This is a genomic window from Enterobacter cloacae complex sp. AR_0002, assembly GCF_001922365.1.
GTDB lineage: Bacteria > Pseudomonadota > Gammaproteobacteria > Enterobacterales > Enterobacteriaceae > Enterobacter > Enterobacter hormaechei_C.
Genome location: NZ_CP018814.1, coordinates 4,646,163 through 4,703,833, shown reverse-complemented (window position 1 = coordinate 4,703,833; position 57,671 = coordinate 4,646,163). Strand labels below are relative to the sequence as shown.

Annotated in this window: 48 protein-coding genes and 3 tRNA genes (1 of these 51 only partly in view); 20 read left to right on the top strand and 31 right to left on the bottom strand. The window is 55.8% G+C overall.

The window, feature by feature from the left end:
- The 3 genes from AM329_RS23385 to xni all read left to right on the top strand — a co-directional run.
- Window positions 1-310, top strand: the end of a protein-coding gene (locus AM329_RS23385; RefSeq protein WP_003862749.1) for an HAAAP family serine/threonine permease. It extends 980 nt beyond the left edge of the window; 310 of the gene's 1,290 nt are visible here — the last part of the coding sequence; its start codon lies off the left edge, out of view; its stop codon occupies window positions 308-310.
- 62 nt (window positions 311-372) lie between these two features.
- Entirely contained in the window at window positions 373-1,740 is a 1,368-nt protein-coding gene (locus tag AM329_RS23380; RefSeq protein ID WP_003862751.1) for an L-serine ammonia-lyase, read from the top strand.
- A gap of 112 nt (window positions 1,741-1,852) precedes the next feature.
- Window positions 1,853-2,608, top strand: coding sequence for a flap endonuclease Xni (xni, locus tag AM329_RS23375; protein ID WP_003862753.1), 756 nt, complete (start codon window positions 1,853-1,855; stop codon window positions 2,606-2,608).
- Window positions 2,609-2,665: 57 nt separating this feature from the next.
- On the opposite strand, the gene rlmM is transcribed toward xni, so the two are convergent.
- The 4 genes from rlmM to AM329_RS23355 all read right to left on the bottom strand — a co-directional run bounded on the left by rlmM (window position 2,666) and on the right by AM329_RS23355 (window position 5,689).
- A complete protein-coding gene (gene rlmM, locus AM329_RS23370) occupies window positions 2,666-3,766 on the bottom strand; it encodes a 23S rRNA (cytidine(2498)-2'-O)-methyltransferase RlmM (RefSeq protein ID WP_003862754.1) in 1,101 nt (366 codons plus the stop codon).
- Window positions 3,759-4,154, bottom strand: coding sequence for a DUF423 domain-containing protein (locus AM329_RS23365; RefSeq protein ID WP_003862756.1), 396 nt, complete (start codon window positions 4,152-4,154; stop codon window positions 3,759-3,761). Before AM329_RS23365 ends, rlmM begins: the two co-directional genes overlap by 8 nt.
- A 39-nt stretch (window positions 4,155-4,193) precedes the next feature.
- On the bottom strand, window positions 4,194-5,111 hold the full coding sequence (gene gcvA / locus AM329_RS23360) for a glycine cleavage system transcriptional regulator GcvA (protein ID WP_003862758.1): 918 nt from the start codon (window positions 5,109-5,111) through the stop codon (window positions 4,194-4,196).
- Window positions 5,112-5,461: 350 nt separating this feature from the next.
- Window positions 5,462-5,689 (bottom strand): YgdI/YgdR family lipoprotein, encoded by a 228-nt coding sequence (locus AM329_RS23355; protein WP_003862759.1) that lies wholly within the window; start codon window positions 5,687-5,689, stop codon window positions 5,462-5,464.
- A 191-nt stretch (window positions 5,690-5,880) separates the two neighbouring features.
- Between AM329_RS23355 and csdA the strand changes: the two genes are divergently transcribed.
- Entirely contained in the window at window positions 5,881-7,086 is a 1,206-nt protein-coding gene (gene csdA, locus AM329_RS23350) for a cysteine desulfurase CsdA (protein ID WP_022651789.1), read from the top strand.
- Window positions 7,086-7,532 (top strand): cysteine desulfurase sulfur acceptor subunit CsdE, encoded by a 447-nt coding sequence (gene csdE / locus AM329_RS23345; protein WP_003862762.1) that lies wholly within the window; start codon window positions 7,086-7,088, stop codon window positions 7,530-7,532. Before csdA ends, csdE begins: the two co-directional genes overlap by 1 nt.
- Here csdE and tcdA read toward each other — a convergent pair.
- Complete coding sequence (tcdA, locus tag AM329_RS23340) at window positions 7,523-8,329, bottom strand: tRNA cyclic N6-threonylcarbamoyladenosine(37) synthase TcdA (RefSeq protein ID WP_006811804.1); 807 nt, start codon at window positions 8,327-8,329, stop codon at window positions 7,523-7,525. The two genes, csdE and tcdA, sit on opposite strands and share 10 nt — an antisense overlap.
- A gap of 75 nt (window positions 8,330-8,404) precedes the next feature.
- Entirely contained in the window at window positions 8,405-9,502 is a 1,098-nt protein-coding gene (gene mltA / locus AM329_RS23335; RefSeq protein ID WP_003862765.1) for a murein transglycosylase A, read from the bottom strand.
- A gap of 208 nt (window positions 9,503-9,710) precedes the next feature.
- On the opposite strand from mltA, the gene AM329_RS23325 reads away from it, so the two are divergent.
- The 3 genes from AM329_RS23325 to AM329_RS23315 all read left to right on the top strand — a co-directional run bounded on the left by AM329_RS23325 (window position 9,711) and on the right by AM329_RS23315 (window position 10,156).
- Window positions 9,711-9,787 (top strand) — tRNA-Met (locus AM329_RS23325).
- A 171-nt stretch (window positions 9,788-9,958) separates the two neighbouring features.
- Window positions 9,959-10,035 (top strand) — tRNA-Met (locus AM329_RS23320).
- A 44-nt stretch (window positions 10,036-10,079) separates the two neighbouring features.
- Window positions 10,080-10,156 (top strand) — tRNA-Met (locus tag AM329_RS23315).
- Window positions 10,157-10,245: 89 nt separating this feature from the next.
- Here AM329_RS23315 and amiC read toward each other — a convergent pair.
- Window positions 10,246-11,499 (bottom strand): N-acetylmuramoyl-L-alanine amidase AmiC, encoded by a 1,254-nt coding sequence (amiC, locus tag AM329_RS23310; RefSeq protein ID WP_003862766.1) that lies wholly within the window; start codon window positions 11,497-11,499, stop codon window positions 10,246-10,248.
- A gap of 227 nt (window positions 11,500-11,726) precedes the next feature.
- Here amiC and argA point away from each other — a divergent pair, with 227 nt between their 5' ends.
- Complete coding sequence (argA, locus tag AM329_RS23305; RefSeq protein WP_003862767.1) at window positions 11,727-13,058, top strand: amino-acid N-acetyltransferase; 1,332 nt, start codon at window positions 11,727-11,729, stop codon at window positions 13,056-13,058.
- A gap of 33 nt (window positions 13,059-13,091) precedes the next feature.
- Here the strand turns inward: argA and recD are convergent, their stop codons facing one another.
- The 12 genes from recD to rppH form a co-directional block, all read right to left on the bottom strand.
- Window positions 13,092-14,912, bottom strand: a complete 1,821-nt coding sequence (gene recD, locus AM329_RS23300) for an exodeoxyribonuclease V subunit alpha (RefSeq protein ID WP_075155273.1) — start codon at window positions 14,910-14,912, stop codon at window positions 13,092-13,094.
- Window positions 14,909-18,451 (bottom strand): exodeoxyribonuclease V subunit beta, encoded by a 3,543-nt coding sequence (gene recB, locus AM329_RS23295; RefSeq protein ID WP_032610059.1) that lies wholly within the window; start codon window positions 18,449-18,451, stop codon window positions 14,909-14,911. The genes recD and recB overlap by 4 nt, the downstream gene beginning before the upstream one ends.
- Window positions 18,448-21,330 (bottom strand): pitrilysin, encoded by a 2,883-nt coding sequence (ptrA, locus tag AM329_RS23290; protein ID WP_032610060.1) that lies wholly within the window; start codon window positions 21,328-21,330, stop codon window positions 18,448-18,450. Before ptrA ends, recB begins: the two co-directional genes overlap by 4 nt.
- Window positions 21,331-21,469: 139 nt before the next feature.
- The gene (recC, locus tag AM329_RS23285) at window positions 21,470-24,844 is read right to left on the bottom strand and encodes an exodeoxyribonuclease V subunit gamma (protein WP_032610061.1); all 3,375 of its coding nucleotides are present in this window, start codon (window positions 24,842-24,844) and stop codon (window positions 21,470-21,472) included.
- 12 nt (window positions 24,845-24,856) lie between these two features.
- Window positions 24,857-25,180 carry a prepilin-type N-terminal cleavage/methylation domain-containing protein gene (locus tag AM329_RS23280; protein WP_003862776.1) on the bottom strand — a complete coding sequence of 108 codons (324 nt, stop codon included), beginning with the start codon at window positions 25,178-25,180 and terminating at the stop codon, window positions 24,857-24,859.
- Entirely contained in the window at window positions 25,165-25,563 is a 399-nt protein-coding gene (locus AM329_RS23275) for a DUF2509 family protein (RefSeq protein ID WP_003862778.1), read from the bottom strand. Before AM329_RS23275 ends, AM329_RS23280 begins: the two co-directional genes overlap by 16 nt.
- Window positions 25,560-26,120, bottom strand: coding sequence for a prepilin peptidase-dependent protein (locus tag AM329_RS23270; protein ID WP_032610062.1), 561 nt, complete (start codon window positions 26,118-26,120; stop codon window positions 25,560-25,562). The genes AM329_RS23275 and AM329_RS23270 overlap by 4 nt, the downstream gene beginning before the upstream one ends.
- Window positions 26,111-26,575: a prepilin peptidase-dependent protein gene (locus AM329_RS23265; protein WP_003862783.1), complete on the bottom strand. Its 465-nt coding sequence runs from the start codon at window positions 26,573-26,575 to the stop codon at window positions 26,111-26,113. The genes AM329_RS23270 and AM329_RS23265 overlap by 10 nt, the downstream gene beginning before the upstream one ends.
- Window positions 26,576-26,759: 184 nt before the next feature.
- On the bottom strand, window positions 26,760-27,554 hold the full coding sequence (gene thyA, locus AM329_RS23260) for a thymidylate synthase (protein WP_003862785.1): 795 nt from the start codon (window positions 27,552-27,554) through the stop codon (window positions 26,760-26,762).
- Between the two features lie 6 nt (window positions 27,555-27,560).
- On the bottom strand, window positions 27,561-28,436 hold the full coding sequence (lgt, locus tag AM329_RS23255; protein ID WP_032610063.1) for a prolipoprotein diacylglyceryl transferase: 876 nt from the start codon (window positions 28,434-28,436) through the stop codon (window positions 27,561-27,563).
- Between the two features lie 227 nt (window positions 28,437-28,663).
- Window positions 28,664-30,910, bottom strand: a complete 2,247-nt coding sequence (gene ptsP, locus AM329_RS23250) for a phosphoenolpyruvate--protein phosphotransferase (RefSeq protein ID WP_003862789.1) — start codon at window positions 30,908-30,910, stop codon at window positions 28,664-28,666.
- A gap of 12 nt (window positions 30,911-30,922) precedes the next feature.
- Window positions 30,923-31,453 (bottom strand): RNA pyrophosphohydrolase, encoded by a 531-nt coding sequence (gene rppH, locus AM329_RS23245; RefSeq protein ID WP_003862791.1) that lies wholly within the window; start codon window positions 31,451-31,453, stop codon window positions 30,923-30,925.
- A gap of 683 nt (window positions 31,454-32,136) precedes the next feature.
- Between rppH and mutH the strand changes: the two genes are divergently transcribed.
- The 3 genes from mutH (at window position 32,137) to AM329_RS23230 (ending at window position 34,349) form a co-directional block, all read left to right on the top strand.
- Entirely contained in the window at window positions 32,137-32,829 is a 693-nt protein-coding gene (gene mutH, locus AM329_RS23240; RefSeq protein WP_003862792.1) for a DNA mismatch repair endonuclease MutH, read from the top strand.
- 128 nt (window positions 32,830-32,957) lie between these two features.
- Complete coding sequence (locus AM329_RS23235) at window positions 32,958-33,176, top strand: YgdI/YgdR family lipoprotein (RefSeq protein ID WP_003862794.1); 219 nt, start codon at window positions 32,958-32,960, stop codon at window positions 33,174-33,176.
- Window positions 33,177-33,308: 132 nt separating this feature from the next.
- A complete protein-coding gene (locus AM329_RS23230) occupies window positions 33,309-34,349 on the top strand; it encodes an NADP(H)-dependent aldo-keto reductase (RefSeq protein ID WP_003862795.1) in 1,041 nt (346 codons plus the stop codon).
- 93 nt (window positions 34,350-34,442) lie between these two features.
- On the opposite strand, the gene lplT is transcribed toward AM329_RS23230, so the two are convergent.
- Together lplT and aas are read right to left on the bottom strand one after the other, a co-directional pair.
- Window positions 34,443-35,636 (bottom strand): lysophospholipid transporter LplT, encoded by a 1,194-nt coding sequence (gene lplT, locus AM329_RS23225; RefSeq protein ID WP_003862801.1) that lies wholly within the window; start codon window positions 35,634-35,636, stop codon window positions 34,443-34,445.
- A complete protein-coding gene (aas, locus tag AM329_RS23220) occupies window positions 35,629-37,788 on the bottom strand; it encodes a bifunctional acyl-ACP--phospholipid O-acyltransferase/long-chain-fatty-acid--ACP ligase (RefSeq protein ID WP_023314771.1) in 2,160 nt (719 codons plus the stop codon). The genes lplT and aas overlap by 8 nt, the downstream gene beginning before the upstream one ends.
- Before the next feature lie 617 nt (window positions 37,789-38,405).
- Here aas and galR point away from each other — a divergent pair.
- Window positions 38,406-39,428 (top strand): HTH-type transcriptional regulator GalR, encoded by a 1,023-nt coding sequence (gene galR, locus AM329_RS23215; protein ID WP_003862806.1) that lies wholly within the window; start codon window positions 38,406-38,408, stop codon window positions 39,426-39,428.
- Here galR and AM329_RS23210 read toward each other — a convergent pair.
- From AM329_RS23210 to AM329_RS23195, 4 genes are all read right to left on the bottom strand, one after another.
- A complete protein-coding gene (locus tag AM329_RS23210) occupies window positions 39,383-39,859 on the bottom strand; it encodes a GNAT family N-acetyltransferase (RefSeq protein ID WP_023306858.1) in 477 nt (158 codons plus the stop codon). The genes galR and AM329_RS23210 overlap by 46 nt on opposite strands.
- Window positions 39,856-40,629 carry a GntR family transcriptional regulator gene (locus AM329_RS23205; RefSeq protein ID WP_003862809.1) on the bottom strand — a complete coding sequence of 258 codons (774 nt, stop codon included), beginning with the start codon at window positions 40,627-40,629 and terminating at the stop codon, window positions 39,856-39,858. Before AM329_RS23205 ends, AM329_RS23210 begins: the two co-directional genes overlap by 4 nt.
- Before the next feature lie 78 nt (window positions 40,630-40,707).
- Window positions 40,708-42,135 carry a glycoside hydrolase family 1 protein gene (locus AM329_RS23200; RefSeq protein ID WP_032610064.1) on the bottom strand — a complete coding sequence of 476 codons (1,428 nt, stop codon included), beginning with the start codon at window positions 42,133-42,135 and terminating at the stop codon, window positions 40,708-40,710.
- A gap of 7 nt (window positions 42,136-42,142) precedes the next feature.
- A complete protein-coding gene (locus AM329_RS23195) occupies window positions 42,143-43,468 on the bottom strand; it encodes a PTS sugar transporter subunit IIC (RefSeq protein ID WP_032610066.1) in 1,326 nt (441 codons plus the stop codon).
- A gap of 299 nt (window positions 43,469-43,767) precedes the next feature.
- On the opposite strand from AM329_RS23195, the gene AM329_RS23190 reads away from it, so the two are divergent.
- The gene (locus tag AM329_RS23190) at window positions 43,768-44,805 is read left to right on the top strand and encodes a LacI family DNA-binding transcriptional regulator (protein WP_023314776.1); all 1,038 of its coding nucleotides are present in this window, start codon (window positions 43,768-43,770) and stop codon (window positions 44,803-44,805) included.
- Here the strand turns inward: AM329_RS23190 and lysA are convergent.
- Window positions 44,775-46,037, bottom strand: a complete 1,263-nt coding sequence (lysA, locus tag AM329_RS23185; protein ID WP_032610067.1) for a diaminopimelate decarboxylase — start codon at window positions 46,035-46,037, stop codon at window positions 44,775-44,777. The genes AM329_RS23190 and lysA overlap by 31 nt on opposite strands.
- Window positions 46,038-46,157: 120 nt before the next feature.
- Here lysA and AM329_RS23180 point away from each other — a divergent pair, with 120 nt between their 5' ends.
- The gene (locus AM329_RS23180; RefSeq protein WP_023295367.1) at window positions 46,158-47,084 is read left to right on the top strand and encodes a LysR family transcriptional regulator; all 927 of its coding nucleotides are present in this window, start codon (window positions 46,158-46,160) and stop codon (window positions 47,082-47,084) included.
- Here the strand turns inward: AM329_RS23180 and AM329_RS23175 are convergent.
- On the bottom strand, window positions 47,079-47,771 hold the full coding sequence (locus AM329_RS23175) for an aspartate/glutamate racemase (protein WP_023323698.1): 693 nt from the start codon (window positions 47,769-47,771) through the stop codon (window positions 47,079-47,081). The genes AM329_RS23180 and AM329_RS23175 overlap by 6 nt on opposite strands.
- Before the next feature lie 135 nt (window positions 47,772-47,906).
- Between AM329_RS23175 and AM329_RS23170 the strand changes: the two genes are divergently transcribed.
- Window positions 47,907-48,230 (top strand): cupin domain-containing protein, encoded by a 324-nt coding sequence (locus AM329_RS23170; protein ID WP_003862821.1) that lies wholly within the window; start codon window positions 47,907-47,909, stop codon window positions 48,228-48,230.
- Between the two features lie 33 nt (window positions 48,231-48,263).
- Here AM329_RS23170 and wzz(fepE) read toward each other — a convergent pair whose 3' ends face one another.
- The gene (wzz(fepE), locus tag AM329_RS23165; RefSeq protein ID WP_023314779.1) at window positions 48,264-49,400 is read right to left on the bottom strand and encodes an LPS O-antigen length regulator Wzz(fepE); all 1,137 of its coding nucleotides are present in this window, start codon (window positions 49,398-49,400) and stop codon (window positions 48,264-48,266) included.
- A 544-nt stretch (window positions 49,401-49,944) separates the two neighbouring features.
- Between wzz(fepE) and AM329_RS23160 the strand changes: the two genes are divergently transcribed.
- Genes AM329_RS23160 through AM329_RS23145 form a run of 4 tightly spaced genes read left to right on the top strand, consistent with a single transcriptional unit; the run spans window position 49,945 to window position 54,170 of the window.
- Window positions 49,945-50,835, top strand: coding sequence for a carbohydrate ABC transporter permease (locus AM329_RS23160; protein WP_003862825.1), 891 nt, complete (start codon window positions 49,945-49,947; stop codon window positions 50,833-50,835).
- Entirely contained in the window at window positions 50,828-51,730 is a 903-nt protein-coding gene (locus AM329_RS23155; protein ID WP_003862827.1) for a carbohydrate ABC transporter permease, read from the top strand. The genes AM329_RS23160 and AM329_RS23155 overlap by 8 nt, the downstream gene beginning before the upstream one ends.
- 12 nt (window positions 51,731-51,742) lie before the next feature.
- Window positions 51,743-52,870: an ABC transporter ATP-binding protein gene (locus AM329_RS23150; RefSeq protein ID WP_032610068.1), complete on the top strand. Its 1,128-nt coding sequence runs from the start codon at window positions 51,743-51,745 to the stop codon at window positions 52,868-52,870.
- 13 nt (window positions 52,871-52,883) lie between these two features.
- Window positions 52,884-54,170 (top strand): ABC transporter substrate-binding protein, encoded by a 1,287-nt coding sequence (locus AM329_RS23145; protein WP_003862832.1) that lies wholly within the window; start codon window positions 52,884-52,886, stop codon window positions 54,168-54,170.
- A gap of 82 nt (window positions 54,171-54,252) precedes the next feature.
- Here AM329_RS23145 and AM329_RS23140 read toward each other — a convergent pair whose 3' ends face one another.
- From AM329_RS23140 to kduI, 3 genes are all read right to left on the bottom strand, one after another.
- Complete coding sequence (locus AM329_RS23140; RefSeq protein ID WP_003862834.1) at window positions 54,253-55,668, bottom strand: sugar porter family MFS transporter; 1,416 nt, start codon at window positions 55,666-55,668, stop codon at window positions 54,253-54,255.
- Between the two features lie 312 nt (window positions 55,669-55,980).
- Window positions 55,981-56,742: a 2-dehydro-3-deoxy-D-gluconate 5-dehydrogenase KduD gene (gene kduD, locus AM329_RS23135; RefSeq protein ID WP_032610069.1), complete on the bottom strand. Its 762-nt coding sequence runs from the start codon at window positions 56,740-56,742 to the stop codon at window positions 55,981-55,983.
- Between the two features lie 63 nt (window positions 56,743-56,805).
- Window positions 56,806-57,642: a 5-dehydro-4-deoxy-D-glucuronate isomerase gene (gene kduI / locus AM329_RS23130; protein WP_032610070.1), complete on the bottom strand. Its 837-nt coding sequence runs from the start codon at window positions 57,640-57,642 to the stop codon at window positions 56,806-56,808.
- Window positions 57,643-57,671: the final 29 nt, after the last annotated feature.

The following is a 57,671-nucleotide window of genomic DNA, read 5'->3' as shown; positions in this document are numbered from 1 at the left end:
CTTCAACGGCATGGTGATTAAATCTCTGCGTGGTAAAGGCAAGACCATTGAAATCAACCGTCTGAACAAAATCACTGCACTGTTCATGCTGGTGACCACCTGGGCGGTAGCCACCCTGAACCCAAGCATTCTGGGCATGATTGAAACCCTGGGCGGCCCGATTATCGCGATGATCCTGTTCCTGATGCCGATGTACGCGATTCAGAAAGTGCCTGCGATGCGCAAATACAGCGGCCATATCAGCAACGTGTTCGTTGTTGTGATGGGCCTGATTGCCATCTCCGCTATTTTCTACTCGCTGTTCAGCTAATACCTCCTGCGCCGTCTGCGGACGGCGCACTTCTCCCCTCTGACTGAAGCAATGGACGCATCATGATTAGCGTATTCGATATCTTCAAAATCGGTATTGGTCCTTCCAGCTCTCACACCGTCGGACCAATGAAAGCCGGTAAACAATTCACGGATGACTTGATTGCACGCGGCATTTTGCACGACATCACCCGCGTGGTTGTCGATGTATATGGTTCCCTTTCCCTGACCGGTAAAGGCCACCATACCGATATTGCCATTATCATGGGGCTGGCGGGTAATCTGCCGGATACCGTTGATATTGATGCAATACCTGGCTTTATCCAGGACGTGAACACCCACGGTCGTTTGCTGCTGGCGAACGGCGAGCATGAGGTTGAATTCCCGGTTGATCACTGCATGAATTTCCATGCGGATAACCTGTCGTTGCACGAGAATGGCATGCGCATTACCGCGCTGGCCGGCGACAAAGCGGTTTACAGCCAGACGTATTACTCCATCGGCGGCGGGTTTATCGTCGACGAGGACCATTTTGGTCAAAGCACCAATTCTGCTGTTGATGTGCCGTACCCTTACAAAAACGCGGCCGACTTACAGCGTCACTGCCAGGAGACAGGGCTTTCTCTCTCCGGCCTGATGATGAAAAACGAGCTGGCCCTGCACAGCAAAGAGGAACTGGAACAGCACTTCGCTAACGTCTGGGAAGTAATGCGCAGCGGCATTGAGCGCGGGATCACCACCGAAGGCGTGCTGCCGGGTAAACTGCGTGTTCCGCGTCGTGCGGCTGCGCTGCGCCGCATGCTGGTCAGCGCCGACAAAACCACCACCGATCCGATGGCCGTCGTCGACTGGATCAACATGTTCGCGCTGGCGGTGAACGAAGAGAACGCCGCGGGCGGCCGCGTCGTCACCGCACCAACCAACGGGGCGTGCGGCATTGTTCCGGCGGTCCTGGCGTATTACGACAAGTTTATCCGCGAAGTGAACGCAAACTCACTTGCACGCTACCTGCTGGTCGCCAGTGCGATTGGCTCACTGTACAAGATGAACGCCTCAATTTCTGGCGCGGAAGTAGGCTGTCAGGGTGAAGTGGGCGTAGCCTGCTCTATGGCGGCGGCGGGTCTGGCCGAATTGCTGGGCGCAAGCCCTGCGCAGGTTTGTATCGCGGCGGAAATCGGCATGGAACATAACCTGGGGCTGACCTGCGATCCGGTCGGCGGACAGGTCCAGGTGCCATGCATCGAACGTAACGCCATCGCCTCGGTGAAAGCAGTGAACGCGGCCCGTATGGCGCTGCGTCGTACCAGCGAACCGCGCGTCTGCCTCGACAAGGTTATCGAAACCATGTACGAAACCGGCAAAGATATGAACGCCAAATACCGCGAAACCTCCCGCGGTGGCCTGGCGATGAAGATCGTCACCTGCGATTAAGCCTCTCAGAAAGCCTCGTTTTGCGAGGCTTCTTCCTGTTTTCCCCACCATTCATAGTTTCATGCTGCGCTCAGTGTTACCCTTCACCCATTAGACAGAAGGGAGATTATCTGTGGCCGTTCATTTGCTTATCGTCGATGCTCTTAACCTGATTCGCCGTATTCATGCGGTACAGGGCACACCCTGCAAGGACACCTGTTTACACGCGCTGGAGCAGCTTATCCGCCACAGTGAACCCACCCATGCGGTCGCGGTTTTTGATGACGAAGCCCGCAACACGGGCTGGCGGCACCAGCGCCTGCCGGACTACAAAGCCGGGCGTGCGCCGATGCCGGACGATCTGCACGCAGAAATGCCCGCTATCCGCGCGGCCTTTGAGCAGCGCGGCGTTCCGTGCTGGGGCGCCCACGGTAATGAGGCTGACGATTTAGCCGCAACGCTGGCGGTTAAAGTCGCGAGCGCCGGACATCAGGCGACTATCGTTTCAACCGACAAAGGCTACTGCCAGCTGCTCTCCCCCACTATCCGTATTCGCGACTATTTTCAAAAACGCTGGCTGGACGCGCCGTTCATTGCCAGCGAGTTTGGCGTATCGCCTGAGCAACTGCCGGATTACTGGGGGCTGGCGGGGATCAGCAGCTCTAAAGTGCCGGGTGTCGCCGGTATTGGACCCAAAAGCGCCGCACAGCTGCTGACGGAGTTTCAGAGTCTGGAAGGGATGTACGCCCGGCTGAACGAGGTGCCGGATAAATGGCGTAAAAAGCTGGAGGCGCATAAAGAAATGGCGTTTATCTGCCGGGAGGTGGCGACGCTACAGACGGATTTACAACTGGACGGGAATTTACAGCAGTTAAGGTTAGAGCGTTAAAACAACTACACGATTTTGTAGGCCCGGTAAGCGCAGCGCCACCGGGCGTTACAAACGTTATCGCTCGTCGCGACGCCCCCCCACGGCCGCCCACCAGCGACGGATATGCACCGTCACTTCTTCGCGGTCGTGATAAAGCTGACGCGCCTGGATTTCCGCGTTAATCCCGTGTTCATCCAGCTGCTGCTGAATATAAGCCAGGTTCTGCGACACCTCTTCGTAGCGCTTTTTCATCGGCAGCTTGAGGTTGAAAATCGTCTCACGACACCAGCCGTTCACCAGCCAGGAGGCCATCAGCGCGGCCACTTTCGCCGGTTTCTCAACCATGTCGCACACCATCCAGGAGATGTTGTTGCGGTTCGGGCGATAGCGGAAACCGTCTTCACGCAGCCAGGTGACCTGTCCGGTGTCCATCAGGCTTTGCGCCATTGGGCCGTTATCAACGGACGAAACCCACATGTTGCGTTTCACCAGCTGATAGGTCCAGCCGCCCGGGCACGCGCCAAGGTCGACGGCATACATGCCGTTTGCCAGCCGTTCGTCCCACTCGTCCGCCGGGATAAAGACGTGAAACGCCTCTTCCAGCTTGAGGGTTGAACGGCTCGGCGCATCTGCCGGGAAGCGCAGACGCGGGATCCCCATAAAGAACGGCGAGTTATTGGTGGTATACGAGTAGCCTGCGTAACAACATCCTGGCGCAATAAAGAAGATATGCACGACTGGGCGCTTTGGCGTTTCGTAGTTTGTCAGCACACCTGCATCACGCAGCGCCGCGCGCAGCGGCACGGTGAACTTACGGCAGAACTTCATCAGCTCTTTGCTTTCGTTGGTGTCGGCCACTTCCACGCGCAAATCGCCGCCCTTCTCCACCACACCCTGCAACAGGCCAACAATCGGCGTGATGCGATCTTCCGGCGGAAGATCTTTCAGCAGTTCGCCCGCGACAAACATCTGACGGGCGAAAATCAATGAGCTGAACGGCAGTTCGCGCGCCAGCTTGTCGGCATCATCAGGCTGATAGCATTCAAATACCACATAGCCCGCGTTCTCTTTGACGCGAGCGAATCCAAAGACTTCACGCTTCGCCGCTTTATCGGTGATTTCCGCGGCGCACTCTTTCTCAAACCCCGGGCGACAATATAAAACAACCTTATTCATGAACAACGCCCTTGCGTTTCAGACGGATAGCTCCGATAAACATTAACACCCAACCCGCCAGGAAGCTGACGCCGCCGACAGGTGTAACAAACGCCCACAGGCGTAAATGCGACAGCGCCAGACAGTAAAGACTGCCGCTGAACAGTACGGTACCCAGCGCCAGAAAGACGCTGCTCCAGTAAAACCAGATGCTGATGCGGCGCTGCATCGCCACCGCCAGCCCAAAAATTGCCAGCGTGTGGAACGCCTGATATTCAAGGCCGGTCTGGATCCAACCCATCTCCACAACGCCCAGAGATTTGCTTAAGACATGCGCGCCAAACGCGCCCAGAGCTACAAAAATAAAGCCACTCACCGCGGCGAAAATCAGCATGAATCGGCTGGTCATGTTTAAGTCCTGAATTGATGCGTGCCCGGCACACAAACGTTATTGTTCATACCTGAAGCGGAATTTTTCTTGCTCGCTTGCCGCTTTCGCCAGTATCCACTGCCGGAAAGCGGCTATTTTACCCAGTTCTGCCTGACTGTCATGACAAACCAGATAAAATGCATTCTTGCTGACCAGTACATCGTTAAATGGGCAAACCAGACGGCCTGCCTCAATTTCGGACTGCGCCATAACGTTGTTTGCCAACGCCACGCCCTGCCCGTGAATGGCAGCCTGTAGCACCATCGCGCTGTGGCTAAAAATGGGCCCCTGCTGCACGTTTATATGATTAAGACCTAACTGGCGGGTATAAGTTTGCCAGTCGCGACGCGAAGCATCGTGCAAAAGCGTATGTTGCGCCAGATCGGCGGGCGTTTTGAGCGCTTTATCCCCCGTCAGCAGCAGCGGTGAACAGACCGGCAACAGATATTCTGCGTATAATTTTTCCACACGCAAGCCCGGCCAGTTACCGCGACCGTAAAAAATCGCCACGTCCACATCATCTGCCAGCTTGTCTTCCTGACGGTCCACCGCCTGGATTCGGACATCGATTCCCGGATAAGTTGAGTTAAAGCTTGAGAGTCGCGGCACCAGCCACTGAATGGCAAAACTGGGCAATAAACTCACAGTCAGAGCGCCTTTTGCGCTCCGGGCCTGAAGCTTGCGAGTGGCTTCCGTCAGCTGGGAAAAAATCTCTTTAATATCCTGAAAATAGCTCTGCCCCTCTTCGGTCAACAACAACGAACGGTTGCGTCGACGGAACAGCTTAAGCCCCAGAAAATCCTCCAGAGACTTGATTTGATGACTTACTGCGGCCTGTGTCACAAAAAGCTCATCGGCTGCGCGCGTGAAGCTGAGGTGGCGTGCTGCTGCATCAAAAACACGTAATGCATTAAGGGGTGGCAATCGCTTGGACATGGTTATCTGGCTTAGATGTTAACGAGATTTAACATATAGGAAACAACGTTTAACCTATTAGTTTTTTTTATCTGAGCCATTATAATTTGTCCGTTGAGGAACTACCAGCAAATACCTATAGTGGCGGCACTTCCTGAGCCGGAACGAAAAGCTTTTTTTGGAATGCGTGTTCTGAAGGGCTTTTGGCTTACGGTTGTGATGTTGTGTTGTTGTGTTTGCAATTGGTCTGCGATTCAGACCACGGTAGCAACGCTACCAATTTTTCACTTCCTGTACATTTACCCTGTCTGTCCATAGTGATTAATGTAGCACCGCCAACTTGCGGTGCTTTTTTTTCGCTTATCTAACTGTTAATGCTCGATTTCCTTCATCTCTTTCACGTCAGTGCGATTGATCTGCTGTTTGTTCCCGTTAGCATCTTTGTATGAAATCATCCCGGTATCATTATCGGTTGTCGGTTTCCCTTCAGAGACGATAGATCGACCATCGTTGGTATGCATTACGTAGTTATTTCCAGAACAGGCGCTCAGGGCAAAGGTCAACGCACAGGCAGAAATGATTGCAGCTGTCTTTTTCATGATTATCTCCTTTAGCAATTAATGCTATTCAAACCTCGATTTATAACAGGCTAAAACATCCGCCTAACACTATTTAGCATAACCTGCTTTTTCAGACTCGCCAGGATAAGCAGACAAATCTGATAGATATCAACTTCCTTGCCCTGCCGATGAATTTGCGCGACGATCGTAGAATCGATATGAGGAATTCCATGAACGCTTTCAGTCCTGCGCAGTTTCGCGCACAGTTTCCCGCGCTGGCCGATGCCGGCATTTATCTTGATAGCGCTGCCACGGCCCTTAAACCGCAGGCGGTGATTGAGGCAACCCGCCAGTTTTACAGCCTGAGCGCCGGGAACGTGCACCGCAGCCAGTATGCCGACGCGCAGCGCTTAACGGCGCAATACGAAGCCGCACGGGATCAGGTCGCGCGCCTGATCAATGCTGACAGCGGTAAGAACATCGTCTGGACGCGGGGCACCACCGAGGCCATTAACATGGTTGCGCAATGTTACGCGCGTCCGCTGTTGCAGCCCGGGGATGAGATCATCGTCAGCGAGGCGGAACACCACGCCAACCTGGTGCCCTGGCTGATGGTGGCCGAACAAACCGGGGCACAGGTTGTAAAGCTCCCGTTGGGTGCGGACTTCCTGCCTGACGTGGCGCGTCTGCCTGAGCTGATTACGCCGCGCAGCCGTATTCTGGCGCTGGGGCAGATGTCCAACGTCACCGGCGGCTGTCCGGATCTGGCGCGTGCCATTGAGATTGCCCATGCCAGCGGCGTGGTGGTGATGGTCGACGGTGCGCAGGGTGTGGTGCATTTTCCGGCTGATGTGCAGGCGCTGGATATCGACTTCTATGCCTTCTCAGGGCACAAATTGTACGGGCCAACCGGTATCGGCGCGCTGTACGGCAAACCTGAACTGCTGGCCCGGATGACGCCGTGGCTCGGCGGCGGCAAGATGATTACCGAAGTCACCTTCGACGGTTTTAAAACGCAGGATGTGCCCTACCGCCTGGAAGCCGGTACACCGAACGTGGCCGGGGTTATTGGCCTGAGCGCGGCGCTCGAATGGCTGGCAGAAACGGACGTGGTTCAGGCTGAAAGCTGGAGCCGGGGTCTGGCGACGCTGGCGGAAGAAGAACTGAAAAAACGTCCGGGTTTTCGCTCGTTCCGCGTGCAGGACTCCAGCCTGCTCGCCTTTGATTTCGCGGGCGTGCACCATAGCGACATGGTAACGCTACTTGCCGGATACGGCATTGCCCTGCGTGCCGGACAGCACTGCGCCCAGCCGCTGCTGGCGGCTATTGGCGTGAGCGGTACCCTGCGCGCCTCGTTTGCACCGTACAATACAAAAAGTGACGTCGATGCGCTGGTTTCCGCCGTCGACCGCGCCCTGGAATTACTGGTGGATTAATGACAAGTTCAGCTTTAGCCGGACACCCGTTCGGCACCGTTATTACTGAAGAGACGTTAAAACAGACCTTTGTCCCGCTCACGCAGTGGGAAGATAAATATCGTCAGCTGATCCTGCTGGGCAAACAGTTGCCTGCACTGTCAGACGAGCTGAAATTACAGGCGAAGGAGATCGCAGGCTGCGAGAACCGCGTCTGGCTTGGGTTTAGCGTATCCGGTGAGAAACTGCATTTCTTCGGCGACAGCGAGGGACGCATTGTTCGCGGTCTGCTGGCGGTGCTGTTGACCGCAATCGAAGGGAAAAGCGCCGCAGAGCTGCTGGCGCATTCTCCGCTGGCGCTGTTTGATGAGCTGGGACTTCGCGCGCAGCTTAGCGCCTCGCGCGGTCAGGGACTGATTGCGCTAAACGACGCGGTGCTGGATGCCGCCCGTCAGGCTCAGGCCTGACGTTCCGCCTTCGCCATCATCTTCTTCAGGGCGTGAGAGACCGCCACAAAGCCGAAGGAGGCGGTCACCATGGTGGCCGCTCCAAACCCAGAGGCACAATCCATCCGCTTTGGCCCTTCCGCCGTGCTTTTCATCGCACAAACTGAACCATCCGCCTGCGGGTAGACCAGCGCTTCGGTGGAGAACACGCAGTCGACGCCCAGCTTGCCCTTGCTGTTCTTCACCACATTGAAGTCGCTCTTCAGGCGTTCACGCAGCTTGGCAGCCAGCGGATCCTGAATGGTTTTCGCCAGATCCGCCACCTGGATCTGCGTCGGATCGATTTGCCCGCCCGCGCCGCCGGTCGTGACCAGCGGCACCTTGTAACGACGACAGTAAGCGATCAGCGCCGCTTTTGGCCGCACGCTGTCGATGGCGTCAATCACATAGCTGTAGCCTTTGCTCATGTACTCCGCGACGTTATCTGCCGTCACAAAGTCGTCGATCACCGTCACCCGGCACTCCGGGTTGATGAGACGAATACGCTCCGCCATCACCTCGGACTTCGCCAGACCGACGTTATCACGCAGGGCGTGGATCTGACGGTTAGTGTTAGTCACGCAGACATCATCCATATCAATCAACGTAATTGCGCCAATGCCGGTTCTCGCCAGCGCTTCTGCCGCCCACGAACCCACGCCACCAATGCCCACCACGCAGACATGCGCATCCGCGAACAGTTGCAGGGCTTTTTCACCATATAACCGTGCCGTGCCGCCGAAACGCTGGCGCCAGGCATCGCTGATTACCACAGACATAAAACCTCAGATGTAAAAAGGGTGAGGTATTCCTCACCCTGAACCGTAATCCGTCTTGCGCTCAGAATACCACAATCAGCCGCTGAATACGTTTCCGGTACCCGGCGCTGTCTTCAGCACCCACACGCGTCCGTAGTGGTTATACCAGCCTGCACGATGGCCGGCATCCGGGCCGATGCCCTGATAAATGTCGAAGTGCTGGCCTTTGATCGCCCCACCCACGTCCAGCGCCACCATCAGGCGTAATTCATATTTGCCGTTGAATTTGCCGTTGTTGTCGAGGAGTGGAACTTCCGCCAGCAGCGTGGTACCCGCCGGAATAATCGAACGATCCGATGCCACAGAAGCGCGGCCAATCAGCGGGACGGCGCTCGCCCCTTTCACCGGCGCAAAGTTCTGCGGTTTGAAGAAGACAAACGATGGGTTCTGCTCAAGCAGCTCACGCACTTCCGCTTCGCTGTGCTTTTCGCCCCATTCGCGGATAGCCTGCATCGACATATCTTCTCGTTTCACTTCGCCACGGTCGATCAGCACCTTACCGATGCTGCGATAGGCATGGCCATTTTTACCGGCATAGCTAAAGAAGTTCAGCGGCGAGCCGTCGCCAAAATCAATATAGCCACTGCCCTGCACGTCCATAATGAAGTTGTCCATCAGCGAGTTGCTGTAGGCCAGAACATAATTTTCGCTCAGCGCGCCGGCGTAGATCTCGGCGCGGGACGGCAGACGACCGCGTTTCGGCGGCATACGGTAAATGGGATACTGGAACTCGCCCTGGCGCGTGTGTCGCGCCTGGACAACCGGGGTGTAGTAACCGGTAAACTGGACGTTACCGTAGTTATCCGCCCCCTCCATCTGCCAGGCATCGATACCAAACTGGCGCATATTGCGGGTATCACCGCCTGCACGCAGCCAGTCCTGCACGGCACTATAAACGTTGTTCTGTGCGCCATACAGGCGCGGCGACGCTTTGCGGATCTGGTACACCTGCTCGGAGAAATCCCCGGCATTGATTGGAGCACCCACGGCATCGGGCTGGTTAACTAAAGAGAAAGGCTGGGATAATTTCCCGTCTTTATACTGTTGACCGCGATCGGTCGGTTTGGAAGAGCAGGCCGCAAGAATCGCCACCATTGCGCCTGTCATCAGATACTTCGCCCAACGTCCTTTCATTATATCTCGTCTTTTAGTTGCCCAATTCCGCGAGATGAAGATAACAAACCCACCGTGTTAATGAAATGCAATCGCCTTCCCTTTGGCAAATTCTGCACAAAAAATAGTCCAAAGTGGCTTTTGCCGTTCATTTTGCATACAAAATAATGAATTATGTGAAAAAGGGGTTGCATCACAAACCTATCCGAGTATAGTGCGCTTCCACGGACGCGGGGTGGAGCAGCCTGGTAGCTCGTCGGGCTCATAACCCGAAGGTCGTCGGTTCAAATCCGGCCCCCGCAACCAATTAAAATTTGATGAAGTATCTTCTACGACTGTAGAAGTTTTTGCGAAGTAGTTCGAATCACAGCAAGGCGACGACGCAGTGAATCCTTAGGAGCTTACTCCAGTAAGTGACTGAGGTGAACGAGGAAAGTCAACGCAGATGTGGTTTGAAATACGAAGCAAAAAGACGGACGCGGGGTGGAGCAGCCTGGTAGCTCGTCGGGCTCATAACCCGAAGGTCGTCGGTTCAAATCCGGCCCCCGCAACCAATCAAATTTGAAGAAGTAAGTTTCTACAAGTGTAGAAAGACGGACGCGGGGTGGAGCAGCCTGGTAGCTCGTCGGGCTCATAACCCGAAGGTCGTCGGTTCAAATCCGGCCCCCGCAACCAACACTTCTTAAAACAATAAACACCCTGAAGGGTGTTTTTTTGTATCTGGCGTTTGTGAAAATGCCGGGCATGATACCCGGCTTAATGCCCTACCCCCGCCGCGCCAGCGTTTCCCCGTCTGAGAAGTAGGCCCGGATCCCCGCCAGAATCGACTCCGCCACTTCCTGCTGGAATTTAGCCGTCTTGAGCTTACGTTCCTCTTCCACGTTACTGATAAACGCGGTTTCGACCAGAATGGAAGGAATATCCGGCGCTTTCAGTACCGCAAATCCGGCCTGCTCGACGCTGTTTTTGTGCAGCTTGTTGACCCGGCCCAGTTTGCCCAGCACCGCTTTACCAAACTTCAGGCTGTCGGTAATAGTCAGCGACTGCACCATATCAAACATCGTATGGTCGACGTAACGGTCGCCACTTTTGCTCACACCACCGATTAAATCCGAGGCGTTCTGCGTGTCCGCCAGGTATCTCGCCGCGGTGCTGGTCGCCCCTTTTGTTGACAGGGCAAACACTGAGGATCCGCTCGGCTGGCGGCTGGTGAAGGCATCCGCATGAATAGAGACAAACAGATCCGCGCGCTGCTTTTGCGCTTTTGCCACGCGGACCTTCAGCGGAATAAAGACATCTTCGTTGCGCGTCATATAGGCGCGCATATTGCCCTCTTTGTCGATCAACGCCTTCAGACGACGGGCAATTTGCAGCACCACATCTTTTTCGCGGGTGCGATATTTCCCGACGGCGCCGGAATCTTCTCCGCCGTGGCCAGGATCGAGCATGATCACAATCGGGCGATCGCGCCCCGCCTTGCCAGGCTTTGGACCACTTTGCGCTGGCGGAACCTGGCTGTCGAGATCGCCTTTGTTGTAATCCTCAAGTAATGCCAGGAGCGGATCCTGAATATCCGTCGCATTCGCCGGATAGAGATCCATCACCAGACGCTCCTTAAAGGCGGCAACAGGCGCAAGGGCAAAGAGCTGCGGTTTCACGTTCTGCTTCAGCTCAAACACCATGCGCACGGTTTGCGGATCGAACTGCCCGACGCGCGCCGATTTGATAAACGGATCGTCGCCACGGATTTGTGCTGCCATGCCTTTAAGCACGGAGTTGAGGTTCACACCTTCGAGATCAACCACCACACGTTCAGGATTGCTGAGGGCAAATTGCTTGTATTTCAGCACGCGATTGGACTCGACCGTCACGCGCGTATAGGTCGACGACGGCCAGACGCGCACCGCGACTACCTGGCTTGTGGCGGCAAGACCCACCTGGCTGACGCTAAGCAACCACATCGCCCCGGCCCCTTTTAACAGGCGGCGGCGGCTTATTGCTGAATTGGATCCCGACATGCTTCTCCCGAGCAAGAAATCTGATTGATGAACAAAACGCCCAAATTGACCGAAAACTTTAACGAATGACGCATAAACTGTCATCTATAAAAGGGTAAACAATCATACGTTAACGCACGGATTACTTATTATTTTCTGTGGGTCGCAGAAAATTTAGGCTTGCACACGCGGCCGCGATCGAATAAAAATACATAAATTACGAATAAACATTCACTAAGGGTTGTATCATGGTTAAGGAACGCAGAACCGAACTGGTCCAGGGATTCCGCCATTCTGTTCCCTATATCAACACCCATCGGGGAAAAACGTTTGTCATCATGCTTGGCGGCGAAGCCATTGAGCATGAAAACTTTTCCAGCATCGTCAATGATATCGGCCTGCTGCACAGCCTCGGCATCCGTCTGGTGGTGGTGTATGGCGCACGTCCGCAAATCGAAGCCAACCTGGCCGCCCATCACCATGAGCCGATCTACCACAAACACACGCGCGTGACGGATGCGAAAACCCTCGAACTGGTCAAACAGGCGGCGGGTCTGTTGCAGCTCGATATCACCGCCCGCCTGTCGATGAGCCTGAATAATACGCCGTTGCAGGGCGCGCACATTAACGTGGTGAGCGGCAACTTTATCATCGCTCAGCCGCTCGGCGTGGACGATGGCGTGGATTACTGCCACAGCGGCCGCATCCGCCGTATTGATGAAGACGCCATTCACCGCCAGTTAGACAATGGCGCGATCGTCCTGATGGGGCCCGTTGCCGTCTCCGTAACGGGTGAAAGTTTTAATCTGACCTCAGAAGAGATTGCCACCCAGCTGGCCATCAAGCTGAAAGCGGAAAAAATGATCGGCTTTTGCTCCTCGCAGGGTGTCGTGAACGATGAGGGCGTGATTGTGCCAGAACTTTTTCCGAATGAAGCCCAGGCGCGCGTGGAAGCGCTGGAAGCAGAAGGCGATTACTATTCCGGTACCGTGCGTTTTCTGCGCGGCGCCGTTAAAGCGTGCCGCAGCGGGGTGCGCCGCAGCCACCTGATCAGCTATCAGGAAGACGGTGCGCTGTTGCAGGAACTGTTCTCCCGGGACGGGATCGGTACGCAGATCGTCATGGAGAGCGCCGAGCAGATCCGCCGTGCCACCATCAACGATATCGGCGGCATTCTGGAGCTGATCCGTCCGCTGGAACAACAGGGCATTCTGGTTCGCCGCTCCCGGGAGCAGCTGGAGATGGAGATCGACAAGTTCACCATCATTCAGCGCGATAACCTGACCATTGCCTGTGCGGCGCTTTATCCGTTCCCGGAAGAGCAGATTGGCGAAATGGCGTGCGTTGCCGTGCACCCGGATTACCGTAGCTCCTCGCGGGGGGAACTGCTGCTTGAACGCGTGGCGGCACAGGCGCGCCAGATGGGTCTGAGCAAGCTGTTCGTGCTCACCACGCGCAGCATTCACTGGTTCCAGGAGCGCGGCTTCACGCCGGTGGATATTGATTCCCTGCCGGAAAGTAAGAAAGAGATGTACAACTACCAGCGCCGCTCGAAGGTGTTAATGGCGGACCTGGGATAACAGTCACCCTCTCCTGTTGGAGAGGGCGTTCACTCAGACAGATTCAAATATCGCGCTTAATCCGCTTCTGCGCTCGGTACGGGTGGCAATAGCCTGGCTCAACACGCGCTCATCCGCATACAGCGACAGGCGCTGGCGCGCACGGGTAATGGCGGTGTAGACCAGTTCGCGGGTCACTACCGGCGACAGCTGTGTCGGCAGGATCAGCGCCGCATGGTTGAACTCGGAGCCCTGAGATTTATGTACCGTCATCGCCCATGCCGTTTCATGCTCTGGCAGGCGGCTGGGCTGGACGGACTTCACGCTACCGTCCGGTAGCTGGAACCAGACGAGCAGACCGTTACCGCGATCGAGCGCAATGCCGATATCCCCGTTGAACAGCCCCAGCGCACTGTCGTTGCGGGAGATCATCACTGGCCGGCCTTCATACCATCGCGAATGCAGCTGACGGTTAATTTTGCGTTTCTGCACCAGCAACTGCTCCAGCCTGTCGTTCAGGCCCGTGACGCCAAACGGCCCTTCCCGCAATGCGCACAGAAGCTGGTATTCGCCAAATGCGGCGATGACCTGTCCGGGCTGACTGCACTGCTGCACGCAGCTCAGAAAATGCTGGTATCCCTGGAGAGCCTCCTCAAGCATAGCCTGATACTCTTCCCCGCTTTGCAGCGATTTCTTTTCAATGTCAGTGAAGGTACCGTCAAACACCGTGCGCGTGGCGTGCCTGTCGCCACGGTTGACCGCCGCAGCCAGCTGGCCGATGCCGGAGTCGCTACCGAAACGGTAGCTTTTTTGCAGCAGGCACAGGCTGTCACGCAGTGCGCCCGCGATCGGCGTGTGATCGGGTTCAAGCGAGCAGCCGGTCAGACGGGCGAGCTCCTGCGCCCGCGCGGCGGTATAACCGTAACTGGCGTAGGTACAGATATCTCCCAGCACCGCCCCGGCTTCTACAGAGGCGAGCTGGTCGCGATCGCCCAGGAAAACCACCCGCGCATGGGGTGGCAGAGCATCAATCAGGCGCGACATCATGGTCAGGTCGATCATGGAGGCTTCATCCACCACCAGCACGTCCAGATGCAGCGGATTACCTGCATGGTAGCGCAGCCGCTGGCTACCCGGCTGCGCGCCGAGCAGACGGTGCAGAGTACTTGCTTCACCCGGGAAAAGCGCAAGCTGCTCCTGAGTGAGCGGCAGCTGTTGCATCGCGCCGCCCAGTGATTCGGTCAGACGCGCCGCAGCCTTCCCGGTGGGCGCCGCCAGACGAATACGGCATCGCTGCTCTCCTGAAAGCTGTATCAGGGCTGCCAGCAGCTTTGCGACGGTCGTTGTTTTCCCCGTTCCCGGGCCGCCGGATATCACCGAGATCCGCCGCGTCAGGGCGACGGCCGCCGCCACTTTCTGCCAGTCTGTGTCCTCACCGGAGTCAAACAGCCTGTCCAGCGTCTGGCGAAGCTGTGCTTCGTCGCAGGGAAGCGGCGCATTGGTCTCACTAAAGAAACGCGCTACCGTCAGTTCATTTCGCCACAGGCGGTTCAGGTATAAGCGCTCCCCCGTCAGGATCAGCGGTGCCTGGTTGTCTCCCGGCCCAACGGCTGACGATTCCCGCAAGATTTTCTGCCAGTCCACCTTATCTCCCAGCAGCGCAAAGCAGGACTGGAGGACAGGCGGCATTTTCTCGTCAACCACCAGACGCGAGAGCGGCAGACACACATGCCCCTCTCCGGCATCTTTACTCAACAGGGCAGCGGCAAGCATCACGGCGGGCTGGTCAGCGGCAATCATCATGGCAAACTGCACGTCCAGCTGACGCAGCACGCGTTGCTCTACCGCATCCAGCAATAAGTCCTGCATCGTCATGCCATCTCCTCCGTGTTTGCTGCAAACAGGTTATCCATTTTATTAATCAATTCCGCATCCGGACGAGTGCTGAAGATCCCGGAGCGCGGATCGGCAGCATCAACCCCGCGCAGGAACAGGTAGATGACACCGCCAAAATGATCGTCGTAGCGATAATCCGCAATACGGTGGCGCAAATAGCGGTGCAGCGCCAGGGTATAGAGCTGATATTGCAGATCGTAGCGATGCATTTGCATGGCGGCCGCCATCGCCTGCTGGGTATAGGCTGCGCTGTTCTCGCCCAGCCAGTTTGATTTGTAATCCAGCAGGTAGTACCGTCCTTCGTGACGGAAGACCAGGTCGATAAACCCTTTCAGCATGCCCTGCACCTGACGGAAGTTCAGCGGCGGGCAACCGGCTGACAGCGGATCGTACTGACGGATAAGCGCATCGAGCGCGTCGGCCTTAAGCGGGCCTGCGACGGGCAGATAAAACTCCATCTCAACCTGCTTATTTTTGGCCGTTAACTGGCGAAGAGAGAAGCCCTGCGCCGTCAGCGGCGCTTGCAAAATGGCGTTGATCCAGTCAGTGAGAACGGGCTGCCAGTGCGCGTCATAGCCTCCGCTCTGCAACATCTTCAGCACCCACTCCTCACTGACAGGCTGGGTGAAATCAAGCTCTTCAAAAAGGCTGTGCAAAAAGGTGCCCGGCGACGCGCCGCGTGGGAACTGATGCGGAGTTAACGTCGGTTCAACCGGAACATCGCCTACCCCTGCGGCATCCACGTCCAGCTTCGGCATGAGATCCTGCGCAATACTTTGCCCTTGCTGTTGCAGGCCAGAATAGCTGGTGACGCGCCAGTCGTCGGCAAGCACCCGTGTGATCTGGCGCGCGTTAAGATCGGTCACGGGCTCTTGCGCCATTTCCCAGCGGCTGTTGTCTGGCAGAGAAGGGATATGCAGGGCGATATCGTCTCCGCAAAGCGACTCAATACAGAGGCGCAACCCCGCCGCATCTTTCGGCTCACCACGCTGAATAAGCCGCCCTAAGGCGCTTAAATGGAAATCGCTCTCCCCTGTTTTCTCCCCGCGACGGCGGAAAACCGGCGCGACGCCCAGGCTGCAATGCCAGACAGAACGGGTCAGCGCCACGTAAAGCAGGCGCAAATCCTCCGCCAGACGCTCCGCTTCCGCCAGCTCAACGCTGGTTTCCGCCTTGCTGAGATCGAGCACCGCATCGAAAGTCTCGCGGTCATGATAATAGGCCTGATCCTGAACGCGGTAGTTGGCGATAAAGGGCAGCCAGACCAGCGGATACTCGAGACCTTTCGATTTGTGAATGGTGACGATTTGCACCAGATGCTTATCGCTCTCAAGACGCATCTGCTGGCTTGAGGCGTTACTGTTTGGATCCGCGATTTGCTGCGCCAGCCAGCGCACGAGGGCATGTTCACTTTCAAGCTGGGTGCCGGCTTCCTGCAACAGTTCGCTAATGTGTAAAATATCGGTAAGACGCCTTTCACCGCCGGATGACGCCAGCATATTTTCGGCAATCTGACGCCGCGTCATCAATTCGCGCAGCATCGCCATGACGCCGCGTTTTTGCCAGCGTTCACGGTAATGGACAAACTCTTCAACCACCGCATCCCATGCGTTTTCGTCATGGTTGAGCTCATCAATATCGCGCGCGTTCAACCCCAGCATAGAGCTGGCCAGCGCGCTTCGAAGCGTATTTTCGCGCTCCGGCGCCAGTACCGCCTGAAGCAGCCAGAGCATTTCCTGGGCTTCCAGCGTGTCGAACACGCTGTCACGGTTAGAGAGATACACTGACGGAATATCCAGCAATGTTAGCGCATCGCGGATTAACGCCGCTTCCTGACGACTGCGCACCAGCACGGTAATATCAGAGGCTTTAACAGGATTTGCCTGTTCCCCCTTCCACAGCAGCGCCTCGCCGCGGTTGCCTGCGCTCAGCCAGTCACGGATTTGCGCGGCGCAGTGCTGGGCCATCGCCGCCTGATAATCAGCAACGCCATAGCCTTCCCCTTCAAGCAGCCAGAAGGTCATGGCGGGCTGCTCCGCGCCACTGACTTCGAAGCGCAGGGATGCGTTTTTTGGGGCGGATTTCACCGGCAGAAAAGGGATTTCCTTGAACATGAACGCCGTCTCCATACGGCTGAACAGCGCATTGACGCTCTCAACCATCCCCGGAGCGGAACGCCAGTTGGTGTCTAACGTGTAATGCGCGACAACTTCACTACGGGCTTTCATATAGGTGAAGATATCTGCCCCACGGAAGGCGTAAATCGCCTGTTTAGGGTCGCCAATCAACAACAGGGCAGTGTCGGGCTGCTGTCGCCAGATGCGGCGAAAAATGCGGTACTGCTGGGGGTCGGTGTCCTGAAATTCGTCAATCATCGCCACCGGAAAACGGGTACGGATCGCGCTGGCGAGCGCTTCACCATTCTCGCTGGACAGGGCTTCGTCCAGGCGGCTCAGCATGTCATCAAACCCCAGCTCGCCCCGGCGACGTTTTTCGCGCGCGACGGCCTGGCGGATCTCCGTCATGGCGCGGGTGATCATCAGGTCATTGAGCGTTAATGGCTCCGCAAGCAGCGCTTCAATCGCCACAAACAGGGGATGCTCAGGCACAATACCGTCGGCTTTGGTTCGCTCGGTCAAAAAGCGTTGCGAAAATTTTTCCAGTGCGTCCGGAAGCTGGTAGCCCCGCGTCTCCTCCTGGGCCCAGGCGCTGATCTTTTCGATCCACTTCCCCTGGTTCCCACGGTTGAACTTGCGTCTGTCGATGCCTGAGTTTTCGATGATTGCATCAATTTCACCGACCGACTCATTCCACTTCTGCTTAAGCGCGGCAATTTTGGCGACGATCTTTTCATGGCGCGAGGCCAGCGTTTCATCGGCAGGCGGAGGAGATTTAATGACCGGCGCCTCGCCTTGCAGGTAACGGTCGATGGCGCGAAGAAGCTCTTCCGGACCTTTCCACAGGGCGTGAACCGCTTCGGCAATGTCGCGCTGCAACGGATAACAGTGTCGACGCCAGAAATCCGCACAGGCCTGATAGCGAAGCTCGGATTCATCTTCAATAAGCTGCTGCTCAAAGAGCATGCCGGATTCAAACGCATTCAGGCTCAGCATGCGCTGACAAAAACCGTGAATGGTGAAGACGGACGCTTCATCCATTTGCCGTTCGGCCAGCAGCAGCCATTGCGCGGCCTGTTGCTTATCCGCAATCTCGTCCAGCAGGCTCGCGTAGAGGGGGTTATCCGTCGTCTGACGCAGACAGGCAATGCGCAGCTCATGAATGTTGCTGCGAATACGGCCACGCAGCTCGGCAGTGGCCGCTTCGGTGAAGGTTACCACCAGCAGCTCTTCCACGCTTAACGGGCGCGAAAAAGCGGCGTTGCCGCCGAGCCCCAACAGCAGACGCAGATAGAGCGCGGCGATGGTATAGGTTTTTCCCGTTCCCGCTGAGGCTTCAATCAGTCGCTCACCCTGTAGAGGTAAACTTAGGGGATCAAGCGGCTCAGCGGTATGGGTCATTCTTTCTTACTCCAGGGCATTGTTTGTTGCAGCGCGCTGACGCTCTTCCAGACGGTCCACTCTTTTGATTTTACGTAGTCCGTTTTCCCGTTCTGGCTGCCAGAAACCTGAGACAGGATGGCCATACCCTGCGGTTTTACTACCGCCTGATGGAAGAAATCGGCAACCTTTTGTGGCGTCAGCTGTTTTATTTCGGCCACTATTTTATCACGCGAATCAAATTTCATATTACCGCGATCAAAATCTTTGCTCAGCTGCGAGGCCTCTTCACCCAGCGTCTGCGGCGGTTGCATCACCTGGGCGATAACCGCCTGCTGGATTTGGGCAAACTCTTCCGGCTTCATGGCGCGCAGTTTTGCTTCCGCCTGCGGGAAGAACGCCTGATAACGCTGCCACAGGTAAGCGGGTTGCTTGTCACTGCTTTGCAGAAGGAAGCCCAGCCCCCACTGACGGCCCACATTCATGGAGAAAGCGAACACCGCATAGCCCAGCTGCTCTTCGGTGCGCAGCTGGTTGTAAAACCACGGCTGAATAATTTGACCAAGCACAGCACTCTGGGCAGAGCTGGTAAATTCGTCATAACCGACAGGGACAAACACCGCGGCCAGCGCGGAATCCGTGCTGCTTCCCGCTTTTTCGAAGATCACGTTCTGCTTTTTCTCTACCAGCACATCCTGGTTACGGCACCACTCATCGCCTTTTGAACCCAGTTGCGCACGGACGTTTTGCGCCAGCGTTTTAGCCTGATCTTCGCTCATATTCCCTACAACCAGGAACTCCGGACGGGTATTGGTTTTCAGCGCATCACGGTAAGCCAGCACCTCTTTTAAGGTGACTGAGGGCAATATCGCGCGGCGATCTTCGCGCTGGAAGTACGGAATTTGCGACAGCATCTGTGCTGGCATAATCGCCTGATCGTAGGCTTTACCCTTCTCGGCAGAATCCATCATCTGGGCATACCAGGACTTAGCCTGCTCGAGCTGTTCTTCCGTAGGCGTATAGCTGAAATAACCGTCCAGCAGCGCCTGGAACAGCTGCGGCAAACGCTGGGTATAGCCGTTGGCATTCACCATCAGGCCGTTATTGGCGTTGGTGGAGAAACTGATACCACCAACGGCAGCCTGGTTGCTGAGCTGATCGAGGGCAATACCGGCCAGATAATCATTAAGCGCAAACAGCACCTGGTTTCTGGCGCTGTCCATTGCTTTGGGGTTACGCAGCACCACGCTGACATCCGCTTTTGGCTCGTCGGCGAAATAGCGGCTTGGGGTGTAGACCACGCGCAGCGTCGGCTCATCAACAATCAGCTCCGGGTGCGGATACGCCTTTGCGGGTTTGATCAGCGAGAAATCGTCCGGGATGTAGGGGTTAAGCTCCGGTAACTTCAGCGCAATTTCCCCCGCCTTTTTCTGCCAGCCCGCGAAGGTCTGTTCGCTGATTTTTTCAACCTGATACGGGGCATCAACGAAGTAGGCCATTTTGTTATGCGGTTCGTTCGGGCTGATATACCAGACGCGGGCATTCTGCGGAGTCATCATCGCCAGACGCGCTTTGAGCGCTCCGGCGTCAAACTGGTCGGCAATATTTACCGCATCCAGCGTATGTTCCACCGGCACGCGGATCATGGTATCTGCCAGCCACTCAACGTAGTCCATATCACGCGTGATAGAGGGATAGCGGAAATCGAGATCCAGCACATGCGCCAGCTCGTCAAAGTAGCGTTTATCGACGCCTTTGTCGCGCAGCAGAGAGAGATAACTGAAAATGGCCGCAACGACGTCGTTCCGGTGAGCCAGCCCTTTATCGGTCAGCGTCGCGGAGATGGCCAGCACGCCGCTATTCCCATTTACAACGGGATCGGAGTCAGCGCGAATACCTTCCACCAGCCCCTGCTTTTGCAGCCAGTCGGAGAGCGTACCCGGGCTGCGGTTGCCGATAAGATACGTCACCAGCTCGTCGGTTTTGCTGCGGAACTGCGCCGTGTTGTTATCAATACGGAATTCAACGCGTAACACCTTGCGCGGCAAGGCCGGCACATAGTGAATAACAATGCCTTTTTGCGCGTCCGTGACAACTGGCACGTTAATCTGCGGCAGATCGATATTTTTATTTGGCACCCTGCCGTAGGTCTGCGCGGCCATGTTTGCCAGCGTCGGCAACGGTTTATTGCTGTAGATAACCGCTTTCATCAGATTGGCGGAATAGTATTTTTCACGAAACGCATGCAGCGCATCGAGCACCGGGCTACCTGGCTTGTCGCTCAGCGTTTCAAGGTTGCCGCCTGAGAAGCGCGAACCCGGGTGCGCCGGATTGATGGTTTCAGCACTAACCTGCGCCATGCGCATACCGTCTCGCGTGCGCGCCATCGTCAGTTCGGCGTTCACGGCATTACGTTCACGGTCAGCGTATTTTTTATCCAGCAGCGGTGCGGCGATGGCATCCGCCAGACGATCCACCGCCCCATCAAGCGCATCATTTTCCACTTCCAGGTAAAACGCGGTGCGATACGGCGCGGTACTAGCGTTGTGGCTGCCGCCATGCATTTTCAGAAATTCGGACAGGCTGTCAGGCTGTGGGTATTTTTTAGATCCCATCAGCGTCATGTGCTCAAGGTAGTGCGCCAGTCCCGGATGGGCGTCAGGATCTTCCAGCGAACCCACCGGCACAACCAGCGCGGAGAGCGATTTCACCGCCTGAGGATCGGAAACCAGCAGTACGGTCATCCCGTTATCAAGACGAATCGCCTGATACTGACGGGTGTCCTTATCGCTCTTACGGATTGTTTCCTTGACAGGTTGCCAACCGGAATCGGCCTGTGTGACGGGAGCCCAAAGGGCGATAAACAAAACAAACGCTTTGAACAAGGTGCTGCCTGGCATTACGACCTCTTTATCACGGCTACATCATTAACAACGTGCGTGCTGGACACGCCAGCATCTCTTTCTTTGGGTACATCAGTCCGTGATAAGAGGTGCATCATAAATGAACACCTCATACTGCGCAATTTTTATACAGCACTCAGGACTGATTAAATTTGTATAACGGTAACAGGTAGCGTTGCGCCTCCTGGGTGATAATGTCGAAATATTCTGGCTCCAGCGTTCGCCATAAACGTTGATACCAGACATCGTCACCTTCGCCACGTACCATCATGTTCCCTTCGTAGGCCTGCAAAAACTTGCTGCGCGCTTTCTGGAGCGAAGCCTCATCCGTTAACATGGCATTATTCTGCGCGTCATAACAGGCTTTTATCCATGCCCCCCCACTTTCAGGCAGCAAAAGCAGGGGTTTGTTCATGCCCTGACGGTAACCTTCAATATAAAGCGACAGGTACGTCAACGCCTGCTCAGGCTCCATCCGCGGGAAGCGCCATTCGCCGTCCTTACGTACAAACAACCGGCTTTCACCTTCGTGACCACTCGCACTGTAGACAAGATGTTCGAGCCAGAGTTGCAGGCCATGTGAAACGCTGAGCATGGATGGGCGCCAACGCAGCAGCCCGTCAGACTGCACGTGCGTGAGCCAGCCGCTAAGGTGCATACCGTTACAATCGAGATCGATTTCAATGCTGCTCGCCGGCTGCCGACACGCGATAACGCGGTCAGCTAGCGCTCGCATCTCCTCGCACTGGGCATCCCAGACGATTTCACCGAATGCACCATACGGAAGTAATCCCGACGCCCTGTAACGTCGGAACAGTTTACTGGCGTCTTCTTCGTCAACCAGCGCATTCAGAAGCTGGGAATTAAGCTTAAAACGCTCCAGCCCATCAAGAATAAACGGTTCCGCATCGGGGATTTCGCTCTCTTCAGAGCGGAAATTCACCTGCAAGCGTTGCTGGAAAAACGCCCGAACCGGGTGTGCCCAAAAGCGCTGTAGCTGCTCAAACGTGAGGGTGTCTATAGCGCGCGGTTCGAGCGCCTGAATAAAATCGGTTTGCGGCGTCCCCGCTTTCTTCGCGGCGGGAAGCCACTCGCGGGCATAGCTTTGCAGTTCATCAGGAACGTAGTTGACAGGATCGAACGGCATACGGCTATGGTGGCAAGTGATATGCGCTATCACCCGACGTTCGCTTTCGTCGCAGTTGCAGGCTTCATCGCCCGGCAGATAGTGGCTCTGTCCAATGTAGTCCACCAGCTCCTGCACCAGCACAGACGGGAAACGCTCGCTGTTATCCTGAATTGAACGTCCGATATAGCTGATATACAGCCTGCTTTGCGCAGACATCAGCGCCTCAAGGAAGAGATAACGGTCATCATCGCGGCGGCTGCGGTCACCCCGCTTCGGTTGTGCGCTCATAAGATCAAAGCCCAGAGGCGGCAGCGCACGCGGATAAATACCGTCGTTCATGCCAAGCAGACAGACCACTTTGAACGGGATTGAACGCATTGGCATCAGGGTACAAATATTCACCGGCCCCGCAAGGAAGCGCTGGCTGATGCGCTCCTGATCGAGACGTTGCGTCAGCTCATCACGCAGAAGCGAAAGGGGAACCGCCTCGTGATAGTGCGAATTAACCCCTTCATCAACGATGGCCTGCCACTGCTTCTCGATAAGCGCCATGGCGGCTTCAGTTTCGCTGTCCGGCAGGAAGAAATCATTCAGCATTTCGCGGCAAACTGGCAGCCACTCTTCGAGCAGGCGGGGCTGCATCAATGCACGGCGCCAGCGGTTGAGCTGCATAAGCAGCGTGGCTAAGTGACCAACCAGTTCCGCGATCAACCCACTGGATTCATCGTACGGCAGCACGTCATTCCATTCGCCGTGGATGCTCTCCATTGCATACCCCAGCAGCATGCGCGTCAGCCCAAACTGCCAGGTATGCTGGCCGGTTGCTGGCAGTTCGAACTCCTGGACGTTATCATCGTCGATACCCCAGCGGACACCGGATTCGTTGACCCACTGGCGCAGATAGCGCAACCCCTCTTCGTTAATGTTGAAACGTGCGGCCAGAACTGGCACATCCAGCAGTGCCAGCACATCCTCAGAGATAAACCGGCTATCAGGCAGCGAAAGCAGGCTGATAAAGGCCTGTAGCGCCGGGTGTGACTGACGAGCGCGACGGTCAGAGATTGCGTAGGGCAGATAGCGGTCGCCCGTTGCGCTGCCAAATACCGCCTGAATAAACGGGCTGTAGCTGTCGATATCCGCCACCATCACCACGATATCGCGCGGTGTCAGGGTTGGGTCGTCCTGCAACATGGCCAGCAGGCGGTCATGAAGAATTTCAACTTCACGCTGTGGGCTGTGACAAACGTGGATCGCGATACTACGATCGTCAGGATCCAGTTTTCGCTTCTTATCGCTTCGCGCAAACTCCTCGTCAGTGATCCCGGCAACGGCACGGTTCTCTAAATCCAGAATATCAAGCTGAATATTGTGCAGCAGGCTATCCGGCGTAATATCGGCAAACGCATCCACATCCCCTTCTCCCGAGGAGGTGATATCTGAAAGCAGATAAATATAGTCACGTCCGAGCTTGCCCCACGAGGCAAGCAGCGGGTTCGGCAGGTTCTGAATCCCCTCTTCATCAAAAAGCTGCGCCGCGTTTTCACTGTCTTTAAACAGCGGCACCGCGCGTTCTTCAAAGAGACGTTTTCTCTGACGGGTGACCAGCCGTGAAAGCCAGCGCGGATCCTGAATATCCCCCCAATAGTGCCGACACGGGTTGGTAAAGAGGATATGGATATCAGTGTGCTTACCGAGCGCTTTTAGCGCGTTCAGGTAGACAGGGGGCAACGCGGAGATACCGCAAATGAACACGCGTGACGGCAAACGGGCTGGCCGTTCTGCGCTGTTCTCAAGTATCGAGATAAAGCGATCGTACAGGTTAGCACGGTGCCACTTAGGCTGACCGAGTTTCCCGGTATGCTCGACCAGCGCTTTCCAGAGCGGCGCCTGCCAGATTTGCGCTTCCGGTAACCCATCGACTAATTCTCCTGCTTCCCAGCGAATCAGCCAGTCTGCACGGTAAACCAGATACTGGTCATAGAGGTCGGCAGTACGTGAGGCCAGCTGGAAAAGTTTACGCTTGTCGGCGTCGTCATTCAGGTAGTGCCGCAGCATGGCAAACTCATCACGCGCCAGCATGTCCGGCAGCAGCGTCATCAGTTTCCAGGCCATGCTTTGTTTGTTGAAGGCGCTCTGCTCAGGGATGTCCGGCAGGACGCGAACAAACATCTCCCAGATAAAGCTCGCGGGCAGCGGAAAATCGATGTTCGCCGCAATGCCAAATTTCTGCGAAAGGGACATTTGCAGCCACTGCGCCATACCGGTGCTCTGCACCAGCACCATTTCTGGCTCAAACGGATCGTCAAGACGCTCTTGCTCAACGATATACTCCATCAGTGCTTCCAGCACATCCAGACGATTTGAGTGGTAAACCCTTAGCATAAACGCTCCCGACTAGCGGCTAACCGGGCAGTGCAGACGCGTTAACGCGCCCTGCCGCCCCATAGGAGAAATAAGTGTGACCGTGATGCTGACACATCCGGACTGTGTTGTCTGCCCCCGACTGACTTGCCAGCCCGGCGGGAGTGTTAATGTTGAGATCTGCGATTGATTCCACGCATGATGCCATAGCTGACGATACTGGCTAAGCGCCGCATACCGGGCTGCCAGCGCGCGATGATATCCGGATAACGCCGTCACAACCACAACCAGCAACATCATTGCCAGCAAAACCTCCACCATGCTAAATCCTTTTTGTCTGCTCAGGGTAACTGACATAGCGTACTTTCCTTAAGGGGGCAGAAATCACTCCAGCCGTGGGCGGAAAAGCGTATCTGCCCTTCCGCGATGTCCCCGCCTTGCCATAGCAACAGATCGTCATTGCCGGCAATAAGCAAAACACGCTCCCCAAACAGCCTTACACAGACCCGCAAACGCTGTGTCTGTTTGCACTGAACCTCTGGCTGTAAAGCCCATTCCTGAACGCGCCCCCACTCCAGTGCAGATTGCACGGCAGCCTGCTGGCGAACAGACAAACTCTCGCCACTTACCAGCGTGCTAAAGGTTTGCAACTGCTGATTTAATCCGGTGAGGATCAGCGTGCCGAGCACCAGCAATAGCAGGACCAGCGCCAGCGATGACATGCCCCGCTGACGATTCACAGATTAAACCCCGTTACGGTATGGCGAGCCGAAAAGGGGGCGGTCAGTTCACCTTTACGGCGGGCACGCAGCTCGATACTGATGACCGGCGCAAAGCCAGCACGATCGGTTTTAGTGACCATAAATTGCTCTATCAGGACCCGATCCGGGTCGGTGAGCTTATCCCATCCCTTACCGTCACAGGATGTGGCGCCCCGCAGCGTTTCAAGCGATCCGGACTCAAGCCGGAATCCCGTACTGTCGTTTTCTGACGCGGTGCTATCCCACTGGCCGTTGCTGTTCGCATCCCATTGCACAATCGCACATCGTCCTTGCCTGCCGATGATCATCCCCTGTCCCTGGCAATGCCCTGCACAGTATCCTGCTCTCTGAAACTGTTTACCGACCGCGAACAGACGTTGCCAGACCTCATCCTCCAGCTCCTGCTGCCCGGATTGCAGTAAAACCCCCCGCTGTAGCCCCGGTAAAAAACGTGACGTGCTGAGTAACAGAATGCTGCTTATCGTCATCGTAATCAGCACTTCCAGCAGGGAAAACCCTTTTCGATTTACTGGCATGCACCTTCTCCTGCGGCATTACATAGCCTGATACGTCCGCCATTTGAGACAATAACCCACCACCCACCAGCGCGGCTCTGCACCCGGATATGTCCGGCCCACGCGGTATCTCTTAAACCGTAAAATCCCAGCGCAGGTGTTATGTCGCTTATCGTGACCCCTGGCCACATCGGCTTCATCACGAACGGTCCGCCGCTGTCACAACCGGTCACCGCTGAACTGGCCAGACAGTTCTTTTCACCGTCGTTATACAGCGCGATCCTGTGCTCGCTGTTGTGACGGTTGGCGTCATTGCGCAAAAACACCAGGTAATCCCGCACCTGGCAGGCGGTTTGCCAAAGCCGCTGCCGCTGCTGCCAGCTGTCCCAGCCATAGAGTCCTGTGGCGCTGAGGATCACTGCCAGCGAAACGGCGATAAGGGTTTCGATAAGCGTAAAGCCTTGTTCGTTTTTCATGGCGGGAGTGTGGAGGAATAGCAGAAACGGTGCGAGCGTCAAACCAGAACTTTACGAGCCGCTTTCAGGAGATTTTCACCCGTTGCAACGCGTTGCACCATCTCTGGAAACAGGTTCGAAAAACAAAACGGGCGTGAAAAAAAACCGGCGCTAAAGAGCACCGGTTGTGTCAGGATTTGCCGTATCAGATGGCGACAGGAGCTTTAATGCCGGGATGCGGGTCGTAACCCTCAATCTCGAAATCATCAAAACGGTAATCGAAGATCGAGTCCGGTTTACGTTTGATCACCAGCTTCGGCAATGCACGCGGTTCGCGCGTCAGCTGGAGATGCGTCTGTTCCATATGATTGCTGTAGAGGTGGGTATCACCGCCCGTCCAGACAAAATCGCCCACTTCAAGATCGCACTGCTGCGCCATCATGTGCACCAACAGCGCGTAGCTGGCGATGTTAAACGGCAGGCCGAGGAACACGTCGCAGGAGCGTTGATAGAGCTGGCAGGAGAGCTTGCCGTCCGCCACGTAAAACTGGAAAAACGCGTGGCAAGGCGCCAGCGCCATTTTATCCAGTTCACCCACGTTCCAGGCAGAGACAATGATACGGCGCGAGTCCGGATCATTTTTCAGCTGGTTTATGACGGTCGTGATCTGGTCGATATGGCGGCCGTCCGGGGTAGGCCACGCGCGCCATTGCTTGCCGTAGACCGGACCCAGGTCGCCGTTCTCATCAGCCCACTCGTCCCAGATGGAGACATTGTTTTCATGTAGATAAGCAACGTTGGTATCGCCTTGCAGGAACCAGAGCAGTTCATGAATGATCGAGCGCAGATGGCAGCGCTTCGTTGTCACCAGAGGAAAGCCTTCTTGCAGATTGAAGCGCATCTGGTGGCCAAAAATGGAGAGCGTACCGGTGCCGGTGCGGTCGTTTTTCGGCGTGCCCTCGTCGAGCACTTTTTTCATCAATTCAAGATACTGTTTCATGATTCCTCAGGAAAGTTGTTGCTGTGGACGACGACGATACGCCCAAATCATCATAATGGCACCCGCGACAATCATCGGGATGGAGAGGATCTGCCCCATGCTGATGTACTGTACCCATTCACCGGTAAACTGCGCATCCGGCTGGCGGAAGAACTCGACGATGATACGAAACGCGCCGTAGCCAATCAGGAACAGACCGGAGACAGCCCCCATTGGACGCGGTTTGCGGATATAAAGATTCAGGATGATGAATAGCACCACGCCTTCCAGCGCCAGCTCATAGAGCTGTGACATATGGCGCGGCAGGACGCCGTAGGTATCGAAAATGGGCTGCCACTCAGGATGCGAAGGCAGCAGCGCGATATCCTCTGCGCGGGAGCCCGGGAACAGCATGGTAAACGGCACGCTCGGATCGACACGCCCCCACAGCTCACCGTTGATGAAATTGCCCAGACGCCCTGCGCCCAGCCCAAACGGGATTAACGGCGCAATAAAATCAGCCACCTGGAAGAAGTTGCGTTTGGTGCGTCTGGCGAAGATCACCATCACGAGGATCACACCAATCAGTCCGCCGTGGAAGGACATACCGCCGTCCCAGACGCGGAACAGATAGAGCGGGTCGTTCAGGAATACCGGGAAATTATAGAACAGGACATAACCGATGCGACCTCCCAGGAATACGCCGAGGAAGCCGGCATAAAGCAGGTTTTCCACTTCGTTCTTCGTCCATCCACTGCCCGGACGACTGGCGCGACGGCCAGCAAGCCACATGGCAAAAACGAAGCCCACCAGGTACATCAGACCGTACCAGTGCAGCGCTACAGGTCCTATTGAGAAAATAACCGGATCGAATTCCGGAAAATGCAGATAACCACTGTTCATCTGTCACCACAAGATGTTGTTATTCCGCTGAAAGTGGACAGCGGGTGAATTGCATTCCCGCCGTTGGCAGGTGCTCCAAAGTTGCGAATCATAGCATAAGGCAGGCGCGGAGGATGCGCCTGAGATGTAAAAGATGTGTATAGGGGTTCATGCGCGCAGTTCTCCCTCACCCCATCCCTCTCCCTCAAGGGAGAGGGGTCGTCCGAGCAGTCATTATTTTGTGGGGATCAGCGGCCACCGCGGATCAAACCGCCCATGCCGCGTCGCTCCATAAACGCAGCCACCTGATGGCGCACTTCGGCTGCCAGCTGTGCTTCCAGGCTACGCGCGGCCAGTTCGCGCGCCTCATCTTGTTCGATGTGACGTAACAGGTATTTCACACGCGCAACGGAACGTCCGTTCATTGACAGGTGACGGAAACCGAGACCAATCAGGATCGCCACGCACATCGGATCGCCGGCCATTTCACCGCACAGGCGCAGGTCGATATTATGCTGCTCGGCTTCGCGGGCGATCATCGCCAGGGCACGAAGCATCGCCGGATGCAGGCTATCGTAGATGCTGGCAACACGCGTATTGTTGCGATCGACTGCCAGAATGTATTGCGTTAAGTCGTTGGTACCAACGGAGATAAAATCAACGCGGGTCGCCAGCTGCGGCAACATAAAGACCATCGAAGGCACTTCAAGCATCACGCCGATACGGGGTTTAGGGATCGCATAGCCGATCATCTCTTCCACTTCGCGCCCTGCACGTTCTATCAACCGCCGCGCTTCGTCGATCTCGTCAATACTGGTGACCATCGGCAGCAAAATGCTGAGATTCCCCGTGGCCGCGTTGGCACGCAGCATGGCACGAACCTGGATAAGGAAGATTTCCGGCTGATCGAGGGTTATGCGGATCCCACGCCAGCCGAGGCAGGGATTCTCTTCACTGATGGGCATATAGGGCAGTTGCTTATCCGCGCCGACGTCCAGGGTGCGCAACGTGACGGGTTTGTCATTAAACATCTGCAACATGCCCTGATACTGCGCCACCTGCTCCTCTTCTGACGGGAAGCCGCTTTGCAGCATAAACGGTATTTCAGTGCGGTAGAGGCCGATGCCATCGATGCGGCTGCCGAGCTTCTCTTCATGCTCGGGGCTTAAGCCAGCGTTGAGCATCACCTTCACCCGCTCACCGCTCTTGAGCTGCGCGGGCAGGTTGACGTCATCTTCCGCCAGCTTGCTTAATTCATTCTCTTCGCTGATAAGACGCTGGTACTCCTGAAGGAGAACCGGTTCAGGATCCACCAGCAACTCACCACGATATCCGTCCACCACCAGCGTACGGCGATGCAGTACGGAGGGCTGAATATCCGCCCCCATCACGGTCGGAATACCGAGCGCGCGCACCATAATGGCGGCATGGGAGTTAGCAGCGCCATCGCGCACCACCACGCCCGCCAGCCTGTCCTGCGGTAATTCAGCCAGCGTCGTCGCTGAGAGTTCATCGGCCACCAGCACAAACCGGTTCGGCCAGGCGTTCGCCCCCTGAATAGTATCATCGAGGTGGAACAGCAGACGTTGCCCAAGCGCGCGTAAATCGCCGGCGCGCTCTTTCAGATAACCGTCAGTCAGCACCGCAAACTGCTCAGCAAATTTTTCAATGACCTTTTTAACCGCCCATTCTGCCACCGACCCTTTATCGACCTCGGCAAATAACTCACGACGCAAACGCGCATCGGAAAGCAGGTGTGAGTAGAGATCGAAAATAGCCGCCGTCTCTTTTTGCGCGCCAGCGGCAAAGCGTTTGCTGTAGCGACGAAACTCATTCGCCGCCTCTTCCAGCGCAGCGGTAAGCCGTTCGCGCTCAAGCGCTTCATCCAGCGTCGAGGCTTCATAGACCTGCTCCATCAGCGGGAGCGTGGCATCCATCCAGCCTTCGGCAATCGCGACGCCCGGCGAGGCCGGAAGCGCGCGGATGCGGGTATGACGATACTGCCCAAAAAGGGCTGCCAGCTGAGACTGGGAGAGGATAGCAGCCATCTGCGTTGCCAGCGTGACGAGGAAAGACTCCTCGCTTTCGTCGTACTGCCGCAACTCTCGTTGCTGGACAACAAGCACGCCAAGCAGTTGGCGGCGCTGAATAATCGGCACGCCAAGGAAAGCGCGGAACCGCTCCTCTTTGACGGAAGGGATATATTTGAAGCTGGGGTGTTTTTGCGCATCGGCAAGGTTGATTGGCTCCGCCAGTCGCCCGACCAGGCCAACAATACCTTCATCAAACGCGAGCGTGACGGTGCGTCCCCGTGGTTTTTTTAAACCGCGGGTTGCCATCAGGTAGTAGCAACGTCGGTCATGATCGGCCAGGTAGACCGAACAGACCTCGGTTTCCATCGCAAGACAGATGTCCGTCACCAGAATATTCAGCGCCTCGTTGAGGCGAGGCGCACTGGCAACCTTTTCAACTATTTCTCGCAAGCGGGTGAGCATGATTTGCGTAGCTTAACCTCTTTTACGTCGCCAGGCAGGTGCGCTCTGTGGCTTCGGAGGCGTCTCCTGAAGCTGCATCACGACACTTGCGAACTCTTTCATCACCCTACGATATACATCGCGCTTAAATGACACGACCTGACGAACCGGATACCAGTAGCTTACCCAGCGCCAGCCATCAAACTCTGGCGTGCTGCTGGTTTGCATATTGATATCTGAATCGTTGCCCACCAACTGCAAAAGAAACCACTTCTGTTTCTGGCCGATACAAACCGGCTTTGTGTCCCAACGCACCAAACGTTTCGGTAACTTGTAACGCAACCAGTTGCGGGTCGAAGCCAGAATACGAACATCTTTTCGGCTTAAACCAACCTCTTCAAACAGCTCCCGGTACATCGCTTGTTCTGGGGACTCTCCAGGATTGATCCCGCCTTGCGGGAACTGCCAGGAGTGCTGACCATATCGCCGGGCCCACATCACCTGGCCCTGACGATTACAAATTACTATTCCTACGTTTGGGCGGTAGCCATCGTCATCAATCACCGGACTACCCCAAACTAAATCTGATATATGAATGATTGTTTCACACTACAGGGAGGCGGTAAACCACTCTCTTACAGGCCTGCAACCTAATAACATTTGAATAACTCACAATTTAGTGAGGAGTTATAAACAGATGCGGGCGACAGAGACCATTTTTATTCACCTTTTCTGTGGATATAGTTGTGAAGAAGTGCGGAATTACCGATGAACAACCTTGTAACCCGGCGAAACGCCAATTTACCCTGCCAATAATAAATCATTTAAATTCATAATATTAGATTGGAATTAAGGGTGCCAGAGGCGATTAACGTGACGATCGTCACATCAAAGATCCTCCTGCTGATGAAAGATCAAACAGCGTCGGTTTTATCCACAGATTGTGCCAATAAGTTAGGCACAATTTGTGTGAAAATTCGATTTTCATCGCACGTCAAGGCTGTAAATTGAAACAGTAGTGGCAGTTATTCCCAGTTATCCCATTTTTCTGTGGATAACATGGTGTAAGATCCTGTTTATTGTCAGTGACCAGAATTGCACAACCTGTTTTTTAGCCGCGGCGCGACGGACTATAGTCTAAAAAAGATGAAATAAATCATCCACATGGAATAGGTGCACAGAAAAAGGTAAACTCTGTCCACAAGGGATAAAATATCAGCTCATTTTTTAATCAAAAGGTTGTTAGCATGCATTCTCTCGCCCCACTGCTCTCCCCTCCCGTCAGTGAAGCCCAGTTGCTGCAGCAGGCGCAACGTCTGGCAGGTTATTCACTGGGCGAGCTGGCCGTGATGGCGGGGTTGACGATACCCAACGATCTAAAGCGTGATAAGGGCTGGATCGGCGTGTTGCTGGAACGCTGGCTGGGCGCAAGCGCGGGCAGTAAACCCGAACAAGATTTTGCGGCGCTGGGGGTGGAACTGAAGACGATCCCCATCGATAGCCAGGGGCGGCCGCTGGAAACCACCTTTGTCTGCGTTGCGCCGCTCACGGGTAACAGCGGAGTGACCTGGGAAACCAGCCACGTCAGGCATAAGCTGAAGCGGGTGTTGTGGGTACCCGTTGAGGGCGACAGGCAGATCCCGCTGGCAGAGCGTCGCGTTGGCGCCCCGCTGCTCTGGAGTCCGAATGATGAAGAGGAGAGACTGCTTTCCCAGGACTGGGAAGAGCTGATGGACATGATTGTGCTGGGACAGGTTGAGCGGATCACCGCCCGGCATGGCGAAGTGCTGCAACTTCGTCCTAAAGCCGCTAATAGCAAAGCGCTCACTGAAGCGGTAGGCGCACAGGGCGAACCGATCCTCACGCTGCCGCGCGGTTTCTATCTTAAAAAGAATTTCACCGGGGCACTGCTGGCACGCCACTTCCTGTTGAAAACATAGTTTTTTACTAATTTTGCGCTCCGGCTAACATAATCTCCTCCTTTTTAAGATTTCCCCCCTTTCACCTGTCGTAATATCAGGTTATTACTACACTATGATTTGATACGAGCCAGGTGAGGATGAGAACGATGAAAAAATGGGCAGTAATTATCTCAGCAGTCGGTTTAGCGTTTGCGGTATCGGGTTGTAGCAGCGACTATGTCATGTCAACGAAAGATGGTCGTATGATCCTGACCGATGGCAAACCCGAAGTCGACGACGATACCGGTCTGGTGAGTTACCGCGATCGCGAAGGCAATCAAATGCAGATTAATCGCGACGAAGTCTCCCAGATCATCGAGCGCTAAACAGATAAAGGTCAGTAGCTTGCTGGCCTTTTTGATTTTTTCCTTCCCCTTTTGCCTTCCCTCTGCCATGTTTATATTCCTTTGTCGGGAGGTTCCTGACGCAGTCTGTATGTCTAAAAAAGGAAACCGGCTATGCATTATCATCGTATCCCCCACAGCGCTCTGGAGATCAGCCAACTGGGGTTGGGCACCATGACATTTGGTGAACAAAACAGCGAAGCCGATGCCCATGCACAACTCGATTACGCCGTCAGCCAGGGCATTAACCTGATTGACGTGGCGGAGATGTACCCCGTTCCTCCCCGCCCGGAAACACAAGGTCTTACTGAAACGTATGTCGGCAACTGGCTGGCGAAACGCGGCAATCGCGAAAAGCTGGTCATCGCCTCCAAAGTCAGCGGACCTTCCCGTAATAACGATGCCGGGATCCGCCCTAATCAGATCCTCGATCGCAAGAATATCCGTGCGGCGCTGGATGCAAGCCTCAAGCGCCTGCAAACCGACTATCTCGATCTTTATCAGGTGCACTGGCCGCAGCGTCCGACGAACTGCTTCGGTAAGCTTGGCTACACCTGGAACGAAAGTGCTCCGGCCGTTACCCTGCTGGAAACGCTGGAAGCGCTCACGGAGTGCCAGCGGGCGGGTAAGATCCGCTACATCGGCGTTTCCAACGAGACGGCGTTTGGCGTGATGCGCTATCTGCATCTGGCCGATAAACACGATCTGCCGCGCATCGTGACCATTCAGAACCCGTACAGCCTGCTGAACCGCAGTTATGAAGTGGGTCTGGCGGAGGTGACGCAGTACGAAGAGGTGGAGCTGCTCGCCTACTCCTGTCTGGGCTTCGGTACCCTGACGGGCAAATACCTGAACGGCGCGAAACCGGCTGGCGCGCGTAACACGCTTTTCAGCCGCTTCACCCGCTATAGCGGCGAGCAGACGCAAAAAGCCGTTGCGGCCTACGTGGATATCGCGAAACGCCACGGACTCGATCCGGCGCAGATGGCGCTGGCCTTCGTGCGTCGTCAGCCATTTGTGGCGAGTACCCTGCTCGGCGCAACGACGATGGATCAGTTGAAAACCAATATTGAGAGTTTCAATCTGAACCTGAGTGAAGAGGTATTAGCGGAGATAGAAGCGGTGCATCAGGTTTATACCTACCCGGCACCGTAATAAAAGCAAAACGGCAACGCACGTTGCCGTTTTTAGGGTTTTCACCCTCTCTCTGTGGGAGAGGGCCGGGGTGAGGGCATCAGGCAGCACAATTCAACGACGACGCTGCCAGACCCACAGCCCGCTAATCGCCAGCGCGAACAGCGCGCCGAATCCTACCCCGATTGCCACGACCGGCGCACCTGCTTTTACCGCCAGCGAGTAAATCCCCAGCATCAGTAACATCGCCATGTTTTCACCAAGGTTTTGCACCGCAATGGCGTTACCCGCCCCAACGGTCTGCTTGCCGCGCTCCTGCAACAGCGCGTTTAGCGGCACCACAAAGAAACCGCCTAACATGCCGATCAGCAACAGCAGGGCATAGGCAGGCAATAGGGCATGTTGCAGGGAGAAGAACAGAACGCCGACGCCAATCAGGATCCCCGCAGGCATGCAGCGCGCGACGGTTTCCAGCGTCACCAGTTTTGCCGCAGCCCCGGCCCCGACAACAATCCCGACGGCGACCATGGCATTCAGATAAGTCGGCGTGGCGTTGTCAGTAATGCCCAGCGCCACCGGCACCCACAGCACCAGCAGGAAACGCAGCGTAACGCCGGCCCCCCAGAACATGCTGGTGCCCATCAGCGAGAAGCGTGTTTCACCGTTACGCCACAGTACGCGGCAGGCGTTGAAGAAGCTGCCGGTCATGGGCCCGAAGCGCCAGGATTGCCCCGGACGCGCCACGGCCAGTTTGGGGATAAACAGGTTGGCGATCACCGCGCCACCGTACATCAGGGCGCAGATGCCAAGCGCGGCGAGCACATGCCAGTCTGCCAGTACGCCACCCGCCACCGAACCCAGCAGAATAGCCGCAATGGTGGAGGACTCCATCAGGCCGTTGGCCTTCACCAGCTTATCACCGGTGGTGAGCTCACCCAGAATACCGTACTTCGCCGGGGAGTAGGCTGCCGCACCAATGCCCACCAGTGTGTAGCCGACAAACGGGTTGATACCAAAGCAGATACTTGCCGCGCCCAGAAGCTTAAGGCTGTTGGCAAACATCATGACCCGACCTTTCGGGAAGCTGTCCGCCACCTGGCCGACAAACGGCGCAAATACGATGTAAGCACCCACAAACACCATCTGTAGGATCGGCTGGCTCCAGTCGGGATAAAACTCAGCTTTCAGCAATGCCAGCGTGGCAAACAGCAACGCGTTATCGCCGAACGCGGAAAGAAACTGGGCGGCGATAACCGCCATCATGCCTTTCGACCAAATTGAAGTGTTAGTGTGCACTGACTCACGCATTTTGCTGTTCTGCCTCTTCAACCATGCCCTTCAGGGTCACGAAATCGGGTTTACCGCTGCCCAGCACCGGTAACTGTTTGAGGTAACGAATATCGCGGGGGACCGCCAGCTCGGGGATACCGTGTTCGCGTGCATACCTGAGCAGCGCGTCACGCTTCAGTTCACCGTCTGTCGTGAAGAGCACCAGCGCCTCGCCTTTACTGGCATCACTTTTCACCACGGTCGCATGCATTTTCTCTGCTGAGACTGCGGTCGCCAGCGTCTCGACCATTTCAAGAGAGACCATTTCCCCGGCGATTTTGGCGAAGCGTTTTGCGCGTCCCTGGATCTGCACGAAGCCCTGATCGTCGAAGCGCACGATATCGCCCGTGTCGTACCAGCCCGTTTCAACCTCGCCATTGACGTTCTCAGCCGTCGGCGCCTCAAGCACCCCCGGGTTTTCCACACGCAAATAGCCGTTCATGACGTTCGGCCCTTTCAGCTGAAGACGTCCGCCGTCTTCAATACCCGGCACCGCCAGCAGACGCGCGTCCAGCCCCGGCAGAATGCGGCCAACCGTTCCGGGTTTTGCCGCCATCGGAACGTTGATGGAGACCACCGGCGCGCACTCCGTCACGCCATAGCCTTCCAGAATGCGCAGGCCAAACTTGTCCTGCCAGATTTGGCGCGTGCTGTCCTGGAGTTTTTCTGCCCCCGCCACCACGTAGCGCACGCGGAAGAAATCATACGGGTTGGCGAAGCGCGCGTAGTTTCCGAGGAAGGTGGACGTCCCGAACAGCACCGTGCAGTTACGGTCATAAACCAGTTCCGGCACAATGCGGTAGTGCAGCGGGCTTGGGTAGAGGAACACCTCGGCACCGGTCAGCAGCGGCGTAAAGAGCCCCACGGTCAGACCAAATGAGTGGAACAGCGGCAGCGCCGACATAAAGCGATCGTTGGCGGTAAAGTCAGCAATGGTTTTAATCTGTTCGACGTTCGCCAGAATGCTTTTGTGACTGTGAACCACACCTTTCGGGTTGCCTTCAGAGCCGGAGGTAAAGAGGATAATGGCATCATCCTCCGGCTGCTGCTTAACCTGCGCCAGACGCGGCATCAGCAGGTGCGCGAAAATCCACAGCTTGTCGGCGGTCGTGACGTCTGCTTTCAGATCTTCCAGGAACACCCAGCGCACCTGCGTCAGCTGTTCCGGCAGGTGCCACAGCTTGCCTTTATCCAGGAACTGGCGGGAGGTAAAGACGGTGTTGATTTGCGCCGCGGTAATCGCGCTGGAGAGCCCTTTCACGCCCGCCGTGTAGTTCATCATCGCCGGAATGCGGCCCCGGGAGACGGCACCAAAGATCACCGCCGCGCTGATACCCGCGTTTGGCAGCATCAGGCCGATCTTTTCACCCTGTTTGCTGTATTTTTCCAGGATACGCCCGACAAACAGCGTTTTGGTCAACAGCTTACGGTAGGTATCCGGCGTAAAGTTGATGTCTTCGATGCAGTTTTTCTTCGCACCGTAGCGATACTGGGCCGACAGCAACGATTCATACAGCGTTTCGCGCGGGCGAACGGCCATGCGCGCTTCCATCATAATCTGGTGCAGCATTTCCCCGGCGATTTTACGGCGGTCGCGCGCACGCGGCGCCTCGGGCATCGGCAGTGACGTCGGCGGTAATATATGCAGCGTAATTTTCGGGAACAGACGCTGCTTCACCAGCCCTTTCAGACGGCTGAAAAAGGTCAGCTCAGCCCCGTCGATGCGTAGCGGCACGACGGTGGCCTGAGACTTCGCCGCGACAAAACCGGCCCCATCGTAAATTTTCATCAGGGAGCCCGTCACTGAAATCCGCCCTTCCGGGAAGATAACCACCGGACGCCCCTGCCCAATCAGACGCACCAGATGTTTAATCATCATCGGTTTGGTTGGATCGAGCGGGACAAAATCAATCAGCGGTTTGAGCCAGCGCATGTACCATTTTTCACTAATGGAGCTGTACACCGCGAAGACGGGCCGCACGGGCAAAAACAGCGCCAGCAATACGCCATCAAGAAAAGAGACGTGATTCGGTGTGATAAGAACACGCTCGCCATAGAGTGCCTGCGTATCGCCAGTCACGCGGATGCGAAACAGGACACGAAACAGTGTGCGGAAGAACCCAAAAAGCATTTCAACTCCCTTTGCCAGCCAGTGTGAAAGGTATAAATGGTGGCAGATTACACGAGAAGTAGTGAGGGAGCGATAGCAAAAACAGAGGCGAAAAAAAACCTGCGCATCCGCGCAGGTTGGTGCAAGAGAAGAGTACGAAAACGTACCAGGAATTCTCACCAATCAATACCTCTGGGATCTTGATTGTGGCCTCCGGCGACAGGCTTCGCCAGCGGGAAAACGCAAGGGAATGAGCCGAAGTGCAACCAGGTGTGAATATTCTCTTTTGCTGTTACAGGTTGAACTTACAGGCAAAAAAAAACCTGCGTAAAACGCAGGTTGGTGTAAATCGTGTTAATCAACCGAAGTTGATTCCACCTATCAATACCTCTGGGATCTCGACTCTAGCAATTCATAACGCATCGTTGCTAACGGACAATCGCAACAGCCTGAGGCAAAGTGTAACTAAAGGTTCAGATTAACATTATTCAGACATGACTGGCCGTGTAACGATTACACCGCGAGGGATGTTCTGCTTCACGTTTGCAGAGGACGCTCACCCGCTCCCCTTGAATGCGCGCCGCTTTTCCGCAACACTAGTTAGTGTGTAAACGCTTACCCCTATAAGAAGGTATTGAATGGCGACAATTAAGGATGTGGCTCGTCTGGCCGGTGTTTCCGTCGCGACCGTCTCCCGCGTAATCAACAACTCCCCTAAAGCGAGTGATGCATCGCGCCAGGCCGTGCAGGACGCCATGGAAAACCTGAATTATCACCCTAACGCCAACGCGCGCGCCCTTGCCCAGCAGTCGACAGAAACCATCGGGCTGGTGGTCGGGGATGTATCCGATCCGTTTTTCGGTGCGATGGTCAAAGCCGTAGAACAAGTCTCTTATCACACCGGAAATTTCCTGCTGATTGGTAATGGCTACCACAATGAACAGAAAGAGCGCCAGGCCATTGAGCAGCTGATCCGTCATCGCTGTGCGGCACTGGTGGTCCATGCCAAAATGATCCCCGACGCCGAGCTGATCCATCTGATGAAACAGATGCCGGGGATGGTGATTATCAACCGTATTATTCCCGGTTTTGAAACCCGCTGCGTGGCGCTCGACGACCGTTACGGCGCATGGCTCGCAACCCGTCACCTGATCCAGCAGGGCCATACCCGAATTGGTTATCTGTGCTCCAACCACCCAATTTCCGATGCGGAAGATCGCCTTCAGGGCTATTACGACGCGCTGCGCGAAGCCGGTCTGCCCTGCAACGATCGTCTTGTGGCGTACGGAGAACCGGATGAGAGTGGCGGCGAGCAGGCGATGACCGAGCTGCTGGGACGCGGGCGGAATTTCACCGCCGTGGCCAGCTATAACGACTCCATGGCCGCCGGCGCAATGGGCGTGCTGAATGATAACGGGATCGACGTCCCGGCAGAAATTTCGCTGATTGGCTTTGATGATGTGCTGGTGTCGCGCTACGTGCGCCCTCGCCTGACAACCGTGCGCTACCCGATTGTAACCATGGCAACGCAGGCGGCAGAACTGGCGTTAGCGCTGGCCGAGCATCGCCCGCCGCCGGAAATTACTCACCTGTTCAGCCCAACCTTAGTGCGCCGTCACTCGGTGGTATCGCCCGCGGAAGCCGTGAGCGAACAGCGATAGAGATGGACGGTTTTATCCGGGTATTCCAGCGCATCGCCGATGTAGTGCCAGCCGTAACGTTCGTAGAAGTCGCGGCAGGCAGACCAGAGATGAAGCTCGTGATACCCGGCGCGTCGCGCGTAGCCGATAACATGCTGCTGAAGTTTTCCCGCCAGCCCGTTTCCCCGGGCGGCTTCATCGACATACAGCGCAGCCAGCCAGGGGTGGAGATCCTGTCGGGAAATTAAATCGCAACGCCACAGCCCAACGGTGCCCAGCAGCTGGTCATCCTCAACGGCAATAAAGGTGAGCGGTAACTCGCCCGGCGTCAGGCTGTGCTCGACAATGCTCTGGAAAAAGGCACGCGGCATACCTTCACCAAACGCGTTCCAGATCCAGTCGATCACCTGCTGTGTAAACTGCGGCGCAGCGTGAAGCGGCAGTATATTCACACCAGCTTCCCCTGGAAAAGAGGGACCGATTCGAAGAGATAGCCGTCGAAATCGGGTGCGTCTTCGTCTGACAGCTCAAGCAGGCTCTTTTTGACGTTTTCAAGATGCTGGAACATAGCCTGCCACGCCCCCATCACGTCGCGGCGGCGGAGCGCAGCGAGAATGGTTTGCCTGTCGCCGAGCCATTTCAGCCGCCATGCGCGGCTGGCGATGTGGCCGTTGAATTGCTGCCACAGTGGGCTGCTGTCCATGTGATGCCAGACGCTTTCAACGGTCGCCAGCAGCATCTGGTTTTGTGTGGCCCCCGCCAGTACAAGGTGGAACATTTTGTTGTTGTCCTGGCTGCGATCGTCTGCGGCAATCGCCCGTTGCTCCTGCTCGATGATGCGGCGCAGGTTGTCGATATCCGCCCGCGTCGCCATTTTTGCGGCAAAGGCGGCAATGTTGCTTTCAAGCAGCTGACGCGCCTGGAGAATTTCAAACGGCCCCACGTCACTGTTCAGAAAACGCTCTTCCTCGTTTTCATGCTCCTCCGGAATGCGCATCACGTACACGCCAGACCCCTGGCGAATATCCACCGTCCCCTGAAGCTCAAGCATCAGCAGCGCCTCGCGCACAATAGTGCGGCTCACGCCATACGTCTCGGCGATGTTGCGCTCCGGCGGCAGACGCGATCCCACGGGATAATGCCCCTGGATAATCTGCGCCCGTAAATCCTCGCCAATCTCCTGGTACTGTTTTTTTTCCGGCAGGATGACAGCCTTATCCACGTTTTCACCTGTGTTTTTCAGTTAATGCGCGGGCCGGACGTCCTCCCGGCCAGTTTGTGCGCTATTTTACCAGAAGGCTTACTTCCATTCATCGTCTACCCTGAGCGTCAGCACACGCTCATCGCGCAGCTGGCGGAACCAGGACGCTGATTTCTTTGCCCGCCGTGCGCGATGGTTTTCAAGGTCGATCTCAATCAGCCCGTAGCGGTTTTTAAACGCGTTCATCGGCGAGACATTGTCGGTGAAGGCCCACAGCATATAACCGTGACAGTTTGCCCCCGCCTCCCGCGCCAGCAGCGTGTAGTAGAGATGTTCGCTGATAAACGCGATGCGGTACGCGTCATCGATAATGCCGTCGCGATTGCGAAACTGCGCTTCGTTCTCCACACCCATCCCGCTTTCCGCTACAAACCAGTCAATGTTGCGATAGTCGTTTTTAATCCGCATCGCCATGTCGTAAATAATGCGCGGGAAGATCTCCCAGCCGCGGGAGGTGTTCATCCTCCGCCCCGGCAGCTCGAACGGCTCGTAGTAATACGCCGGGTGGAACGGCGTCTCCGGGTGCCAGGCGCGGGACGGGGCTTTGACGCGATGCGGGTAATAGAGGTTAATGCCCAGCTCGTCGACGGTGTTGTCGGCAATCAGCGCCAGCTCGTCAGCCGTGTAGTCCCACTGCACCTGATGCTGCGCCAGCAGGGTAAAGAGCGCCTGCGGATAGCGCCCGTGCACCAGTGGGTCGAGAAAGACGCGGTTGTAGAACAGATCGTACATCTCTGCCGCTCGCACGTCATGCGGTGCGCGCGAGCGTGGATAGGTCACTTCCGGGTTAAGAATACAACCCACTGAGCCGTCATACCCTTTCTCGCGAAACAGCTTCACCACTTTCGCCGTCGCCAGCACTTTATGGTGGTTCCACTGCATCCAGGTGCTGGTGTTCTGCTCATAGGGCCAGCGCAGTGCGTCAAGGTAGACGCGCGTCTGGACCACAATCGGCTCGTTGAAGGTAAACCAGCGGGTGACTTTGCCGTGAAAGCGCTCAAACACTTTTTCCGCATAGCGAACGAACAGCTCGACGACGTGCTTCGACGCCCAGCCGCCGTAGGTTTCCAGCAGCACGCCCGGCAATTCGTAGTGTTCCAGGCAGATCATCGGCTCAATGCCCTGACGGTGCATTTCATCGAACAGCGCGTCGTAATAGGCGGCGTACTCTTCATCTACCGTCGCATTTTCATAGTCGGTTAAAAAGCGCGACCAGTTGATCGAGGTGCGATAGTGCGTCAGGCCCGCCTGCTTCATCAGCGCCACATCTTCACGGAAGCGATTAATAAAGTCGGTTGCCACCGCCGGGCCATAGCCGTTGTGCCAGACGTGACGATCGCTCTTGTACCAGAGATCGATCCACGAATCCTGCCCTGGCTTTTTGCCGCTCCAGCCCTCGGTCTGCCAGGCCGATGCCGCCGCGCCCAGCATAAAATCCTGCGGTATAGTTATCTGTTTTATGCTCATCCGGTCCTCATGCGTTATCGGTGGCTTGTTGCAGCGCGGCCTGCCCTGCGCGGCGTGAGGCAATTTTCACAAACGGCAGATAGATAATCACCGCGGTCACGATGCAGATAAACTGGGTGATCACCGCCCCCATGGAGCCCGCGGTTGACAGCCAGGCGTTGATCAGCGGCGGCGTGGTCCAGGGCACCATCACCACGGCTTTCCCGGCAAATCCGGTCACGGTGGCAAAGTAGCCAATCGAGCCCGTCACCAGCGGCGTGATGATGAACGGGATAGCCAGGATCGGGTTGAGCATGATTGGCATCCCGAAGATCACCGGCTCGTTGATGTTAAAAATACCCGGGCCGATGGAGAGCTTAGCGATCTCCTTCATCTCTTTACGTTTGGTGGCAATCATGACGGCGATCAGCAGGCCGATGGTCAGGCCGGAGCCGCCGATGCTCATATAGACGTCCCAGAACGGCATGGTGATGATGTTTGGCACCTCTTTGCCCTGCTCGAACGCGCTCATGTTAACGGTGATTGCCCCCAGCAACAGCGGCTCGCGGATCGGCTTGATCATCTGGTTGCCGTGAATACCAATCACCCAGAACAGCTGGGCGACAAACATCAGCAGCAGGATCCCCGGCAGGCTTTGCACCACGCGCTCCAGCGGCTGTTGCACCACCTGGTAAACCGCGTCGTAGAGATACATGCCGGTAATCTGATGAAACACGAAGCCAAAGGTGGCGATGGCGGTGGTGGTGATAATGGCCGGGATCAGCGCAGAGAACGACGCGGCGACGTTCGGCGGCACCGTGTCCGGCATCCTGATTTTCAGCCCCTTGCGGTTTTCCAGCCAGCAGTAAATCTCCACTGACAGGATGGCGATAAACATGCCGAGGAACAGGCTGCGGGTATCGGAGAACTGGCGCAGCAGCACGTCTTTCACCACGTGCATCTCGCCGTCCACCAGCATTTCCACCGTGGTTGGCGTCACGCAGATAAAGCAGATCACCGCCAGCAGGCCGGGGAACAAGGACTTAATGCCGTTAATACGCCCCAGCTCAATGCCGATTAAAAACACCGCACCGATGTTGAGAAAGTTAAGCGTGGCATAGTTGAGCGCGCTGGTGATCGGCTTTAACGCCGCAAGAAACGACAGCGACTGAAAGCTCGCCAGGCCGTTTTTCGGATCCAGCACCATATTGGAGATCAGTACCGAGAACGCCCCCACAATGATGACCGGCATTAAGGTAATAAACGCAGACTTGATCGCCTGGATATAGCGATAGCTGTTGAAGGTGGTGGCAAAACTGCCCAGAGCGTCGATCAGTTTTTCCTGAAATGCCATAGGGTAATACCTCAGTAAAAGGGCTTTTATTGAATAAGATGGACAGCCGGATACTATTGGTATACCAAAAATAGCGTCCACAGGCGCTTTGTTCTGTGATTAAGCTCTCAATGAGGTAAGAGGTATTCCAGATTGCGATTTATCACCATTTTGGCATGCCAATGACAGGAATTTATCCCGCTGGCGAGGATCGTTACCGAAAAGCGTGATCGTTATGGGGTTTTGCCCTTCCCACGTCGCTTATGCGCCGGATGGTCTGTGTTAAACTGCAAACCATTACGTGGAAACAGGAATTTCGAATGGCAACAATGCTGGATGTCTCACTGCGTGCGGGCGTGTCGAAGGCCACCGTTTCGCGCGTGCTGAACGGCACAGGTCAGGTTAAAGAGAGCACGCGTCAGCAGGTATTTCGCGCGATGGAGGAGCTGGGCTATCGTCCGAACTTTCTCGCGCGTTCGCTGGCTAACCAGACCAGCAACAGCATTGGTCTTGTCGTCTCGACGTTCGACGGTTTTTACTTTGGTCGTTTGCTACAGCAGGCGTCACGGCAGACCGAAAAGCACGGAAAACAGCTGATTGTTACCGACGGTCACGACGCCCCTGAACAGGAAGAACAGGCGGTGCAGATGCTCGCCGACCGCAAGTGCGACGCCATCGTACTGTACACGCGATACATGAGCGAAAAGACGATCCTGAAGCTGATCAACAGCGTGCAGACGCCGCTGGTGATCATTAACCGTGAAGTGAGCCAGGCGGCGGATCGCTGCGTCTTCTTTGAACAGCAGGACGCGGCCTTCAAAGCGGTGGATTACCTGATAAGCCAGGGTCATCGGGAGATCGCCTGTATCACCGTCCCGATCCACACCCCAACGGGTAAAGCGCGGCTGATGGGCTACCGTAAGGCGCTGGAGAAGCACGGTATTCGTCTCGACGAGCGGCGGATTAAATACGGCGATGCAGGCATGACGCGGGGTTACGAGCTGTGCAAGGAGCTGATTGCGGAAAAGACATCGTTCAGCGCCCTGTTTGCCTGTAATGATGATATGGCCCTGGGCGCCTCCAAAGCATTACACCAGGCCGGGCTGAAGATCCCGCAGGATATTTCGCTGTTTGGTTTTGACGATGCCCCCAGCGCAAAGTGGCTGGAGCCTGCCCTGTCGTCGGTATATTTGCCGATCGACAACATGATCGTCACGGCAATCGACCAGGCGATCCGGCTGGCAAAAAACCAGCCGGTTGAAGCGATCCCGCCGTTCACCGGCACGCTGGTTTTACGCGATTCGGTGACAACAGGGCCGTGGTTTTATCAGACCAGCTCTAACGCCAGCAGCTCCTGAATGGTCTGGCGACGGCGAATCAGCCGCGCCACGCCGTTATCAAGCAGCACTTCCGGCAGCAGCGGGCGGCTATTGTAGTTGGAAGACATAGACGCCCCGTACGCACCGGTATCATGCAGCACCAGATAATCTCCCGGTTTTACCTCTGGCAGCGAACGGGTTTCGACTTTCCCGCCTTCCTGCTGAGTAAAGACGTCACCGGATTCACACAGCGGGCCGGCAACAACGGTCTCGATGCGCGGCGCGTTGACCAGATCGCGGCCATCGGCGGCAAGCGCGGTAATGTGATGATAGCTGCCGTACATGGACGGGCGCATCAGGTCGTTGAAGCCAGCATCAATCAGCACAAAGTGACGGCTTCCCATCTCCTTCACGCTCCGCACCTGCGCCACCAGCACGCCAGCTTCGGCGACCAGGAAACGACCCGGCTCAATCTCCAGCTTCACCGCATGGCCCAGATGGGCAGCGATCCTGTCACGCGCGGCGCTCCACAGGCCGTAATAGTGATCCGTGTCGATCGCCTCTTCTCCTTCGCGGTAAGGGATCGAAAGCCCTCCCCCGGCGGAGATCGCCTCCAGATCCTGACCAAAATCGATAACCTGACGCACCATTGCGCCACAGACCTGCTCAAGATGGCCATAATCCACGCCGGACCCGATATGCATGTGAATGCCCACCAGCTTGAGGTTGTAGCGTTGTAAAACCTCCAGCGCCGCAGGCATATCGGCATACCAGATCCCGTGTTTACTGTTTTCGCCCCCGGTGTTGGTTTTCTGACTGTGGCCGTGACCAAAGCCCGGGTTGACGCGCAGCCAGACGCGATGGCCAGGAGAGACCTGCCCAAGCTGTTCCAGCATATCCACCGAACCAGCATTGACCGGGATTTGCAGCTCGTGCACGCGCGCCAGCGTGGCGTCGTCTATCAGGTCAGCGGTGAAGACGATCGCGTCGCTGTCGGCTTTCGGATCAAACCCGGCCGCCAGCGCACGTTCGATCTCACCCAGCGATACGGAGTCAACCTTCACGCCCTGCTCGCGCATCAGGCGCAGAATATGAATATTGGAGCAGGCCTTCTGCGCAAAACGCACCACGTCAAACTGATGCAGCGCGGCGATCTTCTCGCGGACAATCTGCGCATCGTAAACCCACACCGGACAGCCGAATTCGGCAGGCAGGCGCAGCAGGTTATCGGCGTTTAAATCGGTTTCGGTCTGGTTGAGCGGGCGTGGCATGGTCGTCTCCGGAAATCTGTTTTTTATCATTACGCCATAGCCTGAAGAGAATAAAAAATATCGTTTTATCGTGAGTCTATGCAAAAATGATATGGAACACGCTCAGCCATCAGGTGCCCTATGCCCGCCGTTAACCTACGCCATATCGAGATTTTTCATGCGGTGATGACCACCGGCAATCTCACTGAAGCCGCGCACATGCTGCACACCTCGCAGCCGACGGTCAGCCGCGAGCTGGCGCGTTTTGAGAAAGTGCTGGGGCTGAAGCTGTTTGAACGCACCCGCGGCAGGCTGCATCCAACGGTGCAGGGTTTACGTCTGTTTGAGGAGGTTCAGCGCTCCTGGTACGGGCTGGACAGGATCGTGAGCGCGGCAGAGAGCCTGAGGGAGTTCCGCCAGGGCGAACTGTCCATCGTCTGCCTGCCGGTCTTTTCCCAGTCATTCCTGCCGGTACTGTTACAGCCGTTTCTGGCCCGCTATCCGGAGGTCAGCCTGACCATCGTGCCGCAGGAGTCGCCGCTGCTGGAGGAGTGGCTTTCGGCCCAGCGCCACGATCTGGGTCTGACTGAAACCCTCGTCACGCCAGCGGGAACGGAACGCACGGAGCTGCTGTCGCTGGATGAGGTCTGCGTGCTGCCTGCCAGCCACCCGCTTGCCCACAAAACCGTGCTGACACCGGCGGATTTTCACGGTGAGAACTATATCAGCCTGTCGCAGACCGACAGCTACCGGCAGCTTCTGGATGGCCTGTTTGCCGAACATCAGGTGAAGCGGCGGATGGTGATGGAAACGCACAGTGCGGCGTCAATTTGCGCGATGGTGCGCGCGGGCGTGGGTATTTCGGTGGTGAACCCGCTCACGGCCATGGACTACGCCAGCAGCGGCGTGGTTCTGCGCCGTTTTAGCGTTTCCGTTCCCTTTACCGTGAGCCTGATCCGCCCGCTGCACCGGCCCGCCTCAGCGCTGGTTGATGCCTTTAGTGAACATCTGATTGCGCACGCGCGTCAGGTGGCGCTTCGCTTACCTGACCTGCAAAAACCTTTATGACAGCATAAACTCCACCGCATCCGCGGCATGGATGGCGGCGGTATCGAAGACCGGTATCGGGCTTCGGTCTGCCGGCACCAGCAGACCGATTTCGGTACAGCCGAAGATGACCCCTTCCGCTCCCTGCTGCGCCAGTTTCTCTATCACGCTGACGTACCAGGCGCGCGAAGCTTCGCTGAAGGTGCCCAGACACAGCTCATCAAAAATAATCTGGTTAATGCGCGCCCGGTCAGCCTCCTCCGGGATCAGGCTTTCAATCCCGAACTGGCTGCTCAGCCGCCCGCGGTAAAAATCCTGTTCCATGGTGTAGCGCGTCCCCAGCAGCGCCACGCGCGTCATGCCGGCGGTACGTATGGCACGCCCGGTGGCATCCGCGATATGTAAGAACGGCAGCGAACAGCGGTCTTCAATGTGCGACGCCACCTTATGCATGGTGTTGGTACACAGCAGAATACCCTGCGCGCCCGCACGCTCCAGCCCGAGCGCGGCGTCCGCCAGTATCTGCCCCGCTTTGTCCCACTCCCCGCTCGACTGGCAGGCTTCTATTTCATGGAAATCCACGCTGTGCAGCAGCAGGCTGGCCGAATGCAGACCGCCCATACGCTGTTTAACGCCTTCATTAATCAGGCGGTAGTACGGGATCGTTGATTCCCAGCTCATGCCCCCTAACAGACCGATCGTTTTCATCTTTCCTCCTGTGCGTTTCACCCAGTGAAGCAAACTTGTGATCGCCTTTCCAGTTATTTGGCTAAACGTTTCCTTTTCTCGGCGGGTGAGATAAGTTAATTGAAACAATGTTTCATTACATAACAGGGCGAAAATATGTTTATTTTCCATAAAGAGACCACGCTTGAGGATCTGGGCAACGGCGTGACGCGTCGTATTCTGGCGCACGACGGCAGGATGATGGCGGTGGAAGTGAATTTCGAGGAAGGCGCGATTGGCCCGATGCATAACCACCCGCATGAGCAACTCACCTACGTTCTCTCGGGGGAATTTGAGTTCACCATTGGCGAGGAGAAGCATGTGGTGACCGCGGGCGACACCCTCTATAAAGCGCCGCACGTGATGCACGGCTGCGTTTGCCTGAAACCCGGCACCCTGCTGGATACCTTTACGCCGGTACGCGAAGATTTCCTGAAATAAAAAAAGGCGCTCAGTTGAGCGCCTTTTTTGATGTTATTCCGTTACCGGCTCAGGAAGTTGTTCCGGCAGCGGGTTGCGGGTGCTCATAGCCTCGCGCAGCAGCACGCTGCCACAGGCGAACAGTCCACCCAGAATACACGCCAGCAGCACGATGAGGGCTTTGCCCGGGCCATCTTTTTTCACCGGCATAGAAGGTGAAAGCTGGTATTTGAACGGCTCCAGGCTCACATCTTCGAAGGAGAGTTTTTGCAGCTGTGCCAGATAGTATTCGCGGTTCTGGAAATCGGCGTTCAGCTCAGAAACGTCCTTGAGATTTTTTTCAATCTGCAGTTTCTGCGCAATCCCGTCCGCACCGAGGGCGACGGAATAATCCGGATCGTCTTTCACCGCCTGTCCATTGCTGTAAACCGGCTTTTTGATCCCAGCCGCGTTCGCCACTTCCAGCGAGTAGTTCAGGCGTTGCAGGTTGGTATTGTGGATATTGGTCAGACGGACCCGATCCAACTCCAGCTGCTGCTGTACCGTTTTGGTTCTCAGGATCAGCTGATCGCGAATGTTTTGCATGGTCTCCTGCTCGACGATGCGGGAGATGTACTGAATGTAACCATTCAACACTTTCTGCGCATCCTCTGCCGTTGGGGCTGTGAAGCTTAACGTCCAGGAGAGGTATGGTGCTTTATCGGCATTTTTTTCCTGCGTGTTATCAACAGCCTTCATCTTTTCGGCAATATTGACCACCGCGCGGTGCAGCTCCAGCGGGTCAACCTCAGCGCCATCGAGCTGAGCCATCACGTAAGGTGAGCTCTTCATGTACTCTTCAAGCAGAGACTGGGACTGAAACTTTTTGATAAACAGATTAAACACATCCGCACGGGTAATTTTCACGTCGACATCAAGCACCTGGAGCGCCACCATCATCTGGCGCAGCGAACTCCACTGCGTCTGTTCCGCGGGCGTAATGACCGCTTTACTGGTCCATTTTTGCGGTATCAGAAAGGCGATTGCCAGGCCGACCAGTGCAAATGCAAAGACAATGGTGATGATGCGTTTTTTTGCTGCCAGCAGGACGTCCAGCAGACCCAGAAGATCTATTTCTTTAGCGCTGACCGCCGGGGGAGCATAGTGAGGAAAATTGAGATCCGTATGTTTTTTGAAATCCATCGCTGACATAACTGTTCTTCTTTTAAGGATGCAGTGAAATTCTGCCTGACTGGTTCCGGTGTAACAAATCATACAAGAATGTAAGAATTATCTGAATGACGAATTGGTACATCTGTAGACCTGCTATCAGATCTGGTAGTTAGCCACGCTGCGTGACTATTGTTATTCCTGCTCCCCTTTTGCTTCATTATCTCTTCCTCATGGGCCGCGGCGAACGTCCGTGGAAAGTCAAAAATGCCACCTCCCTCACTATATTGAAACAGCGTTTCGACGCTGATCACATTTCCACCATTAAGCGAATGACGCAGAAATAAATCGCAATAATATAAAATAAAACGATGTTTTAGTATCCAAGAACACCGGTTCAGCTCTTTTGAAACCCGAAGCGCTTACACCACGACGAAAGACAAAAAAGCGTTAAAAAACAAACGTAGGTTTTGCCGTTGCCAGACGTTGCACCCTGAATTTCAGCTCCCATGCCGCGCATCGCAGGCCTGGGAAAATGTAACAAAGCAGATTTCGTATTAAACCATTGATTGCCAGGTAGGTATGTATGAATGAAAACAAGCTGCTGGGGCTCGCATGGATATCACCCTATATCATCGGGCTGATACTCTTTACGGCATTCCCCTTCGTCTCATCGTTTTTCCTCAGCTTTACGGATTACGATTTGATGAGTCCGCCGGTGTTTAACGGCATCGAAAACTATCGCTACATGTTTACCGAAGACACGCTCTTCTGGAAATCCATGGGCGTGACCTTTGCCTATGTATTTTTAACCATCCCGCTAAAGCTCGCCTTTGCATTAGGAATTGCCTTTGTCCTGAACTTTAAATTACGCGGCATCGGCTTTTTCCGAACGGCCTACTATATTCCGTCGATCCTCGGCAGCTCCGTCGCCATTGCCGTATTGTGGCGCGCCTTATTTGCCATCGATGGCCTGCTGAACAGCTTTATCGGCGTTTTTGGCTTTGATCCGGTGAACTGGCTGGGCGAGCCGTCGCTGGCGCTGATGTCCGTTACCCTGCTGCGCGTCTGGCAGTTCGGTTCCGCGATGGTCATCTTCCTGGCCGCGCTGCAAAACGTACCGCAGTCCCAGTATGAAGCGGCAATGATCGATGGCGCATCGAAATGGCAGATGTTCATGAAGGTGACCGTGCCACTGATTACGCCGGTGATCTTCTTCAACTTCATCATGCAGACCACGCAGGCGTTCCAGGAATTTACCGGGCCGTACGTGATTACCGGCGGCGGGCCAACCTATTCGACCTATCTGTTCTCGCTCTACATCTACGACACCGCCTTTAAGTATTTCGATATGGGCTATGGCGCGGCGCTGGCGTGGATCCTGTTCCTGGTGGTGGCCGTCTTCGCCGGTATCGCCTTTAAGTCGTCGAAATACTGGGTGTTCTACTCCGCCGATAAAGGAGGCAAAAATGGCTGATATTCAACAACTCTCCACGGCAAGAAGCGTCGCCGAACGCGAAGTGGCCCGCACGCTGCGCAGAGAGAAAATCAACGCCTCCGTTCGCTATGTGATTCTGCTGGTTGTCGGCCTGCTGATGCTTTACCCGCTGGTGTGGATGTTCTCCGCGTCGTTCAAACCGAACCACGAGATCTTCACCACACTGAGCCTGTGGCCTGCCCACGCCACCTGGGATGGTTTCGTAAACGGCTGGAAAACCGGCACCGAGTACAACTTCGGCCATTACATGCTGAACACCTTTAAGTATGTGATCCCGAAAGTGATCCTGACCATTATCTCCTCCACCATCGTGGCGTACGGCTTTGCCCGCTTCGAGATCCCGTGGAAGAAGTTCTGGTTCGCCACGCTCATCACCACCATGCTGCTGCCCAGCACCGTGCTGCTGATCCCGCAGTACCTGATGTTCCGTGAAATGGGCATGCTCAACAGCTATATGCCGCTGTACCTGCCGCTGGCCTTCGCCACTCAGGGGTTCTTCGTCTTCATGCTGATCCAGTTCCTGCGCGGCGTCCCGCGTGACATGGAAGAGGCGGCGCAGATTGACGGCTGTAACTCCATTCAGGTGCTGTGGTACGTGGTAGTGCCGATCCTGAAACCGGCCATTATCTCCGTCGCCCTGTTCCAGTTCATGTGGTCCATGAACGACTTTATCGGGCCGCTGATTTACGTCTACAGCGTGGATAAATACCCCATCGCACTGGCGCTGAAAATGTCCATCGATGTCACCGAAGGCGCGCCGTGGAACGAAATTCTGGCAATGGCGAGCATCTCCATTCTGCCATCCATCATTGTCTTCTTCCTGGCACAGCGCTACTTCGTACAGGGCGTCACCAGCAGCGGAATTAAAGGTTAAGAGGGAAATACCATGGCTGAAGTTATTTTCAACAAGCTGGAAAAGGTCTACTCCAACGGCTTTAAAGCGGTACACGCTATCGATCTTAAAATTGCTGAAGGGGAATTCATGGTGATCGTCGGCCCATCCGGCTGCGCCAAATCCACGACACTGCGCATGCTGGCGGGGCTCGAAACCATCAGCGGCGGCGAGGTGCGCATTGGCGACAAGATCGTGAACAACCTCGCGCCGAAAGAGCGCGGTATTGCAATGGTGTTCCAGAACTATGCTCTCTATCCGCACATGACGGTGCGCGAGAATCTGGCCTTTGGTCTCAAGCTGAGCAAACTGCCGAAAGATCAGATTGAGTCTCAGGTGAATGAAGCTGCCAAAATTCTTGAACTGGAAGAGCTGCTCGACCGCCTGCCGCGCCAGCTTTCCGGCGGCCAGGCGCAGCGCGTGGCGGTAGGCCGTGCGATTGTGAAAAAACCGGATGTATTCCTGTTCGATGAGCCGCTTTCAAACCTCGACGCCAAACTGCGCGCTTCGATGCGTATTCGTATTTCCGACCTGCACAAGCAGCTGAAGAAATCCGGAAAACCGGCGACCACCGTTTACGTGACACACGACCAGACCGAAGCGATGACCATGGGCGACCGCATCTGCGTGATGAAGCTCGGCCATATCATGCAGGTGGATACGCCGGACAACCTCTACCACAGGCCGAGGAACATGTTCGTGGCGGGCTTTATCGGCGCGCCGGAGATGAATATACGCAAAAGCGTACTGGTCGAAAAAGCGGGCCAGCTGCACATCGCCATTGGCGATGAAACCATGCCGCTGAACGCGGAGAAGCAGGAGAAAGTCGCGGCCTACGCGGGTCAGGAGATTTACTACGGCGTGCGTCCGGAATTTGTGTCGCTCTCTGATGAGCCCTTCCCGAACGGCGGCTGTAGCGGGGAGATGGTGCGCGTTGAGAACATGGGCCACGAATTCTTTGTGTACCTGAAGGTCGCGGACTACGAACTGACCGCCAGAATCCCGTCCGATGAAGCTAAGCCAATGATTGATAAGGGGCTTCATCGTAAGGTGTATTTCACGTTTGAGATAAACAAGTGTCATATTTTTGACGCAAAAACTGAACAGAACCTCTCTCTCTGATGGAGTGATAAAAATGAAAAAAGTGCTTTTAAGCGCAGCAATCTCCGCGACCCTGGGTCTTACCGCTTTGCCATCGATGGCGCAGAATGTGGATTTACGGATGTCCTGGTGGGGCGGCAACGGCCGTCACCAGGTCACCCTGAAAGCGCTGGAAGAGTTCCATAAGCAGAACCCGGACATCAACGTGAAAGCGGAATACACCGGCTGGGATGGTCACCTCTCCCGTCTGACCACCCAGATTGCGGGCGGCACCGAGCCGGACGTAATGCAGACGAACTGGAACTGGCTGCCGATCTTCTCGAAAACCGGTGACGGCTTCTACGATCTGAACAAGATGAAGGACGTGATTGACCTGTCGCAGTTCGATCCCAAAGAGCTGCAAACCACCACCGTGGACGGCAAGCTGAACGGCATTCCGATCTCGGTGACGGCGCGCGTGTTCTACTTCAATGACGAAACCTGGAAAAAAGCGGGTATTGCGTACCCGAAAACCTGGGACGAGCTGATGGCGGCCGGTAAAACCTTCGAGAGCAAGCTCGGCAAGCAATACTATCCGGTGATCCTGGAGCATCAGGATACGCTGGCGCTGCTGAATTCGTACATGATCCAGAAGTACAACATTCCTGCGGTGGATGAGAAAACCAAAAAGTTCAGCTACACAAAGGAACAGTGGGTAGAGTTTTTCCAGACCTACAAAAAGCTGATCGACAGCCACGTCATGCCGGACACCAAATACTATGCCTCTTTCGGTAAGAGCAACATGTATGAGATGAAGCCGTGGATCCAGGGTGAATGGGGCGGCACCTACATGTGGAACTCCACCATCAACAAATATTCCGACAACCTGAAGCCACCGGCGAAACTGGAGCTGGGCAACTACCCAATGCTGCCGGGCGCCACCGACGCAGGTCTGTTCTTCAAACCGGCGCAGATGCTGTCGATTGGTAAGACGACCAAAAACCCGGAGGCGGCAGCAAAGCTGATTAACTTCCTGCTCAACAGCAAAGAAGGGGTCGATACGCTGGGTCTTGAGCGTGGCGTACCGCTGAGCAAAGTGGCGGTGCAGTATCTGACCGAAGACGGCACCATTAAAGAGGACGATCCTTCCGTGGCGGGCCTGCGCCTGGCGCAGTCGCTGCCGGCGAAACTCACCGTCTCGCCATACTTTGACGACCCACAGATTGTGGCGCAGTTCGGTACCTCTTTGCAGTATATCGACTACGGGCAGAAAACCGTGGAAGAGACGGCCGCTGACTTCCAGCGTCAGGCGGAGCGTATTTTGAGACGTGCGATGCGGTAAAAACAAAGCCGGGTGGCGCTTCGCTTACCCGGCCTACACGGTATCGTAGGCCCGGTAAGCGAAGCGCCACCGGGCAATGACATTACACGCCGATATTACGTAGTTTCTCCCCTTTCATCAGCTTGCGTTCAATATGCTCCAGGGTCACGCCTTTGGTTTCCGGGATCAGCCAGAACGTCACGCCGATAAACGCCACGTTCAGCACCGTATAGAGCCAGAAGGTGCCTGCCGCGCCAATCGCATCCAGCAGCGTCAGGAAGGTCGCGCCAATGATCATATTCGACACCCAGTTGGTGGTGGTGGAACAGGTGATACCAAAGTCGCGGCATTTCAGCGGCTGAATTTCAGAGCACAGGATCCACACCACCGGTGCGGCGCTCATCGCGTAACCGGCGATGCACATCATGGTCATGCCAACGGAGAGCCAGGAGAGGCCGCTTGACGCCGTGCCGTTATCGAACTGCATCAGGCAGTAACCAAGGATCAAGGTGCCGAGCGCCATTACGCTAAAGCCAATTTTCAGGGCCGGTTTACGTCCGGCCTTATCGACGGTGAACACCGCGATAAAGGTGGCGAACATAAAGGTCAGCCCCACCACCAGCGTGGCGATCATCTGCTGTTCGGTGGTGGTAAAACCAGCCATTTTAAAGATGCGTGGGGCGTAATACATGATGATGTTCATCCCCGTGAACTGCTGCATCGCCTGTAACAGCATGCCGAGGAACACCGCGCGGCGCACGTTGCGGTTCGCCTTAAACAGGGACCAGCCGCCCTGCTTCAGCTTCAGGCTTTCGCGGATTTCGTTCAGCTCTTCACGCGCTTTTTCAGACGTGTCGCGCAGCATGCGCAGCACCTCTTCCGCCTCCACGTGACGCCCTTTTTGCGCCAGCCAGCGCGGGCTGTTCGGCAGGAAAATGACTAACACAATCAGCAGCACCGCAGGCAGCGCCAGCACGCCAAGCATTGCCCGCCAGTTGCCGCTGTAGCTGAAGTACGTATCCGACAGGAACGCCAGCACGATACCGAGCGTCACCATCAGCTGGTACATGCTGATCATCTTCCCGCGCACGTTTTCGCTCGCCATTTCGGAGAGGTAAAGCGGCGCGGTGTAGGACGCGATACCTACCGCCACGCCCAGCAGCACGCGGGAAAGCAGCAACACTTCAACGTTGGTGGCAAACGCCGAACCAAGAGAGCCAGCAACAAACAGGATCGCCCCGACCATCAGGCTGTATTTGCGCCCGAGACGGAACGACAGCCAGCCGTTAAACAGTGCGCCGATGGCCGCACCCAGCATCATGCTGCTCACCACCCACTCTTGCAGGCGGTTGCTTAACGTAAAGTGGTCGGTAATAAAGGGCAGTGCGCCCGCGATAACGCCGATATCCAGACCAAACAGTAAACCGGCTACGGCGGCCGCAACAGAAACAAACTGGTTCATGCGTCGGGTATCGCGCAGCGCAGCGGGCATAAGGGTAGAGTCATTTACAGATGTCATTGTTTCCTGCCTCAACAGCGAAATTCGTTAAGTGAAATTACGAGATACCGAAAGAAAGTGTCAGGCCGGAAATGGTGAAGATATGGATTATTTCGCTACGACACACCGATCTGTGATGGACATTACAATTTCAAATCAGGATGGTTTAACCTTATTTTTGATTAATTAGTTAATATTTAAGCAATAAATGTGTGACACCCGTCATTCATTCCTTTTCAGTATGGATTTTTCATCTTTAAGGATATGGATAAAGCCAATTTTGGCGCAAAAAAAACCTCTACCCGAGGGCAGAGGTTCTTTATTCGGGCTGACTTAACGTGCCAGCCAGCCGCCGTCTACGGCAACGGTGTAGCCATTAATGTAGTCCGAAGCCGGGGACGCCAGGAATACAACCGGGCCCATCAGATCGCGCGGCAGACCCCAGCGACCCGCTGGAATACGCTCCAGGATTGCCGCGCTGCGCTCTTCATCCGCACGCAGCTGCTGGGTATTGTTGGTGGCCATGTAGCCCGGCGCAATCGCGTTGACGTTGATGTTGTGCTGCGCCCACTCGTTCGCCAGCAGACGGGTCACGCCCATCACGGCACTCTTCGATGCGGTGTAAGACGGCACGCGGATGCCGCCCTGGAAAGAGAGCATGGAGGCAATATTAATGATCTTGCCACCTTTCCCCTGAGCAATGAAGTGCTTCGCAGCCGCCTGGGACATAAAGAACACGCTCTTGATGTTCAGATTCATCACGTCGTCCCAGTCCGTTTCGCTGAAGTTAATCGCGTCTTCACGACGGATCAGGCCGGCGTTGTTGACCAGAATATCGATATGCCCAAACTCCGCCACCGCGCGATCCAGCAGCTCAGGGATCGCATCGATTTTGCGCAGGTCCGCGGTCAGGCTCAGGAAACGGCGGCCCAGCGCGGTGACGCGCTCGATAGTTTCCGTTGGCTCAACGATGTTAATCCCGACGATATCGCAGCCCGCTTCCGCCAGACCTAACGCCATACCCTGCCCCAGCCCGGTGTCACAACCGGAAACCACAGCCACTTTACCTTGCAGAGAAAATGCATCCAGAATCATGTTTGTTCCTTAATCGTTCAGCGCCTGTCAGCAACAGGCAGATGTATGCTTAACTGCCTGCGACTAGCGCAGATCCTTAACAGCGACGTGGTCCATGTCATCAAAGACCTGGTTTTCACCGACCATCCCCCAGATAAAGGTATAGGCTTTCGTCCCCACGCCAGAGTGGATGGACCAGCTAGGCGAAATGACTGCCTGCTCGTTGTGCATAACGATATGGCGCGTCTCCTGCGGCTGTCCCATCATGTGGAACACGCAGGCGTCTTCATCCATGTTGAAATAGAAGTAGACTTCCATGCGGCGCTCGTGGGTATGGCACGGCATGGTGTTCCACAGGTTGCCCGGCGCAAGCTCGGTCAGCCCCATGCTGAGCTGGCAGGTTTCCAGCACATCCGGAACAAAGTATTTGTTGATGGTGCGACGGTTGCTGGTGAGGTTATCGCCAAGGGTCACCGGGGCAACATCCGCTGGCGTGACTTTTTTGGTTGGGTAAGTCGTATGGGCCGGGGCGCAGTTGTAGTAAAACTTCGCCGGTTTGCTGGCATCAATGCTGGCGAACACCACCTCTTTCGCGCCTTTGCCGACGTACAGCGCGTCGCGGTGACCAATTTCGAAGCACTGGCCATCGACGGTAATGGTGCCCGGCCCGCCGATGTTAATCACGCCCAGTTCACGGCGTTCGAGGAAGTAGCTCACGCCCAGCTGTTTGCCCACTTCACCGCCCACGGAGACGGTTTTCGCCACCGGCATAATCCCGCCCACAATAATGCGGTCAATATGGCTGTAGACCATGGTGTACTTGTCGGCTTCGAACACTTGCTCAACTAAAAACTCACTGCGCAGCCCCTGAGTATCCAGCATTTTAGCGTGCGCACTGTGGATGCTTTGTCTGACGTCCACGTAAACCTCCAGAATTGATCGTGCCCGAA

Excerpts from the sequence above, each read along its gene's own strand:
- AM329_RS23380 (WP_003862751.1), top strand. The coding sequence starts at position 373 with ATGATTAGCGTATTCGATATCTTCAAAATCGGTATTGGTCCTTCCAGC.
- rlmM (WP_003862754.1), bottom strand. The coding sequence starts at position 3,766 with ATGAATAAGGTTGTTTTATATTGTCGCCCGGGGTTTGAGAAAGAGTGC.
- AM329_RS23365 (WP_003862756.1), bottom strand. The coding sequence starts at position 4,154 with ATGACCAGCCGATTCATGCTGATTTTCGCCGCGGTGAGTGGCTTTATT.
- gcvA (WP_003862758.1), bottom strand. The coding sequence starts at position 5,111 with ATGTCCAAGCGATTGCCACCCCTTAATGCATTACGTGTTTTTGATGCA.
- AM329_RS23355 (WP_003862759.1), bottom strand. The coding sequence starts at position 5,689 with ATGAAAAAGACAGCTGCAATCATTTCTGCCTGTGCGTTGACCTTTGCC.
- csdA (WP_022651789.1), top strand. The coding sequence starts at position 5,881 with ATGAACGCTTTCAGTCCTGCGCAGTTTCGCGCACAGTTTCCCGCGCTG.
- csdE (WP_003862762.1), top strand. The coding sequence starts at position 7,086 with ATGACAAGTTCAGCTTTAGCCGGACACCCGTTCGGCACCGTTATTACT.
- tcdA (WP_006811804.1), bottom strand. The coding sequence starts at position 8,329 with ATGTCTGTGGTAATCAGCGATGCCTGGCGCCAGCGTTTCGGCGGCACG.
- mltA (WP_003862765.1), bottom strand. The coding sequence starts at position 9,502 with ATGAAAGGACGTTGGGCGAAGTATCTGATGACAGGCGCAATGGTGGCG.
- amiC (WP_003862766.1), bottom strand. The coding sequence starts at position 11,499 with ATGTCGGGATCCAATTCAGCAATAAGCCGCCGCCGCCTGTTAAAAGGG.
- argA (WP_003862767.1), top strand. The coding sequence starts at position 11,727 with ATGGTTAAGGAACGCAGAACCGAACTGGTCCAGGGATTCCGCCATTCT.
- recD (WP_075155273.1), bottom strand. The coding sequence starts at position 14,912 with ATGACGATGCAGGACTTATTGCTGGATGCGGTAGAGCAACGCGTGCTG.
- recB (WP_032610059.1), bottom strand. The coding sequence starts at position 18,451 with ATGACCCATACCGCTGAGCCGCTTGATCCCCTAAGTTTACCTCTACAG.
- ptrA (WP_032610060.1), bottom strand. The coding sequence starts at position 21,330 with ATGCCAGGCAGCACCTTGTTCAAAGCGTTTGTTTTGTTTATCGCCCTT.
- recC (WP_032610061.1), bottom strand. The coding sequence starts at position 24,844 with ATGCTAAGGGTTTACCACTCAAATCGTCTGGATGTGCTGGAAGCACTG.
- AM329_RS23280 (WP_003862776.1), bottom strand. The coding sequence starts at position 25,180 with ATGTCAGTTACCCTGAGCAGACAAAAAGGATTTAGCATGGTGGAGGTT.
- AM329_RS23270 (WP_032610062.1), bottom strand. The coding sequence starts at position 26,120 with ATGCCAGTAAATCGAAAAGGGTTTTCCCTGCTGGAAGTGCTGATTACG.
- AM329_RS23265 (WP_003862783.1), bottom strand. The coding sequence starts at position 26,575 with ATGAAAAACGAACAAGGCTTTACGCTTATCGAAACCCTTATCGCCGTT.
- thyA (WP_003862785.1), bottom strand. The coding sequence starts at position 27,554 with ATGAAACAGTATCTTGAATTGATGAAAAAAGTGCTCGACGAGGGCACG.
- lgt (WP_032610063.1), bottom strand. The coding sequence starts at position 28,436 with ATGAACAGTGGTTATCTGCATTTTCCGGAATTCGATCCGGTTATTTTC.
- ptsP (WP_003862789.1), bottom strand. The coding sequence starts at position 30,910 with ATGCTCACCCGCTTGCGAGAAATAGTTGAAAAGGTTGCCAGTGCGCCT.
- mutH (WP_003862792.1), top strand. The coding sequence starts at position 32,137 with ATGCATTCTCTCGCCCCACTGCTCTCCCCTCCCGTCAGTGAAGCCCAG.
- AM329_RS23235 (WP_003862794.1), top strand. The coding sequence starts at position 32,958 with ATGAAAAAATGGGCAGTAATTATCTCAGCAGTCGGTTTAGCGTTTGCG.
- AM329_RS23230 (WP_003862795.1), top strand. The coding sequence starts at position 33,309 with ATGCATTATCATCGTATCCCCCACAGCGCTCTGGAGATCAGCCAACTG.
- lplT (WP_003862801.1), bottom strand. The coding sequence starts at position 35,636 with ATGCGTGAGTCAGTGCACACTAACACTTCAATTTGGTCGAAAGGCATG.
- aas (WP_023314771.1), bottom strand. The coding sequence starts at position 37,788 with ATGCTTTTTGGGTTCTTCCGCACACTGTTTCGTGTCCTGTTTCGCATC.
- galR (WP_003862806.1), top strand. The coding sequence starts at position 38,406 with ATGGCGACAATTAAGGATGTGGCTCGTCTGGCCGGTGTTTCCGTCGCG.
- AM329_RS23200 (WP_032610064.1), bottom strand. The coding sequence starts at position 42,135 with ATGAGCATAAAACAGATAACTATACCGCAGGATTTTATGCTGGGCGCG.
- AM329_RS23195 (WP_032610066.1), bottom strand. The coding sequence starts at position 43,468 with ATGGCATTTCAGGAAAAACTGATCGACGCTCTGGGCAGTTTTGCCACC.
- AM329_RS23190 (WP_023314776.1), top strand. The coding sequence starts at position 43,768 with ATGGCAACAATGCTGGATGTCTCACTGCGTGCGGGCGTGTCGAAGGCC.
- lysA (WP_032610067.1), bottom strand. The coding sequence starts at position 46,037 with ATGCCACGCCCGCTCAACCAGACCGAAACCGATTTAAACGCCGATAAC.
- AM329_RS23180 (WP_023295367.1), top strand. The coding sequence starts at position 46,158 with ATGCCCGCCGTTAACCTACGCCATATCGAGATTTTTCATGCGGTGATG.
- AM329_RS23175 (WP_023323698.1), bottom strand. The coding sequence starts at position 47,771 with ATGAAAACGATCGGTCTGTTAGGGGGCATGAGCTGGGAATCAACGATC.
- AM329_RS23170 (WP_003862821.1), top strand. The coding sequence starts at position 47,907 with ATGTTTATTTTCCATAAAGAGACCACGCTTGAGGATCTGGGCAACGGC.
- AM329_RS23160 (WP_003862825.1), top strand. The coding sequence starts at position 49,945 with ATGAATGAAAACAAGCTGCTGGGGCTCGCATGGATATCACCCTATATC.
- AM329_RS23155 (WP_003862827.1), top strand. The coding sequence starts at position 50,828 with ATGGCTGATATTCAACAACTCTCCACGGCAAGAAGCGTCGCCGAACGC.
- AM329_RS23150 (WP_032610068.1), top strand. The coding sequence starts at position 51,743 with ATGGCTGAAGTTATTTTCAACAAGCTGGAAAAGGTCTACTCCAACGGC.
- AM329_RS23145 (WP_003862832.1), top strand. The coding sequence starts at position 52,884 with ATGAAAAAAGTGCTTTTAAGCGCAGCAATCTCCGCGACCCTGGGTCTT.
- AM329_RS23140 (WP_003862834.1), bottom strand. The coding sequence starts at position 55,668 with ATGACATCTGTAAATGACTCTACCCTTATGCCCGCTGCGCTGCGCGAT.
- kduD (WP_032610069.1), bottom strand. The coding sequence starts at position 56,742 with ATGATTCTGGATGCATTTTCTCTGCAAGGTAAAGTGGCTGTGGTTTCC.